The organism is Pseudoxanthomonas putridarboris (genome assembly GCF_038321125.1).
Taxonomy (GTDB): Bacteria; Pseudomonadota; Gammaproteobacteria; order Xanthomonadales; family Xanthomonadaceae; genus Pseudoxanthomonas_A; species Pseudoxanthomonas_A putridarboris.
Window position 1 is genome coordinate 1 of sequence record NZ_JBBWWT010000004.1, and the last position, 56,469, is coordinate 56,469.

At 67.9% G+C, this 56,469-nt stretch carries 51 protein-coding genes; 31 read left to right on the top strand and 20 right to left on the bottom strand.

The features are described from left to right. Positions 1-93: IS3 family transposase (locus tag AAD027_RS09945; RefSeq protein WP_341726185.1), on the top strand; the 93-nt coding region annotated here is incomplete at its 5' end. Here the strand turns inward: AAD027_RS09945 and AAD027_RS09950 are convergent. Together AAD027_RS09950 and AAD027_RS09955 are read right to left on the bottom strand one after the other, a co-directional pair. Then, complete coding sequence (locus AAD027_RS09950) at positions 90-689, bottom strand: RHS repeat-associated core domain-containing protein (protein WP_341725879.1); 600 nt, start codon at positions 687-689, stop codon at positions 90-92. The genes AAD027_RS09945 and AAD027_RS09950 overlap by 4 nt on opposite strands. A gap of 38 nt (positions 690-727) precedes the next feature. Beyond that, positions 728-1,054, bottom strand: a complete 327-nt coding sequence (locus tag AAD027_RS09955; protein WP_341725880.1) for a hypothetical protein — start codon at positions 1,052-1,054, stop codon at positions 728-730. A 206-nt stretch (positions 1,055-1,260) separates the two neighbouring features. Here AAD027_RS09955 and AAD027_RS09960 point away from each other — a divergent pair, with 206 nt between their 5' ends. Next, complete coding sequence (locus AAD027_RS09960) at positions 1,261-2,082, top strand: type II toxin-antitoxin system RelE/ParE family toxin (RefSeq protein WP_341725881.1); 822 nt, start codon at positions 1,261-1,263, stop codon at positions 2,080-2,082. Positions 2,083-2,175: 93 nt separating this feature from the next. Here AAD027_RS09960 and AAD027_RS09965 read toward each other — a convergent pair whose 3' ends face one another. After that, positions 2,176-2,577: a hypothetical protein gene (locus tag AAD027_RS09965; protein WP_341725882.1), complete on the bottom strand. Its 402-nt coding sequence runs from the start codon at positions 2,575-2,577 to the stop codon at positions 2,176-2,178. 6 nt (positions 2,578-2,583) lie between these two features. Then, a complete protein-coding gene (locus AAD027_RS09970; protein ID WP_341725883.1) occupies positions 2,584-3,549 on the bottom strand; it encodes an RHS repeat domain-containing protein in 966 nt (321 codons plus the stop codon). 319 nt (positions 3,550-3,868) lie between these two features. On the opposite strand from AAD027_RS09970, the gene AAD027_RS09975 reads away from it, so the two are divergent. Next, positions 3,869-4,531: a glutathione S-transferase family protein gene (locus AAD027_RS09975; RefSeq protein ID WP_341725884.1), complete on the top strand. Its 663-nt coding sequence runs from the start codon at positions 3,869-3,871 to the stop codon at positions 4,529-4,531. A gap of 94 nt (positions 4,532-4,625) precedes the next feature. Here the strand turns inward: AAD027_RS09975 and AAD027_RS09980 are convergent, their stop codons facing one another. The 3 genes from AAD027_RS09980 to AAD027_RS09990 all read right to left on the bottom strand — a co-directional run bounded on the left by AAD027_RS09980 (position 4,626) and on the right by AAD027_RS09990 (position 10,048). Beyond that, positions 4,626-8,339, bottom strand: coding sequence for a methylmalonyl-CoA mutase family protein (locus AAD027_RS09980; protein WP_341725885.1), 3,714 nt, complete (start codon positions 8,337-8,339; stop codon positions 4,626-4,628). A gap of 127 nt (positions 8,340-8,466) precedes the next feature. Further along, positions 8,467-9,342 (bottom strand): alpha/beta hydrolase, encoded by an 876-nt coding sequence (locus AAD027_RS09985; protein WP_341725886.1) that lies wholly within the window; start codon positions 9,340-9,342, stop codon positions 8,467-8,469. 73 nt (positions 9,343-9,415) lie between these two features. After that, positions 9,416-10,048 (bottom strand): TetR/AcrR family transcriptional regulator, encoded by a 633-nt coding sequence (locus tag AAD027_RS09990; protein WP_341725887.1) that lies wholly within the window; start codon positions 10,046-10,048, stop codon positions 9,416-9,418. Positions 10,049-10,279: 231 nt separating this feature from the next. Between AAD027_RS09990 and AAD027_RS09995 the strand changes: the two genes are divergently transcribed. Further along, complete coding sequence (locus AAD027_RS09995) at positions 10,280-11,380, top strand: Glu/Leu/Phe/Val dehydrogenase dimerization domain-containing protein (protein ID WP_341725888.1); 1,101 nt, start codon at positions 10,280-10,282, stop codon at positions 11,378-11,380. A gap of 368 nt (positions 11,381-11,748) precedes the next feature. Next, complete coding sequence (locus AAD027_RS10000) at positions 11,749-12,906, top strand: isovaleryl-CoA dehydrogenase (RefSeq protein ID WP_341725889.1); 1,158 nt, start codon at positions 11,749-11,751, stop codon at positions 12,904-12,906. Positions 12,907-13,190: 284 nt separating this feature from the next. On the opposite strand, the gene AAD027_RS10005 is transcribed toward AAD027_RS10000, so the two are convergent. Further along, entirely contained in the window at positions 13,191-16,109 is a 2,919-nt protein-coding gene (locus AAD027_RS10005; protein ID WP_425605431.1) for a S8 family serine peptidase, read from the bottom strand. A 206-nt stretch (positions 16,110-16,315) separates the two neighbouring features. Between AAD027_RS10005 and AAD027_RS10010 the strand changes: the two genes are divergently transcribed. From AAD027_RS10010 to yeiP, 18 genes are all read left to right on the top strand, one after another. Continuing rightward, positions 16,316-17,491 carry a thiolase family protein gene (locus AAD027_RS10010; protein WP_341725890.1) on the top strand — a complete coding sequence of 392 codons (1,176 nt, stop codon included), beginning with the start codon at positions 16,316-16,318 and terminating at the stop codon, positions 17,489-17,491. 208 nt (positions 17,492-17,699) lie between these two features. Continuing rightward, the gene (locus AAD027_RS10015) at positions 17,700-18,044 is read left to right on the top strand and encodes a hypothetical protein (RefSeq protein ID WP_341725891.1); all 345 of its coding nucleotides are present in this window, start codon (positions 17,700-17,702) and stop codon (positions 18,042-18,044) included. Between the two features lie 162 nt (positions 18,045-18,206). Continuing rightward, a complete protein-coding gene (locus AAD027_RS10020; protein WP_341725892.1) occupies positions 18,207-18,530 on the top strand; it encodes a hypothetical protein in 324 nt (107 codons plus the stop codon). A gap of 124 nt (positions 18,531-18,654) precedes the next feature. Then, on the top strand, positions 18,655-20,262 hold the full coding sequence (locus AAD027_RS10025; protein WP_341725893.1) for a carboxyl transferase domain-containing protein: 1,608 nt from the start codon (positions 18,655-18,657) through the stop codon (positions 20,260-20,262). A gap of 5 nt (positions 20,263-20,267) precedes the next feature. Beyond that, complete coding sequence (locus tag AAD027_RS10030) at positions 20,268-21,017, top strand: SDR family oxidoreductase (RefSeq protein ID WP_341725894.1); 750 nt, start codon at positions 20,268-20,270, stop codon at positions 21,015-21,017. A 159-nt stretch (positions 21,018-21,176) separates the two neighbouring features. Continuing rightward, positions 21,177-21,719 carry a bactofilin family protein gene (locus AAD027_RS10035; protein WP_341725895.1) on the top strand — a complete coding sequence of 181 codons (543 nt, stop codon included), beginning with the start codon at positions 21,177-21,179 and terminating at the stop codon, positions 21,717-21,719. After that, positions 21,716-22,084, top strand: coding sequence for a hypothetical protein (locus tag AAD027_RS10040; RefSeq protein ID WP_341725896.1), 369 nt, complete (start codon positions 21,716-21,718; stop codon positions 22,082-22,084). The genes AAD027_RS10035 and AAD027_RS10040 overlap by 4 nt, the downstream gene beginning before the upstream one ends. Before the next feature lie 75 nt (positions 22,085-22,159). After that, positions 22,160-23,854, top strand: coding sequence for an Hsp70 family protein (locus AAD027_RS10045; protein WP_341725897.1), 1,695 nt, complete (start codon positions 22,160-22,162; stop codon positions 23,852-23,854). 3 nt (positions 23,855-23,857) lie between these two features. Continuing rightward, positions 23,858-25,327 (top strand): J domain-containing protein, encoded by a 1,470-nt coding sequence (locus tag AAD027_RS10050; protein WP_341725898.1) that lies wholly within the window; start codon positions 23,858-23,860, stop codon positions 25,325-25,327. A 46-nt stretch (positions 25,328-25,373) separates the two neighbouring features. Continuing rightward, positions 25,374-26,351 (top strand): DUF2268 domain-containing putative Zn-dependent protease, encoded by a 978-nt coding sequence (locus AAD027_RS10055; RefSeq protein WP_341725899.1) that lies wholly within the window; start codon positions 25,374-25,376, stop codon positions 26,349-26,351. Positions 26,352-26,521: 170 nt separating this feature from the next. Then, positions 26,522-27,325 (top strand): enoyl-CoA hydratase-related protein, encoded by an 804-nt coding sequence (locus AAD027_RS10060; protein ID WP_341725900.1) that lies wholly within the window; start codon positions 26,522-26,524, stop codon positions 27,323-27,325. Between the two features lie 3 nt (positions 27,326-27,328). Then, positions 27,329-27,721 (top strand): VOC family protein, encoded by a 393-nt coding sequence (locus AAD027_RS10065; protein ID WP_341725901.1) that lies wholly within the window; start codon positions 27,329-27,331, stop codon positions 27,719-27,721. A 65-nt stretch (positions 27,722-27,786) separates the two neighbouring features. Continuing rightward, on the top strand, positions 27,787-28,191 hold the full coding sequence (locus AAD027_RS10070; RefSeq protein ID WP_341725902.1) for an endonuclease domain-containing protein: 405 nt from the start codon (positions 27,787-27,789) through the stop codon (positions 28,189-28,191). A 5-nt stretch (positions 28,192-28,196) separates the two neighbouring features. Next, positions 28,197-30,188 (top strand): acetyl/propionyl/methylcrotonyl-CoA carboxylase subunit alpha, encoded by a 1,992-nt coding sequence (locus AAD027_RS10075; protein WP_341725903.1) that lies wholly within the window; start codon positions 28,197-28,199, stop codon positions 30,186-30,188. Positions 30,189-30,294: 106 nt separating this feature from the next. Beyond that, complete coding sequence (locus AAD027_RS10080; protein WP_341725904.1) at positions 30,295-31,218, top strand: hydroxymethylglutaryl-CoA lyase; 924 nt, start codon at positions 30,295-30,297, stop codon at positions 31,216-31,218. Further along, positions 31,215-33,812: a sensor domain-containing protein gene (locus tag AAD027_RS10085; protein ID WP_341725905.1), complete on the top strand. Its 2,598-nt coding sequence runs from the start codon at positions 31,215-31,217 to the stop codon at positions 33,810-33,812. Before AAD027_RS10080 ends, AAD027_RS10085 begins: the two co-directional genes overlap by 4 nt. 237 nt (positions 33,813-34,049) lie before the next feature. Beyond that, on the top strand, positions 34,050-34,820 hold the full coding sequence (locus tag AAD027_RS10090) for an SDR family NAD(P)-dependent oxidoreductase (RefSeq protein WP_341725906.1): 771 nt from the start codon (positions 34,050-34,052) through the stop codon (positions 34,818-34,820). Positions 34,821-34,931: 111 nt separating this feature from the next. Next, on the top strand, positions 34,932-35,498 hold the full coding sequence (gene yeiP, locus AAD027_RS10095; protein ID WP_341725907.1) for an elongation factor P-like protein YeiP: 567 nt from the start codon (positions 34,932-34,934) through the stop codon (positions 35,496-35,498). A gap of 337 nt (positions 35,499-35,835) precedes the next feature. On the opposite strand, the gene AAD027_RS10100 is transcribed toward yeiP, so the two are convergent. The 3 genes from AAD027_RS10100 to AAD027_RS10110 form a co-directional block, all read right to left on the bottom strand. Continuing rightward, positions 35,836-37,701: a DUF7844 domain-containing protein gene (locus AAD027_RS10100; RefSeq protein ID WP_425605432.1), complete on the bottom strand. Its 1,866-nt coding sequence runs from the start codon at positions 37,699-37,701 to the stop codon at positions 35,836-35,838. Next, the gene (locus tag AAD027_RS10105; RefSeq protein WP_341725909.1) at positions 37,701-38,000 is read right to left on the bottom strand and encodes a DUF2388 domain-containing protein; all 300 of its coding nucleotides are present in this window, start codon (positions 37,998-38,000) and stop codon (positions 37,701-37,703) included. Before AAD027_RS10105 ends, AAD027_RS10100 begins: the two co-directional genes overlap by 1 nt. 185 nt (positions 38,001-38,185) lie before the next feature. After that, positions 38,186-39,574, bottom strand: coding sequence for an FAD-binding oxidoreductase (locus tag AAD027_RS10110; RefSeq protein ID WP_341725910.1), 1,389 nt, complete (start codon positions 39,572-39,574; stop codon positions 38,186-38,188). A 211-nt stretch (positions 39,575-39,785) separates the two neighbouring features. On the opposite strand from AAD027_RS10110, the gene serA reads away from it, so the two are divergent. Beyond that, positions 39,786-41,027: a phosphoglycerate dehydrogenase gene (serA, locus tag AAD027_RS10115; protein WP_341725911.1), complete on the top strand. Its 1,242-nt coding sequence runs from the start codon at positions 39,786-39,788 to the stop codon at positions 41,025-41,027. Positions 41,028-41,050: 23 nt separating this feature from the next. Further along, on the top strand, positions 41,051-41,734 hold the full coding sequence (locus AAD027_RS10120) for an HAD family hydrolase (protein WP_341725912.1): 684 nt from the start codon (positions 41,051-41,053) through the stop codon (positions 41,732-41,734). Between the two features lie 468 nt (positions 41,735-42,202). Here the strand turns inward: AAD027_RS10120 and AAD027_RS10125 are convergent, their stop codons facing one another. Continuing rightward, positions 42,203-42,754 (bottom strand): NUDIX hydrolase, encoded by a 552-nt coding sequence (locus AAD027_RS10125; RefSeq protein WP_341725913.1) that lies wholly within the window; start codon positions 42,752-42,754, stop codon positions 42,203-42,205. A gap of 186 nt (positions 42,755-42,940) precedes the next feature. Here AAD027_RS10125 and AAD027_RS10130 point away from each other — a divergent pair, with 186 nt between their 5' ends. The 6 genes from AAD027_RS10130 to yddG all read left to right on the top strand — a co-directional run bounded on the left by AAD027_RS10130 (position 42,941) and on the right by yddG (position 48,845). Continuing rightward, positions 42,941-44,407, top strand: coding sequence for an amino acid permease (locus AAD027_RS10130; RefSeq protein WP_341725914.1), 1,467 nt, complete (start codon positions 42,941-42,943; stop codon positions 44,405-44,407). An 82-nt stretch (positions 44,408-44,489) separates the two neighbouring features. Next, entirely contained in the window at positions 44,490-45,797 is a 1,308-nt protein-coding gene (locus AAD027_RS10135) for an amino acid permease (protein ID WP_341725915.1), read from the top strand. A 59-nt stretch (positions 45,798-45,856) separates the two neighbouring features. Then, positions 45,857-46,498, top strand: a complete 642-nt coding sequence (locus tag AAD027_RS10140) for a methylthioribulose 1-phosphate dehydratase (RefSeq protein ID WP_341725916.1) — start codon at positions 45,857-45,859, stop codon at positions 46,496-46,498. A gap of 94 nt (positions 46,499-46,592) precedes the next feature. After that, complete coding sequence (locus AAD027_RS10145; protein WP_341725917.1) at positions 46,593-47,153, top strand: 1,2-dihydroxy-3-keto-5-methylthiopentene dioxygenase; 561 nt, start codon at positions 46,593-46,595, stop codon at positions 47,151-47,153. Positions 47,154-47,265: 112 nt separating this feature from the next. Then, a complete protein-coding gene (mtnC, locus tag AAD027_RS10150; protein ID WP_341725918.1) occupies positions 47,266-47,967 on the top strand; it encodes an acireductone synthase in 702 nt (233 codons plus the stop codon). A gap of 8 nt (positions 47,968-47,975) precedes the next feature. Further along, complete coding sequence (gene yddG, locus AAD027_RS10155; protein ID WP_341725919.1) at positions 47,976-48,845, top strand: aromatic amino acid exporter YddG; 870 nt, start codon at positions 47,976-47,978, stop codon at positions 48,843-48,845. Positions 48,846-48,987: 142 nt separating this feature from the next. Here yddG and AAD027_RS10160 read toward each other — a convergent pair whose 3' ends face one another. The 8 genes from AAD027_RS10160 to hisB form a co-directional block, all read right to left on the bottom strand. Continuing rightward, positions 48,988-49,563, bottom strand: a complete 576-nt coding sequence (locus tag AAD027_RS10160; RefSeq protein ID WP_341725920.1) for a YdeI/OmpD-associated family protein — start codon at positions 49,561-49,563, stop codon at positions 48,988-48,990. Positions 49,564-49,596: 33 nt separating this feature from the next. Continuing rightward, positions 49,597-50,490: a cupin-like domain-containing protein gene (locus AAD027_RS10165; RefSeq protein ID WP_341725921.1), complete on the bottom strand. Its 894-nt coding sequence runs from the start codon at positions 50,488-50,490 to the stop codon at positions 49,597-49,599. A gap of 167 nt (positions 50,491-50,657) precedes the next feature. Further along, entirely contained in the window at positions 50,658-52,241 is a 1,584-nt protein-coding gene (locus AAD027_RS10170) for a calcineurin-like phosphoesterase C-terminal domain-containing protein (protein ID WP_425605433.1), read from the bottom strand. Positions 52,242-52,441: 200 nt separating this feature from the next. Then, on the bottom strand, positions 52,442-53,068 hold the full coding sequence (gene hisIE / locus AAD027_RS10175; protein ID WP_341725922.1) for a bifunctional phosphoribosyl-AMP cyclohydrolase/phosphoribosyl-ATP diphosphatase HisIE: 627 nt from the start codon (positions 53,066-53,068) through the stop codon (positions 52,442-52,444). Beyond that, the gene (hisF, locus tag AAD027_RS10180; RefSeq protein ID WP_341725923.1) at positions 53,058-53,834 is read right to left on the bottom strand and encodes an imidazole glycerol phosphate synthase subunit HisF; all 777 of its coding nucleotides are present in this window, start codon (positions 53,832-53,834) and stop codon (positions 53,058-53,060) included. Before hisF ends, hisIE begins: the two co-directional genes overlap by 11 nt. Beyond that, the gene (hisA, locus tag AAD027_RS10185; RefSeq protein ID WP_341725924.1) at positions 53,828-54,607 is read right to left on the bottom strand and encodes a 1-(5-phosphoribosyl)-5-[(5-phosphoribosylamino)methylideneamino]imidazole-4-carboxamide isomerase; all 780 of its coding nucleotides are present in this window, start codon (positions 54,605-54,607) and stop codon (positions 53,828-53,830) included. The genes hisF and hisA overlap by 7 nt, the downstream gene beginning before the upstream one ends. Further along, positions 54,604-55,203 carry an imidazole glycerol phosphate synthase subunit HisH gene (hisH, locus tag AAD027_RS10190; RefSeq protein WP_425605434.1) on the bottom strand — a complete coding sequence of 200 codons (600 nt, stop codon included), beginning with the start codon at positions 55,201-55,203 and terminating at the stop codon, positions 54,604-54,606. Before hisH ends, hisA begins: the two co-directional genes overlap by 4 nt. Continuing rightward, positions 55,203-56,330, bottom strand: a complete 1,128-nt coding sequence (gene hisB / locus AAD027_RS10195; RefSeq protein ID WP_341725926.1) for a bifunctional histidinol-phosphatase/imidazoleglycerol-phosphate dehydratase HisB — start codon at positions 56,328-56,330, stop codon at positions 55,203-55,205. Before hisB ends, hisH begins: the two co-directional genes overlap by 1 nt. Positions 56,331-56,469 lie beyond the last annotated feature (139 nt).

The window sequence follows — 56,469 nt, forward strand, 5'->3', positions numbered from 1 at the left end:
TACATCGAGCGGTTCTACAACCCGCTGCGGCGGCACTCGACGATCGGTTATGTCAGCCCCATCGAGTTCGAGAAACAGGCGGGACTACATTAGGAGGGTGTCCACGGAACCGGCAGCAGGCCAGAACTCGCTTTTTCAGCATTTCTTAACGTTAGGCCCAGATAGGGTCCGATAACGGGAGTCAACGAAACTATAGTCGCAGTTGCTGTAACCGCCGGCCCCTCCATTGAATCAAACTGAGCGCCACGTCCAGCCTCTACTTCCGTGCGGTGATACTCCACCCATCTCTCCGCAGCTTGTCGTCCATCCGGATCAGTGAACTTGTAGGGGTTGTTGTTGGCATACCGATACCGATGGAACTGCCCTACGGGATTACTGTACGCCGTCACCGGATCAACGCTGAGGAAGCAACCGCAGATAGGGTCATAGTAGCGCTGCTGCATGTACGTCAGCCCCGTGGCTGCGTCCTGCACATGGCCCGTATACCCCGGGCCGTCCTGCACCGCCGGCGTCAACTGGTATCCGTACGGCTCGTACTCCCGGCGCTCGATAACGTTGCCGCTCTCGTCCGTCACCGCCACCACGCTTCCCAGTGCGTCAGTGTGCAGGTACTCCACCACCGTCTGCGCCAGCACCGGCTGTACCGTCAGACCCAGAAACAACAGCATTGCCCGTATCGACTTCATCATTCCTCCCTCAATCCCTCGCAATTGCGCCTCCTGATATCTCATCGCTTGGCTGTCTGGCGCCAATTGACTTGATCTTTCTCTTTTCCGGTTCGCCGCGGACCAGCAAAACACTCACATGTTCCACCGATACTCCCCCCGCCCACGTCGTACAACGCATGGCTGATCTGCCCCAGGCTGTGCGTCTTCACCGCCTCCATCAGGCTGACGAACAGGTTGCGGCGTTCCTGAGCCGTGCGCTGAAGATACGCCACCCCGTGGCCGTCGTGCACCTCCGGCTCCGTATGCTCCTCCAGCGCCGAAGCATGCATGGCCGTAGCCGTCTTCCCTTCCGCTTTGCCGGTTCTGCCCTGCGAGCTGAATGGCATCCACGTTGGGCACGCCCAATGCTGAACATGGTCCCTGGCACCGCTTCTGGCGTTGTTGGTAGATGCCGGGTGTAATGTCATGATGCAGCGAGTACTGTCGCCGACACCTTTCCTGCTTCTTCCCCCATGAAGGCCCCACCCTCCGACGCACGCGAGACGGCATGAGCGACGCGTCGAACCGCGTAGAGACCCGCGCCGAACCCCGAATGGAACGCTTGGAGCCGTGGATCGCCGCGCTGCTCAGCGCGCTGGTGCACCTGCTGTTCCTGCTGGCCCTGCTGTACTCCTCCAAGGTCACCCTGACCCCGCCTGAAAGCGGCAGCAGCGGCGGCGCGCGAGTCAAGGTGGACTTCATCGGCCAGACGCGCCAGGACGACCAACGCCCCCCCGTGCCCCCGGCCGGCCCCGCGACCCCGAGCGAACGCCCCCGCCCGCCCAAGCCCGTGGTGACCACCCGCGTGACCTCGCCCGTCCAGTCCACGCGCGTGACCGAGGCCGAGAACCCCGTCGCCCCCGACGAAGAGCCGCAACCGCAGCCCGCCCTTCCCGAAGAAGCGGCCGCACAGCACCAGACCCAGCCCCCGGCCAGCCAGTCCACCCCCGCCTGGCGCCGCTCCGCCCGCTGGGGACAACCCCCCGGCATGCTGGCGGAAGAGACGTCCCCCACCAACACCGGGCTGGACCGCGGCACCGCACGCAGCCAGGGGCGCGGGCCAGACGCCGCAGCCGCCAAACCCAGCATGGAAGTGGGCGGCTACCAGATCTATTACGACGTGCGCAGCGAACCCCGGCTGCTCAGCTGGCGCGACCAGGGCATGACGGAACTTTCCTTTCCCCTGCCCGGCTTGCGGCAGTACATGGTCTGCCCGCTGGAGATCGTGGTGAGGCGCGGCTCCGGCGAGTGTCGCCTGGTCGAGCCGGACGATCCGGACATGACCACCATCGGCGATGCGCGCGAAGTGGTCAGCGTGGAGCGGGTCTACCGGCGGGGGGAACTGGTCTGGCGCGGCCCGGGGGCGTACCGGTAGGACCAGTGTTGGACTCACTAATGACACAGACGGGTCGGTAGGAAAAGCCTCAAACCTAATGCAACAAGGCCCGCAATACGGACCTTGTGCCTATTAGCGATCAGGAAGTATCCCACCCCCGCCCCTTGGCAATGGAACTAGCAACCAAGGCTTAAATCTATTGAAGTAGATGCGTCTCAAAGCTAGTTGGAATTTCTCATACCATCGAATACGAAAGAATGTAAACCCCGTATCTTTCCCATCCTCTTGAAGAAATCTCTCTTCGGTGATTTCCCATATGTTGTGTATCCAATAATAACTCTTCAATACGCCATCTTCCGCCCCCCACACGCCATGACAACTCATGCGGGCAGCCAGTAATTCGCGAACTCGATGTGCTGCATTGGGCGCATTGTTTGCATTAAGGAAAAATGTTGTCTGGAAGCCCCCCCAATTTTCTTCAAGCTCCGGAGCACACACAAAAACCCCTTCCACCATTACCTGATAGGGAACCATGCTCGCCTATTTTCCCTTTAGCTCATCGTCAAGACGCTTGGAATCAATCCTGCCCTCGACACGGAACACGCCCTGGAATCCCTCAGACCTCATACGATCCGCTTCGTAGAAGTTTGGACCATTTGGATCAATCTGCTTGTAGGCGCCGAACCAAGTTCTTTCATGATTCACCAACTCGCCAGAACCAGAAGTCAGTGAGACTGTGGGATCAAACACATCCGCTGCTTCCGCAACTTGATCAAGCCCTGCAGCTGCTGCGAGTATCCCTACGCTCAATTTCCCCCAGAAGGAATGGCCTTTTACACCGTCCGTCTGATAGTGCGGCAATCCATTTCCACCGTCCTTTAGTTCGTGCCCGGCATGCTTCAGTTGCCCATCTCTTCCATGCGCCGCTGTTTCAATCTGGCTTGCAACCTGCCTGCGGTCGGCTACGACGTTCTGCCCAGCCCTTCTGGCTTGTACTGCTTGCTCCTGTGTCAGGCGGGCCAATTTACGCATCTGGTTCGTTCCGAGCTCGACAAGCCAAGCCACCTTGCCCTTATTCCCATCTGGATCGACAAACTTATAAGGGTTGTTGAAGGCATAGGCATAGCGATTGAAGTGCCTCAGATCACCGCCAAAAGCGGTAACTGGATCAACGGATAGGAAACATCCACACAGCGGATCGTAGTACCGCTGCTGCATATACGTCAGCCCCGTGGCTGCGTCCTGCACATGGCCCGTATACCCCGGGCCGTCCTGCACCGCCGGCGTCAACTGGTATCCGTACGGCTCGTACTCCCGGCGCTCGATAACGTTGCCGCTCTCGTCCGTCACCGCCACCACGCTTCCCAGTGCGTCAGTGTGCAGGTACTCCACCACCGTCTGCGCCAGCACCGGCTGTACCGTCAGACCCAGAAACAACAGCATTGCCCGTATCGACTTCATCATTCCTCCCTCAATCCCTCGCAATTGCGCCTCCTGATATCTCATCGCTTGGCTGTCTGGCGCCAATTGACTTGATCTTTCTCTTTTCCGGTTCGCCGCGGACCAGCAAAACACTCACATATTCCGCCGATACTCCCCGCCCACGCCATACAGCGCATGGCTGATCTGTCCCAGGCTGTGCGTCTTGACCGCTTCCATCAGGCCGACGAACAGGTTGCAGCGTTCCCGGGCTGTGCGCTGAAGATATACCAGCCCATGGCCATCGTGCACCTCCGGTTCGGCTTGCCTCCAGCACGATGGCACGGGTAATGTCGAACCACATCCTCCCCATTCGTCGCACAGGCAAACCCACCCGGAGTTCCGCATGCCTGCCGCCCGTCCCCGCTTGTACGCCCATCCGTTTTCCTCCTACAGCCAGAAGGCGCTGATCGCGCTGTACGAGAACCAGACGCCCTTCGACTACCGCAACCTGGAAGACGCACAAGCCGGCGCCGAGTTCGCGGCGCTGTGGCCGATCCGCCGCTTCCCCATCCTGGTCGACGGCGATCGCACGGTGATCGAAGCGACCTGCGTCATCGAATATCTCGACCTGCATTACCCCGGCCCGGTGAAGCTGATACCGGAGGATCGCGACACCGCGCTCGAAGTGCGCATGCTCGACCGATTCTTCGACAACTACATCTCCACGCCACAACAGAAGGTGGTCTTCGACCACCTGCGTCCCGAAACCGACCGCGATCCGCAAGGCGTCAAGGACGCCTGCACGATGCTGGAGACCGCCTACGCCTGGCTGGATCAACGCATGGCCACGCGCGAATGGGCCGTCGGCACGGCCTTCACCCTGGCCGACTGCGCCGCGGCGCCCTTCCTCTTCTATGCCGATTGGACGCACCCGATCGATGCCGGTTTCGCCCACGTCCGCGCGTACCGCGAGCGGCTTCTCGCACGCCCTTCCTTCAAGCGCGCCGTCGACGAAGCACGGCCGTACCGTCCGTACTTCCCGCTGGGCGCGCCGGACAGGGATTGACGCGGCATTGCACGGGCCACGCGCCGCCACCAGCCGATGAAGACAAAGGCCCGCTGAACGCGGGCCTTTGTCGGGACAAGCGGGACGTGGTGGATTACATGTTCCGCCGGTATTCCCCACCCACGTCGTACAGCGCATGGCTGATCTGCCCCAGGCTGTGCGTCTTGACCGCTTCCATCAGGCTGACGAACAGGTTGCGGCGCTCCCGGGCCGTGCGTTGCAGGTAGGCCAACCCGTGGCCGTCGTGCACTTCCGGCTCGGCGTGCTCTTCCAGCGCCGAGGCATGGCTGTGGTCGGTCTCGCCCTCCGGCGCCAGCGCGTTGCGGGCGGCCTGCCAGGTGCGGACATTGGCGATCTGCTGCCCCTTCTCCTCTTCCGTGGAGCGGATCAACTCGATCTCGGTGGCGATCTCGCCGCCATGCTCGCGCGGCAGGAACGTGTTCACCCCCACCAGCGGCAGGCTGCCGTCGTGCTTCTTGTGCTCGTAGTACAGCGACTCTTCCTGGATCTTGCCGCGCTGGTACATGGTGTCCATGGCGCCCAGCACGCCGCCGCGCTCGCTGATGGCCTCGAACTCCTTGTAGACCGCTTCCTCCACGATGTCGGTCAGGTAATCGACCGCGAAGCTGCCCTGCCAGGGGTTCTCGTTGAAGTTGAGCCCCAGTTCCTTGTTGATGATCATCTGGATGGCCACCGCGCGGCGCACGCTTTCTTCCGTGGGCGTGGTGATGGCCTCGTCGTAGGCATTGGTGTGCAGGCTGTTGCAGTTGTCGAACAACGCGTACAGCGCCTGCAACGTGGTGCGGATGTCGTTGAACTGGATTTCCTGCGCGTGCAGGCTGCGGCCCGAGGTCTGGATGTGGTACTTCATCATCTGGCTGCGCTCGTTGGCGCCGTAGCGCTCGCGCATGGCGCGCGCCCAGATGCGGCGGGCGACGCGGCCGATGACGGTGTATTCCGGGTCCATGCCGTTGCTGAAGAAGAACGACAGGTTGGGCGCGAAGTCGTCGATCTTCATCCCGCGCGCCAGGTAGTACTCCACGATGGTGAAGCCGTTGCTCAGCGTGAAGGCCAACTGGCTGATCGGGTTGGCCCCGGCCTCGGCGATGTGGTAGCCGGAAATCGACACCGAGTAGAAGTTGCGCACTGCGTTGTCCACGAAGTACTGCTGGATATCGCCCATCATGCGCAGGGCGAACTCGGTGCTGAAGATGCAGGTGTTCTGCGCCTGGTCTTCCTTCAGGATGTCGGCCTGCACGGTGCCGCGCACGGTGGCCAGGGTCTCGGCCTTGATGCGAGCATAGGTTTCGGCATCGACCAGTTGCTCGCCGGTCACGCCCAGCAGGCCCAGGCCCAGGCCGTTGTTGGTGGGCGGCAACTCGCCGGCGTACACCGGGCGCGGGCGGCCTTCGAAGAAGGCGTCGATCTTCTGCTGCGCCTCGGCCCAGCGCGCCTCGTCGGCCTTCAGGTACTTCTCCACCTGCTGGTCGATGGCGGTGTTCATGAACATCGCCAGGATGATCGGCGCGGGGCCGTTGATGGTCATCGACACGCTGGTGGTGGGCGCGCACAGGTCGAAGCCGGAATACAGCTTCTTCATGTCGTCCAGCGTGGGGATGTTGACGCCGGAGTTGCCGATCTTGCCGTAGATGTCCGGGCGCGGCGCCGGGTCCTCGCCGTACAGGGTGACGCTGTCGAACGCGGTGGACAGGCGCGCGGCCGGCTGGCCGACGCTGAGGTAGTGGAAGCGGCGGTTGGTGCGCTCGGGCGTGCCCTCGCCCGCGAACATGCGGATGGGGTCCTCGCCGGTGCGGCGGTACGGATACACGCCGCCGGTATACGGGTAGCTGCCCGGCAGGTTTTCCTTCTGCAGGAAGGTCAGCAGTTCGCCCCAGCTGCGGTACTTGGGCGGCGCTATCTTGGGGATCTGCTGGTGGCTGAGCGAGGTGGTGTAGTTGTCGATGCGGATGGTCTTGCCGCGCACCTCGTACTCATTGACCTCGTCGGTCACCGCCTTCAGCCGCGCCGGCCATTCGCGCAGCAGCTTGAGCGCTTCGCTGGAAAGCGACTGCACCGCATCGTTGTAGCGCTGGCGCAGGGTCAGCAGGGTGCGGTCGGCGCTGTTGTAGGAGCGGGCCATGCCCGCGATGCTTTCCTGTGGATCCGTCGGAAGAGCATCGCGCCCATGGGGCGCTCCTACAAGGGCATCGGGTACGTACAGATCCAACGCCTTCGGCAGCAGGGGATCGTCCAGGTCCTTCAACGACTGCCAGTAACTCTGCGCACGACTGGCGGTCTCGGCCTCGGTCTCGATGCGGCGGTTGATGCCGCGGCCCTGTTCGGCGATCTCGGCCAGGTAGCGCACGCGGCTGCCGGGGATCAGCACGGTGGCGCGCGGTTCCTTCAACCCGGTGTCGATGGCGGGATTGAAGTCGCACCGGCTCCTTGTAGGAGGGGCTTCAGCCCCGACCGGATGGCCGACCATGGCGGTCGGGGCTGAAGCCCCTCCTACAGGTGCGCCGAGATTCAGCTTTTCGCGCAGCAGGCGGCACAGGTTGGCGAACATCCAGCTGACGCCGGGGTCGTTGAACTGGCTGGCGATGGTGGGATAGACGGGAACGTCCTCGTCCTTCATCTGGAACGCCACCCGGTTGCGCTTCCACTGCTTGCGCACGTCGCGCAGCGCGTCCTCGGCGCCGCGCTTGTCGTACTTGTTCAGCACCACCAGTTCGGCGAAGTCGAGCATGTCGATCTTCTCGAGCTGGCTGGCCGCGCCGTAGTCGCTGGTCATCACGTACATCGGGAAATCGACCAGGTCGACGATCTCCGAATCGCTCTGGCCGATGCCGGCGGTCTCCACGATCACCAGGTCGAAGCCCAGCGACTTGAGGAAGGCGATGCAGTCCTTCAGCACGGCATTGGTGGCCACGTGCTGGCGGCGGGTGGCCATCGAACGCATGTAGATGCGCTCGCTGCGCAGCGAGTTCATGCGGATGCGATCGCCCAGCAGCGCGCCGCCGGTGCGGCGGCGGGTGGGATCCACCGAGATCACCGCCATCCGCATCTGCGGGAAGCTGGCCAGGAAGCGGTTCATCAACTCGTCGGTGACCGACGACTTGCCGGCGCCGCCGGTGCCGGTGATGCCGATCACTGGCGTGATCGGACGGGATTCGAGATTGGTGATTCGTGATTCGATGGCGCGCGGGTTCGCCCATTGCCGGCGAAGCACGGCCAGTTCCGCTTCCGAGAAGACGCCATCTTCAATGGCGCTGAGCATGCGACCGATGGCTGCCTCACTGTCGATGGACGGCGCATCGGGCTTTGACGAATCCCGAATCACCAATCCCGAATCACGGGCCGTGCCCGCACGCCCCACCACATCCTGGATCATCTCCACCAGGCCCATCTTCATGCCGTCGTTGGGGTGGTAGATGCGCTCCACGCCATAGGCCTGCAGCTCGGCGATCTCCTCCGGCGTGATGGTGCCGCCGCCGCCGCCGAACACGCGCACGTGGCCGGCGCCGCGTTCCTTCAGCATGTCCACCATGTACTTGAAGTACTCGACGTGCCCGCCCTGGTAGCTGGACAGGGCAATGCCGTCGGCGTCTTCCTGCAGGGCGGCGCGCACCACGTCCTCCACGCTGCGGTTGTGGCCCAGGTGGATCACTTCCGCACCCTCGCCCTGGATCAGGCGGCGCATGATGTTGATGGCGGCGTCGTGCCCGTCGAACAGGCTGGCGGCGGTCACGAAGCGCAGCGGCGTGGCATCGGCCTGGACTGCGGGAAACCGGGAAGCAGGTGTGCTCACGCGTGCCCTCACTCACGGGTAGCTTGTATAGAAGCGGGATTGTAGCCGTTCGCGGGCGAGGACCCCACCAATTGCATGCCAGTGGGCACGCCGTGCGCACCCTACGGCGGCGTGCGGAACGGGAACATCACGCCACGCCGAACGGCAGCTCCGGCGTGGACACCATGCGCTGGCCGACCGTTTCGCCGTCGAGGAAGCGCAGCGCGGCCTCCATCACTTCCGGGGCGTTGGCGATGCGGTGGTGGCCCAGTCCGGTGGTGCTGAGCAGGGTGGCCTGCGGCCAGTAGCGCGCGTAGCGCTCGCCTTCGGCCCACGGCACTTCCGCATCCTCGATGTCGTGCACGACCAGCCCGGGGCGGCCGATGCGCGGTGCGGTGGCCTGCGCCTGGAAGTCGGCCACCGACTGCGCGGTGATCGCTTCGTAGTCCTCGAAGATGCGGCGGGTCAGGTGCTGCGCCAGGCCGATGAACCCGCCGAATCGTTGCGCCGCGGCGAACGGGTCCGCGGCGGGGGCCAGCAGCAGCACGCGTTCGGCCTGCAAGCCGCGACTCAATGCGATCGCCGCCGCCGCGCCGCCCAGCGAATGGCCGATCACGGCAGCCAGCGGACCGTAGTGCGCAGCCACGTGCTGCACGCCTTCGGCGAACATCGGCAGGGTGGCGCGATGGCCGGTGCTGCGACCATGCGCGGGCTGGTCGAAGGTGATGACGGCATAGCCGGCGCGCCGCAGCGGCTCGATCCACGGCAGGAAACGCAGGCCGAAACTGGACCAGCCGTGCGCCAGCAGCACGCGCGGCTGCGTGGCCGGGTCGCCCCAGGTATAGACCGCCAGGCGTTCCCGGCCGAATGGCAGTTCGCCGATCCGGGCGCCGCCGGTGGCGCTCTGGCGGGCTTTTTCCCGCGCGCCCGGCATCGGCGTACCGAACAGGCGGAAAGCGCGATGCAGCGTGCTGGACGGGGTTAACCAGCTACCCACGGCAAAGCGTGCGCGGAGCAGTGCCATGGCCAGGTTTTTACGAACGATCGTGCTATTTTGACGTGCAGGGATGGCGGCCATGGCGGCACTCCTTCGTGGATCAGGCGGTTTGGGAGGATGGTTGCGGAGCGGCCGGGGCGCCATAGGACGCCAGCAGGCGGTCCAGCGCGCGGCGGCCCATCGCCTGCGCCTGCTCCGGGTCGTACAGGCGGGCGTTGTGCAGGCCATCGGCCAGGGCAAACAGTTCGAACGCCATCAGCGTGGGGTCGGTGCCCGCGGCCAGTTCGCCGCTCTCGACGCACATGCCGATGGCCTTGACCAGTTGCTGGCGCCACTGCTGCAACCAGGCGACGATGCGGTCGCGCATCGGTCCCGGGCGGGCGTCGTATTCGTTGGAGGCGCCCAGCATGACGCAGCCGTCGGGGTTGTCCTGGATCCACTGGAACCAACCTTCCATGATCGCCCGCAGGCGCGGAAGACCGCGCGGCTGCGCGATCGCGGACAGGATCACCGCATCGGCGAAGCGCTTGGCGGTCCAGTCCAGCACCGTCAGCTGCAGGTCCTCGCGCGAGCCGAAATGAGCGAACACGCCGCTCTTCGACATGCCGGCCGCGCTGGCCAGTTCGCCGATGGACAGGCCTTCCAGGCCATGCCGGCAGGCGATGGCATAGGCCCGCGCCACGATCATCTCGCGGGTGGCATTGCCCTTGGTGGTGGCGGCCTGGAGCATCATGCCTGGATAAATAGCACGGTCGTTCGATTCGCGCAAGGCAATCGCGATGACCACTGGTCGGCACGGGCCGGCCGTCATCGCATTACGGTCGCACGCGTGCGATTGGATTAAACTGCCGCCCTGCGACGACCACGGCCGTGTTCCGGAAACGTCGCTTTTTTATTTTCCGACCACCCGTCATCAGCCAGGCAAGCCCGCGCCGGTCCCCACCCGCGCACCGGAGCCCACCCCATGATCTTTGAAACCCTCGAAACGTCAGGCCACGAACAGGTCGTCTTCTGCCACAACCCGGATGCCGGGTTGAAGGCTGTCATCGCCATCCACAGCACCGTGCTGGGCCCGGCGCTGGGCGGCGTGCGCATGCGCCCGTACGCCGACAGCGGCGACGCGCTGACCGACGCGCTGCGGCTGAGCCGCACGATGACCTATAAGAACGCGCTGGCCGGCCTCAACGTCGGCGGCGGCAAGGCGGTCATCATCGGCGACAGCGTGGCGGACAAGACCGAGGTGCTGTTCCGTTCGTTCGGGCGCTACGTGGATTCGCTGGGCGGCCGCTACATCACCGCCGAGGACGTGGGCACCGACGTCAACGACATGGAGAACGTCTACCGCGAGACCGAGTACGTGGTCGGCGTGCACCAGGTGCACGGCGGTTCCGGCGACCCGGCCCCGTTCACCGCCTACGGCGCGCTGCAGGGCCTGATGGCCTCGCTGAACCGCAAGTTCGGCAACGAGGAGATCGGCAAGTACAGCTTCGCCGTGCAGGGCCTGGGCCACATCGGCATGGAATACGTGAAGCTGCTGAAGGAACGCGGCGCCAAGCTGTTCGTCAGCGACCTGAACCCGAAGCTGGTGGAGCACGCGGTGGAGGAATACGGCGCCGAGGCGGTCAAGCCGGACGAGATCTACGACCTGCCGGTGGATGTGTTCTCGCCCTGCGCGCTGGAATACGCGGTCAACGAGCAGACCCTGCCCCGCCTGAAGGCCAAGGTGATCTGCGGCACCGCCAACAACCAGATGTCGCACGTGACCGGCGTGGAAGCGGCCAAGCGCGGCATCCTGTACGCGCCGGACTACGCGGTGAACGCCGGCGGCGTGATGAACGTGTCGCTGGAGATCGACGGCTACAACCGCGAGCGCGCGATGCGCATGATGCGGACCATCTACCACACCGTCGGCAAGATCTTCGACCTGTCGGAGAAGGAAGGCATCGCGCCACAGTACGCCGCCGACCGCATCGCCGAGGCCCGCATCAGCGCCATCGGCAAGCTTAAACTGCCGCTGGGCCGCACCGCGCCACGCTTCATGGGACACCTGCGCGGCGAGCATTGAGCGCGTGCGTCAGGGCTATGCCTCGACATTACTAATCTGCCCCCTCCCCCGCTAGCGGGGGAGGGTTGGGGTGGGGGCAAGCCGAAGCCCTGAAACCAATCCGCCTGCATGGACACCCCCGGCGCGACTTTCCCGTGCGCCGCACTCGATACGCATCCTGCGGCAGCCAGGAATCTGCGGCTCCGTCGCCCCCATCCCAGCCTTCCCCCGCAGGCGGGGGAAGGGGCGCATCGCGGTTTCTTCCCGGCAGGCTTGCGCAAACGTGATAACCCGCATGCTGCGGTGCAGGCCGGCATTTACCGCGCCGCCCGCTACACTTCGCACAGGGCCGCGCGCAGCGGCCATACTTTTGGGAAGGAGGGGGAGCCATGCGGGCATTCGCATTGGGTGAGGACATCGATGCGCTACGCGAAGCCGTGCAGCGTTTCGCGGAGAGCGAGATCGCGCCGCGCGCGGCACGGATCGACCACGACAACGCGTTCCCGCAGGACCTGTGGCCCAAGCTGGGCGAAATGGGCCTGCTGGGCATCACCGTGGACCCCGAGTTCGGTGGCAGCGGCCTGGGCTACCTGGCCCATCTGGTCGCGATGGAAGAGATCTCGCGCGCGTCCGGCTCGGTCGGCCTGAGCTACGGGGCGCATTCCAACCTGTGCGTGTCCAACCTGTACCTCAACGGCAACGACGCGCAACGCCGCAAGTACCTGCCGAAGCTGTGCAGCGGCGAGTGGAAGGGCGCGCTGGCGATGAGCGAACCGGGCGCCGGTTCGGACGTGGTCGGTTCGATGAGTTGCCGCGCCGAGCTGCGCGACGGCGTGTGGGTCGCCAACGGCAACAAGATGTGGATCACCAACGGCCCCGAGGCCGACGTGCTGCTGGTCTACATGCGCACCGCGGGCAAGGACGCAGGCAGCAAGTGCATGACCGCCTTCATCGTCGAGAAGGGCATGAAGGGCTTCTCCACCGCGCAGAAGCTGGACAAGCTGGGCATGCGCGGCAGCAACACCTGCGAACTGGTGTTCGAGAACTGCGAGATCCCGCCGGAGAACGTGGTGGGCGAGGTCCACCACGGCGTACGCGTGCTGATGAGCGGGTTGAACACCGAGCGGCTGGTGCTGAGCGGCGGCCCGATCGGGCTGATGCAGGCCGCCCTGGACATCACCCTGCCCTACGTGCGCGAACGCCGGCAGTTCGACGCGGCCATCGGCACCTTCGGGCTGATGCAGGGCAAGCTGGCCGACATGTACACCGCACTGCAATCCAGCCGCGCCTTCGCCTACCAGGTCGCGCGCGATTTCGATGCCGGGCACGCTTCGCGCGCCGCCGCCGCCGGCTGCCTGCTGCATGCCTCCGAGGCGGCGGTGCAGGTCACGCTGGAAGCCATCCAGTCGCTGGGCGGCAACGGCTACATCAACGAATACCCGGCCGGCCGCCTGCTGCGCGACGCCAAGCTGTACGCCATCGGCGCCGGCACCAACGAGATCCGCCGCATGCTGATCGGCCGGGAGTTGTTCGAAGGGCGAGGATGATCCGTTCAGGCGGTACTGCCGTCTGGATCAGCCCAGCGCCGCGCGTGCTTCGCGCGGCCGGAACGAGGCTTTCCGTTCAGGCTCTCCAGCAAGCCAAGCAACAGCATCGCGCCCGAGGGCGCTCCTACAAGCCCGGGCGGTACCGTGCCTTCCCGCAGCCTCTCTCGTAGGAGCGGGCCATGCCCGCGATGCTTCTCCGGCAAAACATGCGACGGCATCGCGCCCATGGGGCGCTCCTACATGGCTCCTGCCCTATCGCGCCCCTTGCCTGGCCGTTCTGTTCTTCAGAACCCTATCCGCAGGCGGGTCGACCACTGGCGCTCCCCGTCCTGCCAGCCACCGATGCCCTGGTCGTAGCCGAACGACAGCATCGCATCGCGCCAGGGCGCCATTTCGAGCGCGACGCCGAACTGGCCACTGGAACCACCGGATGCGGAAGGTAGTGGCGACCAACTGTCCACGCCGACGAAACTGGCGTCGAACGCCAACCCGTCGGCGTGCAGCGTATGCTGCACCTCGGCATAGGCCTGCAGCGCAAGCGGTCCAAGCCTGGTATGCGACCAGGCATGGCGGGCGCGCAGGCCGGCCAGCGCCTGCAGCCGCTGCATGCGGCTGTCGCGGGTCATCAAGCCGAAACCATCCGCACCGGGCTCGATGAAAGCGTCGCGGTCCAACTGCACGTATTCCATGCCCGCGTAAGGCGTCAGCGTACCGGCCTTGCCACCGAAGCGGCGCGCCGCCTCCACACTGGCCATCAGGTAGCGGCCCGTATACGCCGTGGCCACGCCCTGCGCGCGTTCGCCCAGCCACAGTCCACGATCGATCTGGCGGTCGTAGCGGCCAACGCCCACCTGGCCCACCATGTGCGCATCGCCCCATCGGCTGCCCGCATACAGCAGCGCCTGGGTCTGCCGGTCGCGGCCTCGGTCCCGGCCGCCCGACAGAGCGCCACTGGCGAACGTCTCGCCGAATGCAAGGCCCGCGAACGCATGTGTGCCGAACCTGCCGTCACTGCCCAGCATCCAGCCATCGGCCTGGTAGCGTCCGACACCCAGGTTGCCCTGTCCCGGCGCTCCCAGCGCACGGTGCCAGTCGCCGCCCGATCCTGGCGAAACCGCGATGTCGCCCGCCCGTTCGGACAGCGCGCGACGCCCCGCACCGATGACGTCGAAGGTCATCGCGTCCGCCATCGAATGCAGTTCGCCCGACAGGCTGCGCAGGGCCGCGTCCGCCTCTGCCGCGCTGCCGGCCTGCTGCAGGCGGCCGGCAGCATCGATGAAGGCATCGCCGATGCCGGCTGCCTGCCCGGACAGTTGCCCGTCGATGGCGGACATCGCCGCTTCCACGCGCGCGGCCGAGGCCTGCGTGGTCATCGGCAATCCCAGCGCCGCTACCGCCCGCGAGACATCGATGCGATTGATATTGAGGAATACGTTGTATGGGTCGTACGACAGCGACGCATCGAGGAACACATTGGGCGCCGCCTTCAGGCTGGAGAAGGTGCCGATGATGGAGCCCGCGTTGAGCAGCACTTCGCGCGCGGACGTGGTGTAGCCGCGGCGCACCCCCAGCACGCTGACCTGGCCATCGAGCCTGGCTGTCTGCGAGACCATGAGCGGATTGCCCAGCCACACGCCCAGGTTGCCGTCAGGACCCTGCGTGAAGTTGTAGGTGCCCGCCGTGCCGGTCGAACCCACCAGGTAGGTTCCATGGTTGGTGATGGCGTTGGCGAAGCCTCCCGACCAGACCAATGCGCCCTTGTCGACACGGACATGGGAAAAACTGGCGCCTCCCTGCAGGTAAAGGCTGCCCGCCCGTACATGCGTGTCGCCGGTGTACGCCGCCGATTCGGTCAGTATCAGCGTGCCGGTGCCCGACTTGATGAGACCGCCTTCGCCCTGGATCCTGTTGCGCCACACCGAGGTGCCGGAAAAAGAGACGCTCACATCGCCCCAGGCGAAGTTGCCGGGGCCGTTGGCCGCGCGGCTCACGTCCAGCAGGCCCCAGCCGAATTCCGGGTCCACGCCTGGCGCGCCCAGGTCGCGGGCGGTCCCCAGGATCGTCTGCCGGACCAGGTCGTTGCTGAAGTACGGGAAGGCCGACCACACGACGGCCGCCGCGCCCGAGACCTGCGGCGCCGCGTAGGACGTGCCGCCCCCCATGTACAGGTCGTAGCCGGCGTCGCCCGCGCGCGCGTCCGGATCGATGAAGACCACGTTGCCCGGCGCCGCCAGGCAATAGTTCATCGCGATGCCGCAGGCCTGCGAATAGTCCGTCAGCTGCGTCGGGTTGTTCGGGTCCAGCGCCGCCACCGCCAGCCAGCCGCGTTCCAGGTCGGCGGCCGCCGGCGACAGGCTGGGCAGGGCGGCGTTGTCGGACGGATCGGGGCGCAGCGCCGGATTGCGGCCGGCGTTGCCGTTGGCGAAGACGATCAGGCCGCCGCGCGCGCCGACGAAATCGCGGTAGGCCGACGCCAGTTCGGCGGTGAGCGCCGGGTCGTTCCAGTACAGGCCGCCCCAGGAATTGTTGATGATGCGCGCGCCGGCATCGGCCAGTTCGCGGTTGATCGCGCGGAAGAAATCCCCGTAGCCCTGCCCCGCCCGGATCTCGTTGCCCTCGCCGGAACCGTCGTCGTCCGGTGGCGCATCGCTGATGATGCGCGAGGACACGATGGACGCGCCCGGCGCCACGCCGCCGCCCCAGTTGCCCATGCCGCGTCCCGCCGCGATCTGCGCCACGACCGTGCCATGCCCGACGACATCGTCGACGCTGGTGTTGTTGGTGGCCGGATCCACGTGCACGAAGTTGCGGACGACGCGTCCGCTCAGTGCGGGATGGTTCCGGTTCACGCCCGAATCGACGAAGCCGATGGTGACGCCCTGCCCGGTCAGGCCCGCGCCGAGCGCGCCGGCCGCATTGGTCAACTGCAAGTGCTGGCTGTATTGCGGCAGCGAAGCCGGGCCCGCCTGCGCGGGTACGGCAGGTGGATTGACCTGGGTCAACGCATTGTCGATGGCGACGTTGGGGGTGAAGTCCAGTCCGGTCGGTGGAGGCGGCGGAGGCGGTGGCGGGACGGGCGGCGGTTCGGAACGGACGTTGCCGCCGCCCCCACCGCAGGCCGCCAGGCCACCTGCCAGCATGCCCACGCCCAACCACCGCACCAGCCGGCGGAACATCGCCCTGTCCGTTTCCATGCGTGCCATCCCCTTCATCCTCGCTCTCCCAGGCATCCCCGGGGAGGAATCTACAACGCCCAAGCGCCCCGCGCGCGCCCGGCGGTGACGAATCGGCACCACATCGGGCGCGGCATGCCCCGCCGACCTTGCGACGCACTGTACCAAAGGCCGATTTGCCCCCGCTCCGCTGCTGGCAGGATAATCGGCGCTTCACTCCTCGCGGGAAGCTTTCCATGTCCAACATCGTCATCGCCGCCGCCAAGCGCACCGCCATCGGCTCGTTCCTGGGCCAGTTCAATGGCGTCCCCACCCCGACGCTGGGCGCCGCCGCCATCGCCGCCGCGCTGGAACAGTCGGGCGTTCCCGCCGCCGACGTGTCCGAGGTCATCATGGGCTGCGTGCTGCCGGCCAACCTGGGCCAGGCGCCCGCCCGCCAGGCTTCGCGCGCGGCCGGCATCCCGGACGCCGCCGGCTGCACCACCATCAACAAGGTCTGCGGTTCGGGAATGAAGGCGATCATGCTGGGCCATGATCTGATCAAGGCGGGTTCGGCCAGCATCGTGGTCGCCGGCGGCATGGAATCCATGAGCAACGCGCCGCACCTGATCCCCAACTCGCGCACCGGCAACCGCTACGGCAATTTCCAGGCGGTGGACCACATGGCGTGGGACGGTCTGACCAATCCGTACGATGGCCAGGCCATGGGCGTGTTCGGCGAAGCCACCGCCGCCAAGTTCGGCTTCACCCGCGAGGACCAGGATGCCTTCGCGATCGAATCCGTCACCCGTGCGCAGGCCGCGCAGGCGTCGGGCGCGTTCGACGGCGAGATCGTCCCGGTCAAGGTCGCCACCCGCAAGGGCGAAGTGGAAGTGACCACCGACGAACAGCCGGGCAAGTCCGACATCGCCAAGATCCCCACGCTCAGGCCCGCCTTCAAGAAGGACGGCACCGTCACCGCCGCCAGTTCCTCCAGCATCTCCGACGGCGCGGCCGCCACCGTACTGCTCAGCGCCGACGAAGCCGCCAGGCGCGGCCTGCAGCCGCTGGCGAAGATCGTCGGCCATGCGACCTTCTCGCAGCAACCGGAGTGGTTCACCACCGCACCCGTCAGCGCCATCGAGAAGTTGCTGAAGCAGGTCGGCTGGAAGGTGGAGGACGTGGACCTGTTCGAGATCAACGAAGCCTTCGCCGTCGTCGCCATGACGCCCATCAAGGAACTCGGCATCCCGCACGCCAAGGTCAACGTCAACGGCGGCGCATGCGCGTTGGGCCATCCCATCGGTGCTTCCGGCGCCCGCCTGGTGGTCACGCTGATCAACGCCCTGCGCAAGCGTGGCGGCAAGCGCGGCATCGCCAGCCTCTGCATCGGCGGCGGCGAAGCCACCGCCATCGCGATCGAACTGGCCTGAAGCCTCTTCCGACTGGCTTGCACGAAAACGCCATGTCGCCGCGCAATTCAAAAGAGGTGGAAGCTGGCCGTCTTTCGCCCCGCCCATTAGGTTTAACAACGGGTTGACAAAGATAACCGGCCAACCGCTTGACAGGCGTAATGGGCTTGTCATCATGTTGCAGGCGCGCAATAGCGCGTTGCCTAACTAACGACGAGGAAATTCCAAGATGACCATGAACAAGGCTCTGATCGCGCTGGCCCTGGGTTTCGCCCTGGCTGCGTGCTCGAACCAGCAACAGGCCGCCGACGCCGCTGCTGACGCCGCCGAGACCGCGACCGAAGCGCAGGCCGCCGCCGACGCCGCTGCCGCCGCTGGCGAACTGACCGCCGACGCCGCGCAGGAATCGGCCGACGCCGCCGCTTCCGCCGCCGACGCTGCCGCCACCGCCGCGACCGACGCCGCTGCCGCCACCACCTCGGAAGCCGCCGACGCCGCCGCCGACGCCGCTGCCCAGGCTGCCGACACCGCCGAAGCCGCGTCCGACGCTGCCAAGGAAGCCACCGAGCATTAATCTGCTGGTGACAACCTGATTTAGCGTTACACTGAAAAAGCCGCCAGTTCATTGGCGGCTTTTTCTGTATCCCGGGTTCGGCGCTCGTTCGCCCAGATGTCGTGGACGACCGGTGCCTGCCCTGGCTCCACCTTCCACGCACTTACCGAATTGGGGATCCACATGAAGATCAAGACCACCGTCCTGCTGGCCGCCGCCGTTCTGGCCCTGAGCGCCTGCACCAAGAGCGAAACCGCCGAACAGGCCGCCGCTGACGCCGCCGCCGCCGCCGACGAGGCCGCTGCCGCCGCTGGCGATGCCATCGAAGCTGCTGCCGACGCCACCGCCGCTGCCGCCGGCGACGCTGCCGATGCCACCGAAGCCGCTGCGAACGACGCCGCTGCCGCCACTGCCGGCGCCGTGGCCGACGCCGCCCAGGCGACCGCCGACAAGGCCGAGGAAGTGGCCGAGAAGGCCGCCGCCGCTGCCGAAGAAGCCAAAGACTGACCGATCCGCTTCGTGCGATCCGACAAGGCCCGCTCGCGCGGGCCTTGTCGTTCTTGCAGTGCGGAAAGTTTGGCGCCCCGCCGCCTTTGTGGTCTGATGCCGCCTTTCCCGCATCGTGTGCCGCATGTCCGCCATCACTTCGCAACTCGACCCGCGTTCGCCCGATTTCGTCGCCAACGCCGCCTGGCATCGCGTGCTGGTGCAGGAACTGGATCGCCGGCTGTCCCGGGCCGCCGACGGCGGCGGCGAAAAGGCGCGCAACAAGCACACCGAGCGCGGCAAGCTGCTGGCGCGCGACCGCATCACCGCCCTGCTCGATCCCGGCTCCCCGTTCCTCGAAATCGCACCGCTGGCCGCCGAGGACATGTACGACGGCGCCGCGCCCGCGGCCGGCATGGTCTGCGGCATCGGCCGGGTGATGGGCAACGAGATCGTCATCGTGGCGAACGATGCGACGGTCAAGGGCGGCACCTACTTCCCGATGACGGTGAAGAAGCACCTGCGCGCGCAGGAGATCGCGCGCGAGAACCGCCTGCCCTGCGTCTACCTGGTCGATTCCGGCGGCGCCTTCCTGCCGCTGCAGGACGAGGTGTTCCCCGACAAGGAGCATTTCGGCCGCATCTTCTACAACCAGGCGCGCCTCTCCGCGGAGAACGTCCCGCAGATCGCGGTGGTGATGGGCAGTTGCACCGCCGGTGGCGCCTACGTGCCGGCGATGTGCGACGAATCCATCATCGTCAAGGAACAGGGCACGATCTTCCTCGGCGGTCCGCCGCTGGTGAAGGCCGCCACCGGCGAAGTGGTCGATGCCGAGGCGCTGGGCGGCGCCGACGTGCACACCAGCGTGTCCGGCGTGGCCGACCACTTCGCCGAGGACGACCGCGACGCACTGCAGATCGCGCGCCGGCTGGTCGGCAACCTCAACCGCCGCAAGACGCTGCCGGTGGCGGTGCGCGAAGCGCGCGAGCCGCTGTACCCGGCCGAGGAGTTGTACGGCATCGTGCCGAAGGACACGCGCCGCCCGTTCGACATCCGCGAGGTCATCGCCCGCATCGTCGACGGCAGCGAACTGGACGAATTCAAGGCGCGCTACGGCAAGACGCTGGTCACCGGCTTCGCCCACCTGCACGGCTACCCGGTCGGCATCGTCGCCAACAACGGCATCCTGTTCGCCGAGAGCGCGCTCAAGGGCGCGCACTTCATCGAACTGTGCAACCAGCGCGGGATCCCGCTGGTGTTCCTGCAGAACATCACCGGCTTCATGGTCGGCAAGAAATACGAGAACGCCGGCATCGCCAAGGATGGGGCGAAGATGGTCACCGCGGTGGCGTGCTCGAGCGTGCCCAAGTTCACCGTGGTCATCGGCGGCAGCTTCGGCGCCGGCAACTACGCCATGTGCGGCCGCGCCTATGGCGCGCGCTTCCTGTGGATGTGGCCCAACGCGCGCATCAGCGTGATGGGCGGGGAGCAGGCCGCCAGCGTGCTGGCCACGGTCAAGCGCGATGGCATCGAGGCGGCCGGCAAGGTCTGGACGCCGGAGGAAGAGGACACCTTCAAGACGCCGATCCGCGAGCAGTACGAATCGCAGGGCAGCCCGTGGTACGCCACCGCGCGGCTGTGGGACGACGGCATCATCGATCCGGTCGATACCCGCCGCGTGCTGGGACTGGGCATTTCCGCCTCGTTGAACGCGCCGATCGAACCGGCGAAGTTCGGCGTGTTCCGGATGTAGGCGGCATGCCGGCGCCTGTCCTGCTGGTCACCGGCGGCGGCCGCGGCATCGGCGCGGCGACCGCGTTGCTGGCCGCGGAGCGCGGTTACGCGGTCGGCGTGAACTATCGCCGCGACGCCGACGCCGCGCACGCCATCGCGCAACGCATCCGCGATGCGGGCGGACAGGCGGTTGCCCTGCGGGGCGACGTCGCGGTGGAAGCCGACGTGGTGGCCATGTTCCGGCAACTGGACAGCGCGCTCGGTCCCGTCGCCGCGCTGGTCAACAACGCCGGCGTGCTGGAAACCCAGATGCGCGTGGACGCCATGGATGCCGCGCGCATCCAGCGCACCCTGGCCACCAACGTCACCGGCACCCTGCTGTGCTGCCGCGAAGCGATCCGCCGCATGTCCACCCGGCACGGCGGCAGCGGCGGCGGCATCGTCAACGTGTCCTCGGTCGCGGCACGCACCGGCTCGCCGGGAGAGTACGTGGACTACGCCGCCTCGAAGGGCGCGGTGGACAGCCTGACCGTGGGCATCGCGCACGAGGTCGCCGCGGAAGGCATCCGCGTCAACGGCGTACGCCCCGGCTTCATCTACACCGACATGCACGCCAGCGGCGGCGAACCCGGCCGCGTGGACCGGGTGAAGGCGTTCGTGCCGCTCAAGCGCGGCGGCGAAGCCGACGAAGTGGCGAGGGCCATCCTGTGGCTGCTGTCCGACGAGGCCAGCTACACGACGGGAAGCTTCATCGACGTGGCCGGCGGGCGGTGACCACTTCAGGCTTGTGACGACCGCGTGCACAAGCATGGCTGGAACATGAACCACTGGCGTTCCGACCACGTCATGCGCCGATTTGGCAGGGCCGGTCACAACCTTGTCGCAATGCTGGGGCGATAGTCGGGCGTTCACATCCCCCGGAGTCGCCGCTCAATGTCCATCTGGAAAGACCAAGGCCCCGCCAAGAAGGAAGCCGTTACGCCGCCGCCGCAACCGTCGCCCGCGACCGTGCGGGACACGCCGGCGGCTGCGGATTTTTCGCCCACCGTCACCTCGCCGCCCGGCACCCGGACCCCCGAGCGCACCGTCGCCGACACGGCCAAGGAATCGCTGATCGCCGCCGACCTGACCATCGAAGGCAAGATCGAAGGCACCGGACACATCCGCATCGCCGGCAAGTTCAAGGGCGACGTCAACGTGCAGGGCGACCTGACCATCGAGACCGGCGCCAAGCTCAATGGCGGCGTGCGCGCCAAGAAGGTCATCATCGCCGGCGAGCTGGAAGGCAACATCGAATCCGCCACGCGGGTGGAACTGCTGTCCTCCGGCGTGCTGATCGGCGACGTCAAGGCCGGCGCGCTGACCGTGGCGGCGGGCTCGCGGATGCGCGGCCAGGCCGATTTCGGCTGGGATGAACCGCCCGGCAAGAGCGGCGGCAAGGGCAACAACGGCACGGAGCCCGGCGCGGCCACATGAGCCAACCGCGCCCCGGCAGTGCCGGCGCCACCCGCACCTGTCCGCACTGCAAGGCGACGATCCTGGAAAGTGCGGCCGTATGCCCGGCCTGCCGGCACCACCTGCGCTTCGAGCCCGGCGCGGGCGCCCATGCGGCGCCCGTCATCACGCCCCTGCGGGTGGAAGGCACCATCCGCCACCCGGCCGACGGCGAGCCGTGGGAATACAGCGTGGTGCTGTCCATCCGCAATGACCGAGGCGAGGAGATCGCCCGCCAGGTCGTGGGGGTGGGCGCCATGCAGCCCAACGAGCAGCGCAGTTTCGCCCTCGCCGTCGAAGTCACCCCCGTCGCCGGCAAGGGCTCGGCGCGCAAAACCCGCCACTGACCTGCGCACGGCGCTCGCTTCACCCTCCGGCTGCCCGCTAAACTCGACCGGTCACAGGGGCCAGCGGGAGGCTGGATGATCGTCGGGATTGATCTGGGCACCACCCATTCGCTGATCGGTGTCCACGGGGAAACAGGGCCACGGCTGATACCCAACGCGCTGGGCGACCTGCTCACCCCGTCGGTGGTCAGCGTGGACGAACACGACGCCGTGCTGGTGGGCAAGGCCGCCGCCGAGCGCCTGATCACCCAGCCGCAGCGCAGCGTGGCCAGTTTCAAGCGCTGGATGGGCACCGACCGGGTGACCCGCCTGGGCAAGCACCGTTTCCGCCCGGAGGAACTGTCCGCGCTGGTGCTGCGCTCGCTGATCGCCGACGCGGAAAGCCATCTGGGCGGGAAAGTCGCCGAAGCCGTCATCAGCGTGCCGGCCTACTTCGGCGACGCCCAGCGCAAGGCCACGCGCATCGCCGGCGAACTGGCCGGCATCAAGGTCGAGCGTCTGGTCAACGAACCCACCGCGGCGGCGCTGGCCTACGGCCTGCAACAGCGCGACGGAGGCGGGCGCTTCCTGGTGTTCGACCTGGGCGGCGGCACCTTCGACGTGTCGATCCTGGAAATGTTCGACGGCGTGATGGAAGTGCACGCCAGCGCTGGCGACAACTTCCTGGGCGGCGAGGACTTCCTGTCCGCCCTGCGCGATGCGGCCCTGCGCGACCTCAAGATCGACCCGCAGCGCCTGACCCCGGCCGAAGCCGCGCAAATGCGCCGCCGGCTGGAGACGGTCAAGCGCGACCTGTCGCAGGCCGCCGGCCAGCCGCTGGAGGTGGAACTGGTCGCCGGCGGCACGCCGCATGCCTGGCGGGTCGACGAAGCGCGGTTCGCGCAGGTCTGCGAACCGCTGGTGCAGCGCCTGCGCGCGCCGCTGGAGCGCGCCATGCGCGATGCGCGGCTGTCGCCGGAACAGCTGGACGACATCGTGCTGGTCGGCGGCGCCTCGCGCATGCCGCTGACCGCGCGGCTGGTGTCGCGCATGTTCGGCCGGCTGCCGCTGCGCCACGTGAACCCCGACGAGGCCATCGCCTTCGGCGCCGCAATCGCCGCCGGCATGAAGGCCCGCGACGAGGCGCTGGAAGAAGTCATCCTGACCGACGTCTGCCCGCATTCGCTCGGCGTAGACACCAGCCACGATGCCGGCAACGGCCAGCTTTCCACCGGCATCTTCTCGCCCATCATCCATCGCAACGCGACCGTGCCGGTCAGCCGGGTGGAACGCTACCAGCCGCTGCGCGACATGCAGACGCAGGTGGAATTCAACATCTACCAGGGCGAGAGCCCGCGCGTGGAGAACAACGTGCGGCTGGGCACGATCTCGGTGAAAGTGCCGCCCAAGCGCAGCCACGAGAACCCGGTGGACATCCGCTTCACCTACGACATCAACGGCCTGCTGCAGGTGGAGGCCACCGTCATCGCCACCGGCGAGACGCACGAAGTGATCCTGGAACAGAACCCGGGCGTGCTGAAGCCCGAAGAGATCCGCGAGCGCCTGGCCGCGCTGGCCGCGCTGAAGGTGCATCCGCGCGACCAGCAGGAGAACCTGGCGCTGATCGCGCGCGCCGAGCGCCTGTACGAGGAACTGCTGTGGGCCCGCCCCGACCTGCAGGATGCGCTGATCCGCTTCCGCGCGGTGCTGGACGCGCAGGACCCGGTGCAGATCCGCGAGCATCGCGGGCAGTTCTCGCAGATGCTGGAACACATCGAATCGCAGGCCTGACGCATGCAGCATGCCTTCCGCCTGCTGGGCATCGGCGCCGACGCCGACGAGCGCGAGATCAAGCGCGCCTACGCGAAGAAACTGAAGCAGACGCGTCCGGACGATGATCCGGCCGGCTTCCAGCGGCTCAACGAGGCCTACCAGAGCGCGCTGGCGCATTGCCGTCACCGCGCCAGCGCACCCGCCGATGGCGACGACGAGCGGATCGACGACGGGGCCGGCGACAGCCACCTGACGATGCGGCTCACGCTGGAAGAGCTGATGCAGAAGGTGGCGCAATCCGAGGCCGAGCCTCCCGGCGTGCCACCGACGGCGGTCGCCGAACCGATCGCGCCGCCCCCCATGGAAACGCCGCCCATGGCGCACGGCCCGGTGCGGATCGACGTGGCCGCCATCGCCCGGCAGGTACTGGCAAGTGCCGGAAGCGAAACGCCCGCCCGCCTGCGCGAATGGCTGGCCCGGCACGACGACCTGTACCTGCTGGTGGTCAAGCAGCGCGTGGGCCAGTCGGTGTTCGAGCAGATCGCCTACGACGAGGTCCCGGTGCGGCCCGCCAACCTGCAGGTGCTGGGCGAGTTCTTCGACATCGCGCCACCGGCGTGGGTGGAACAGCGGATGCGGGTGCGGCGCGCGGTGGAATCGAACGATACCGCCACCTTCGACGAAGAACGTCCCGTCGCCATCCGCCAGCTGAAGCGTCGCTTCTGGTGGCCGCAGGCGTTGTTGATGGCGTGCTTCCCCGGCCTGGCGCAGCGCATCGCCCGGCTGGCGCGGCGGCTGGAATCCGACTACGGCGGCGACGTACCGGGTATCGATCCGGCGCAGCGGCGCTTCTTCGGACTGATCGCGCATCCCTACTACTTCGGCGCCTGGCGCTGGGCCAGCGTCGCGGCGACCGCTGCATTCGCCACCGCACTGGTCGGCGCCATCGGCCTGCTGGGCGGCGCGGCGACCGATCGCGTGATGCAGGTGGCGGCCTACACCTTCAGCGCCAGCGCGGTGCTGTTGTTCCTGTGGCACCTGATGCGCCTGATGTGGGCGCTGCGCGGAACGCCCTACGGCCAACGCCCGCTCGCGCTGGCCTTGCTGCCGGCATGGCTGGCGCTGGCGGGACTGCTGGCGGGCGCCTTCCTGCCGACGTTGCCGGGGCTGGCCTACGCGCTGGTGGCGCCTGCCGCGCTGCTGTATTTCCAGCGTTTCTTCGACGGCCTGCGTTTCGCACTGGGCCTGGCGTGGCTGGCGTCGTTCCTGCCCGACCGCATTCCCGCCCCCTCCTCGTGGGTGATCGGGCTGGCGGGCGCCGCCATCGGCATGACCGTCATGGACGTGCTGTACGCGCGCCGGCACCGGTTGCCCGTGTCCGCCGCCGTGGGCAATCGCTGGACGATGATCGCGTCCTACGTCTTCTTCGGCGTTTCCCTGGTGCTGGTGCTGGGGGCCCCGCTGCTGCCCCTCTGGACGGCCGACGCATGACCCCCGGCACAGGTGCCGCCGCGCCGCCGTCGATTATCTTTTCGCGATGCGCGAATGCCTGAAATCCCTGTTGGCGCTGGCGATGCTGTCGGCGGCTACCCTGGCCGCCGCCGTGCCGCGCACGGAAGAGACTGCCGGCAACGGGGAGCCGGCGCGCGCGACCTTCGTCGACCTGACCGACGATTTCGCCCGCCTCCATGACGCCACCGAAGGCCTGCCGGAAGCCGAACGCGTGCAGGCGTTCAAGCAGCGCGTCCTGCCGCTGTTCCCTTCCTTCTACGGCATCGAGCGTTTCGAGGGCCGGGCGACTTGGGAGCAACGCGACCGGCAGATCGCGAATGCGCTGGCGCGCTTCCCCGAGCAGCGCGCCGCCTACCTGGCCAAGGCCGCGCAGTTCGGGGCGGACCTGGACGAGAACATCGCCAGCTTCCGCCAGGCCTTCTCCGATTTCAGCCTCACCACGCCGATCTACCTGCTGCATTCGCTGGGCGAAATGGACGGCGGCACGCGCGACTTCGACGGCAGGACCTACCTGATCTTCGGCGCCGACGGCATGGTGCGATACCACGCCGGGTGGGAAAGCGAGTCGGCCTTCTTCCATCACGAACTGTTCCACACCTACCACCAGCAGCGGCTGGGCGACTGCGAGCCCGTCTGGTGCGTGCTGTGGATCGAAGGACTGGCCGTGCATGTGGCCCAGCGGCTCAATCCGGACGCGAGCGAACCGGAACTGCTGCTCGATTTCCCCGCCGGCATGGCCGCGGCCACGCGCGCGGTGCTGGTGCCGTCGCTGGAGCACCTGAAAACCGTGCTGGACAGCGAGGACGACGCCACGATGAACGCGCTGTTCTCCAGCGGCACCGACGCCACGGGACTGCCCAGCAGGCGCGGTTACTATCTGGGCTGGCTGATCGCGCAGCGCATCGGGAACGACCGCGATCTGGCCGAGTTGGCGAATCTCCCCCGCGAACGGGTGCGTCCGCTGCTGGAAGCGGCCATCGACGACCTGCTGTCCACGCCCTGACCGTAACGCCGGACTTGCCTTGCGCTGCGGGGCAGGAACGATCCGCTGTTGCGGATCGCGGTCTTCGTGTTGACGGATGCGAACCATTCCCATCCCGGGTCGCCGCAGTGCACGACGGCCGCGACACACAGTGCCGCTATCATTCGGCGACCTCGCATGGAATGGCCGGAATGGCGGAATCACCACAGAAGCAACCGCTGGTAGTGGACCTCTCGGGCCCGGTGGCGCGCCTTCGGCTGGATCGCCCGGAGCTGCACAATGCCTTCGACGCCGGCCTGATCGCCGCCCTGACCGCGGCGCTGGAAGCCATCGCCGCCGACCCGGCCGTGCGCGTGCTGGTGCTGGAAGGCAGCGGCGCCTCGTTCTCGGCCGGTGCCGACCTGAACTGGATGCGCGGCATGGCCGCCGCCGGCGAAGCGGAGAACCGCGACGACGCCCTCGCCCTGGCCCGGCTGATGCGCACGCTGGACGAACTGCCCAAGCCCACCCTGGCCCGCGTCCACGGCGCGGCCTTCGGCGGCGGCGTGGGGCTGGTGGCCTGCTGCGACATCGCCATCGGCGTGCCGGAAGCGAAGTTCGGCCTGACCGAAAGCAAGCTGGGCCTGTTGCCGGCGGTGATCTCGCCCTACGTCGTCGCCGCCATCGGCGCGCGGCAGGCGCGGCGCTGGTTCGCCACGGCCGAGGTCTTCGATGCCGCCGAGGCGCTGCGGATCGGCTTGTTGCACCAGGTGGTACCGGCCGACCAACTGGACACCGCGGTGGAACGCCAGGTCGGGCTGCTGCTGAAGGCCGGTCCGATCGCCACCGCGAACGCCAAGCGGCTGGTGGCCCGGGTGGCCGGCGAAAGCGACCGCGACCTCCTCGACGCGGACAACGCCCGCCTGATCGCGCAGTTGCGGGTGTCCCCGGAAGGGCAGGAAGGCCTGTCGGCGTTCCTCGACAAACGTGCGCCCGCCTGGGCACCGAAGGAGTAGCCCATGATCGACCACATCGGCCTTCCCGTTTCCGACTACGCCCGCAGCCGTGCGTTCTACACCCAGGTGCTGGCGCCGCTGGGCTACGCCGTGGTGATGGAAGTGACCCGCGAAATGACCGGCGGCTACGAAGGCTGCGGCTTCGGCCCGCCCCAGCGTCCACACTTCTGGATCGGCACCGGCCGTGGCGGCGCTTCCGACCATGGCGTGCACATCGCCTTCGCCGCGCAGAACCGCAAGCAGGTGGACGCCTTCCACGCCGCCGCCCTGGCCGCCGGCGCCCGCGACAACGGCGCCCCGGGCCTGCGCCCGCACTACCATCCGAGCTACTACGGCGCCTTCGCCATCGACCCGGACGGCCACAACATCGAGGCGGTTTACCATCTTCCGGAGTAGCGCTTGAAAGCCCTCCCCTTCAAGGGGAGGGTTGGGTGGGGATGGTGTTCAAGGAGGAGGTCGCCATGCAAGGACAAACCAGCCGAAAGATCATTCAAGGCAAGCTGCAACAAAGACTGCGAAATCAGCCAACCAAAGCGGAACACAGGCTATGGCAGCACCTGCGAAGCAGGCAGTTGGCGGGCTGCAAGTTCCGCAGGCAGCATCCGTTCGGCGATTACATTCTGGATTTCGCGTGCCTGGAGCGGAAGATCGTCGTAGAACTGGATGGGAGCCAGCATGCGGACGACGTGCCCTACGACACTGGGCGCACCCGCTTCCTTGAAAGTGCGGGATTCAAGGTGCTTAGATTCTGGAACAATGAAGTGTTCGACAACATTGAAGGGGTGGTTGAAGTGATTCTTGACTCGTTGATCTCGCGGACAACCACACCATCCCCACCCAACCCTCCCCTTGAAGGGGAGGGCTAGAAGCGATGTTCGACAAAATCCTGATCGCCAACCGCGGCGAGATCGCCTGCCGCGTGATCCGCACCTGCCGCCGGCTGGGTATCCGCACCGTGGCGGTGTATTCCGAGGCCGATGCCGATGCGCAGCACGTGCGCCAGGCCGACGAGGCCTGGCCCATCGGCGGGCCGCGGCCGCAGGAAAGCTACCTGCGCGGCGATGCGATCCTGGACGTCGCGAAAAAAAGCGGTGCGCAGGCCATCCATCCGGGCTACGGCTTCCTGTCCGAGAACGCCGACTTCGCCGATGCCGTCGCCGCGGCCGGCCTGGCCTTCATCGGCCCCAGCGGCGCCTCGATGCGCAAGATGGGCAGCAAGGCCGGCGCCAAGGACCTGATGGACGCCGCCGGCGTGCCGGTGGTACCGGGCTACACCGGCGAGGACCAGTCGCCCAATACCCTGTCGCGCGAAGCCGCGCGCATCGGTTTCCCGCTGATGATCAAGGCCGCGCACGGTGGCGGCGGCAAGGGCATGCGCATCGTGCACGGACTGGAGGACTTCATCGCCCAGTTGGAAAGCTGCCAGCGCGAAGCGGCCAACGCCTTCGGCCGCGACCGCGTGCTGCTGGAGCGCTACGTGCAATCGCCGCGCCACATCGAGATCCAGGTGTTCGCCGACGCGCACGGCCGCACCCTGCACCTCAACGAACGCGAATGCTCGGCGCAGCGCCGTTACCAGAAGGTGCTGGAGGAATCGCCCTCGCCGTTCCTGACGCCGGAGCTGCGCGCGGCGATGGGCGATGCGGCGGTGAAGGCCGCACGGGCCATCGACTACGTCAACGCGGGCACGGTGGAATTCATCGTCGATCCGGCCGGCCAGTTCTACTTCATGGAGATCAACACCCGCCTGCAGGTGGAACACCCGGTCACCGAACTGACCACCGGGCTGGACCTGGTGGAATGGCAGTTGCGCGTGGCCGCCGCCGAAGCGTTGCCGCTGGCGCAAGAGGACGTGCCGCAGCGCGGCCACGCCATCGAAGTGCGGTTGTATGCCGAGGACCCGGAAGCCGGTTTCCTGCCCGGTTCCGGCCGCCTTGAGAAACTGTCCCTGCCCCCGCCCTCGCCGCACGTGCGCATCGACTCGGGCGTGGTCGAGGGCGATACGGTGACCATCTTCTACGACCCGATGATCGCCAAGCTGATCGTCTGGGACGAGGACCGCCCGCGCGCGCTGGCGCGGCTGCGCGATGCGCTGGCCGGATGCGACATCGCCGGGCCGAAATCCAACATCGGTTTCCTGGAGCGGCTGGCGCGGCATGCCGCCGTCGTGGACGGCACCATCGACACCGGCTACCTCGACCGCCATCTCGACGAATTCATGCCCGCCGACCGCGCGGACGCACCGATGCTGCTGGCGGCCGGCGCCGCCACCCTGCTGCTGCAGGAGGCCGACGCCCGCCGGCAGGCCGTCGCCTCCGCCGATCCGACCTCGCCCTGGGCCATCGCCGACGGCTGGCGGCTGGGCCATGCCGGCCAGCGGCCGCTGGCGTTCCAGCATCGCGGCGACACCGTGCAGCTGCTGGCCCATGGCAGCGGTGGGCGCTACCAGATCGAACACGATGGCGCGCACTATGCGCTGGAAGGCGTGCAGCTGACCGGCGACGCGCTCGGTTTGCGTATCAATGGACAGGCGCGGCGATTCCGCGTCCTGCGTCATGGTCCTCGCCTGACGCTGCACGACGGGGAACATCGGCTGACGCTGGAAGCCGTGCCGGTCTACCGGCGCGCCGATGGCGGCGACATGGGCGGCGACGCCCGCATCATCGCGCCGATGCCCGGACGCGTGGTGCTGGTCAAGGCGCGCGCGGGCGATGAAGTGGAAACGGGACAGGAGCTGCTGGTGATGGAGGCGATGAAGATGGAGCTGGCCGTCAAGGCACCGCGCAGCGGCGTGGTGGCGGAAGTGCGCGCCAGCGCCGGCGACTTCGTCGAGGCCGACACCGTCCTGGTAACGCTGGAGTGAGCCGCGCCATGGGGGCCTCCACCCGATCCGTCGCGCTGTCGCTGGCGACCGCCTCGCTGGCCGGGTGCGTGGTGTCCGCGCGACGCGCCGCCATGGGCGAATCGCCATGAACGCGCCGCTGCCGGCGCCCGCCCGCGATGGCGACTTCGTCCGCATCGTCGAAGTCGGTCCGCGCGATGGCCTGCAGAACGAGAAGACCCTGGTCGCCACCGCCGACAAGGTGGAACTGATCGACCGCCTGTCGCGGACCGGCCTGCTCAGCATCGAGGCCACCAGCTTCGTCAGCCCCAAGTGGGTGCCGCAGCTGGCGGATGCGGCGGAAGTCTTCGCCGCCATCGACCGCCGTCCCGGCACCGCCTACCCCGTGCTGGTGCCCAACGAGAAAGGCTACGAGCGCGCGCGCGAAGTGGGCGTGCAGGAAGTGGCGGTGTTCACCGCCGCGTCCGAAGCCTTCAACCAAAAGAACATCAACGCCGGCATCGACGAATCCATCGAGCGCTTCCGCCCGGTGCTGGAACGCGCCGCCGCCGATGGCGTCAAGGTGCGTGGCTACGTGTCCACCGTGCTGGGCTGCCCCTACCAGGGCGCCGTGCCGGTGGCCGATGTGGTGCGCGTGGCGAAAACGCTGCATGCGCTGGGCTGCTACGAGATATCGCTGGGCGACACCATCGGCGTGGGCACGCCCCACCAGGCCAGCACGATGCTGAAGGCCGTCGCCGGCGAAGTGCCGCTGCCCGCGCTGGCGGTGCATTTCCACGACACCTACGGGCAGGCGCTGGCCAATATCCTGGCCTGCCTGGAGGACGGCGTACGGGTGGTGGATTCGGCCGTGTCCGGCGCCGGCGGCTGCCCCTACGCGAAGGGCGCCAGCGGCAACGTGGCCAGCGAGGACGTGGTCTACCTGCTGCACGGCCTGGGCATGCGCACCGGCGTGGACCTGCCGGCCCTGGCCGAGACCGGGCGCTGGCTGGCCGGCCGGCTGGGCCGCGAAACCGGCAGCCGTGTCGGCAAGGCGCTGGCGGCCACATGACCCCCAGCGGCGCGTCCGACGACGGCAAGACGAGTGGTCAGGACGCGACCGCAAGCCCCGGTCTGGCGCCGCTGCTGTCCTCGCTGGAAGCGGCCGCGCACGACCCGGCCACGCCCGCGCCGCAACGCACCCTGCTGGCGCAAGCCCTCGACGCCCTGCGCATGAAGCAGCGCGAGGCCGAGACCGAGCGCTCGCGCTACCGCAACCTGTTCGACGCCGTGCCCGACCCGGTCAGCATCATCGCCGAGGACGGCACCGTGCTGGATCTCAACAAGGCCGGCATGCAGGCGTACCGCCGCCGGCGCGAGGAGATCGTCGGCCGCAACATCAACGTGCTGAACCCCGACCTGCCGCGCGACCACCTGGTGCCCGTCTGGGAAACGCTCAACCGCGGCGAGACCTACGTCATCGAAGTCACCAACATGCGCGGGGACGGCACGCGCTTCCCGGTGGAAGTGCACTCGGCCAACATCAACTTCGACGGCCGCAAGAGCATCGTCGCCGTCGCCCGCGACATCAGCAGCCGGCGCGAGGCCGAACTGCGCTACCGCGAACTGATGGAAACGCTGGACAAGGGCATCGTGGTGCACAACCGCGACCTGGAAATCCAGTACTGCAACGGCGCGGCGATGCGCATCTTCGGCATCCGCGAGGACCAGCGCGTGGACCAGGAACTGGCGCTGGACCGCTGGCACATCGTCGACGAGGACGGCCGCGAGATGGCGCGCCACGAACTGCCCGCCCAGCGCGCGCTGGACAGCGGCCAGATGGTGGAGAGCGTGCTGCTGGGCATGTACCACCGCGAGAAGAAGCACCTGCTCTGGCTCACCGCCACCTCGGTGCCGCAGTTCGCCCCCGGCGCCAGCATACCGGCGCAGGTCACCACCCTGTACAGCGACGTCACCGAGCTCAAGCGCGACAGCGCGCTGTTCGACCGCGCGCAGTCGCTGGCGCACATCGGTGGCTGGGAATGGGACATCGGCCGCGACCGCATGTACCTGACCGACGAGGCGCAGCGCATCCTCGGCGCGGCGCGCTCGCTGGACACGCTGGATTCCGTGCTGCTGTGCCTGCGCGAGCCCGACCGCCGCCGCCTGCGCGGCGCGCTGGAACTGGTGACGGCCGGCGGCAAGGGTTTCGACCTGGAATTGCAGGGCAGCCAGGCCGATGGCCATCCTTTCTGGATCCGCGTGATCGGCGACGCCGAGCCCGGCGATCCCGGCGCCTCGCGCATCACCGGCACCATGCAGGACATCTCGCAGGACAAGCAGGCCGAGGAAACCCTGCGCATCCAGGCGCGCACCGATCCGCTCACCGGGCTGATGAACCGCGATGCAGTGCTGACCGAACTGGGCGCGCGCCTGGCCGACCCGGAACGGGAGCGCGTGGCGGTGCTCTACATCGACCTGGACCGCTTCAAGATGGTCAACGACGTGCTGGGCCACAACGCCGGCGACGAGCTGCTGGTGCAGGCCTCGGACCGCATCCGCGGCGCGGTCGGCACCGACGGCATGATCGCGCGCTTCGGCGGCGACGAGTTCCTGGTCATCTGCGACGCCGGCGACGACCCGCACCTGCCGGAGAAGCTGGCGCACGCCGTGCTGGGCGCGTTCGCCGACGCCTTCCGCTTCGGCAAGGACGAGTTCGCCATCACCGCCAGCATCGGCCTGGCGCAGGCGCCGCGCGACGGGCAGCGGCCGCAGCAGCTGATCCAGAACGCCGACATCGCGATGTACGACAGCAAGCACCGCGCGCGCAACGGCTGGCAGACCTTCACCCAGGAACTGGCGCAGCGGCAACAGGACCGCCTGCAGATCGAGACGCAGCTGCGCCGCGCGGTGGACAACGACGAATTCCGGCTGGTCTACCAGCCGCAGGTGGACCTGCGCAACGGGCGCGTGGTCGCGGCCGAGGCGCTGATCCGCTGGCAGAACCACCAACTGGGCGAACTGCGGCCGGACCTGTTCATCAGCCATGCCGAGACCACCGGCGACATCGTGCGCATCGGCAGCTGGGTGCTGCGCGAAGCCTGCCGGCAGATCGCCGACTGGCGCGACCAGGGCCTGGGCATCGTGCGGGTGGCCGTCAACGTGTCGTACCGGCAGTTCGCCGGCGACGACCTGGCCGACCGGGTGCGCGCGATCCTGGCCGAGTTCGACCTGCCCGGCGCCGCGCTGGAGCTGGAGTTCACCGAACGCGTGCTGATCGAGGACGCGCCGGCCACGCTGCGCACCTTCGCCGACCTGCGCCAGTTGGGCGTGGTGCTGACCATCGACGATTTCGGCGAAGGCTACAGCGCGCTCAACTATCTGCGCCGCCTGCCCATCCACGGCCTCAAGCTCAGCCCCCTGTTCACCGAAGGCGTGCCCAACAACCGCTCCGACGTGGCGGTCTGCCAGGCGGTCTCCGCCATCGCCCGCAGCCTGGGCCTGGGGCTGGTGGCCGAGGGCGTGGAATCGGAAGCGCAACGGCAGTTCCTGCTGCAACTGGGCGTGCCGGTCGGCCAGGGCTTCCTGTTCGCCCCGGGCCTGTCCCCCGACGAATTCGCCCGCCGACTGTCCGGCGCCCCGCTGGAGCGCGTGCTGCACGCCTGAGGCCTTCCGCCCTGTAGGAGCGGCTTCAGCCGCGACCGCGGAAACAGGTAGCCATTGGTCGCGGATTGAGGCAGGGGAACGCGGATCGGCATTTTCGCTTCATCCGCGGAATCCGCGCGAATCCGTGGCCAACGCTTGTTCACGATCACGGTCGCGGCTGAAGCCGCTCCTACAGAGGGTGGAAACGGACCTGAGCACCATCGCGTAAAATGCCGGTTTTCCGCAGCAGGTTCCCGCATGCAGCTTTCCGATATCCGCTCCGTCGTCACCGGCGGCGTTTCCGGCCTGGGCCTGGCCGTGGCCCGCCATGTGGTCGCCCACGGCGGCAAGGTGGCCCTGTTCGACGTCAACGACGACAAGGGCGCGGCGGCCATCGCAGAATTGGGCGAGGCCAACGCCCGCTACTTCCGTACCGACGTGACCGACGAAGCCGGGGTGGCCGCCAACATCGCCGCGGCGAAGGATTTCCTGGGCGGCCTGAACGCGGCGATCAACTGCGCCGGCATCCTCGGCGCCGGCCGCGTGCTGGGCAAGGACGCGCCAATGCCGCTGTCCACGTTCCAGACCACGGTGCTGGTCAATCTGGTGGGCAGCTTCAACGTGGCCAAGGCCGCGGCCGACGCGATGCAGCACAACGCGCCCAACGCCGACGGCGAGCGCGGCGTGATCGTCAACACCGCCAGCGCGGCCGCCTACGAAGGCCAGATCGGCCAGGCGGCGTATTCCGCCTCCAAGGGCGGCGTGGTCGGCATGACCCTGCCGATGGCGCGCGAGCTGGCCCGCTTCGGCATCCGCGTGATGACGGTGGCGCCGGGCATCTTCTGGACGCCGATGGTCGATGGCATGCCCGAAGCCGTGCAGCAGTCGCTCAGCGCTTCCATCCCCTTCCCGTCCCGCCTGGGCAAGCCGGAGGAATTCGCCGACCTGGTGGCCTACATCCTCGGCAACCCCTACCTCAACGGCGAAACCATCCGCCTGGACGGCGCGGTGCGGCTGGCGCCGAAATAAGCCGGGATTCGGGATGACGGGATCGGGGATTCGCAAACGCGAAACACCGGTTCCCTCCCCCGCTTCGCCGCTTTCCACCAATCTCCAATCACGAATCACGAATCCCGACCCATGAAAGCTTTCGACATCAAGAAAGGCAACGTCGTCGAACACAACGGCGGCGTGTACCAGATCCGCGACATCGAGCGCAGTTCGCCGCAGGGCCGCGGCGGCAACGTGCGTTTCCGCTTCATCATGTACAGCGTGCCGGGCGGCAACAAGCTGGACGCCAGCTTCGACGCCGACGACAACCTCACCGAGGTCGAACTGCTGCGCCGGCAGGCGACGTATTCGTACAAGGACGGCGATGCGTTCGTGTTCCTCGACGACGAGGACTACACGCCGTACACGCTGGACGCCAACGTCATCGGCGACGACGCCGGCTACATCACCGACGGCCTGACCGGCTGCTACGTGCAGGTGATCGACGAACTGCCGGTGGCGCTGCAGCTGCCGCAGCACGTGACGCTGGAAGTGGTGGAAACCCCGCCGGAACTGAAGGGCGGCACCGCCACCAAGCGCCCCAAGCCGGCCAAGCTCAGCACCGGCCTGGAAATCATGGTGCCGGAGTACATCACCAACGGCGAACGCATCCTGGTCAACACCACCACCGGCGAGTTCGGCGGCCGCGCGGACTGAGCGCGCTGCTGGCAGCCCCGCCCCCCCGCAAGCGGGGGGAAAGAATGCAGCACGACGTTTCACTGGTGCGGTCCGCAGACTGTCGCCCTGACCCATACGGATATCGCCCCCTCCCCCGCCTGCGGGGGAGGGTTGGGGTGGGGGCAAGCCGAAGTCAGCGCTCTTTGGCAACTGCATATCAATCAAGCACGGGGCTTTCACCCGGCATCGCACTCGACGCGCACGATGCACTGAAATCCGTCTGCTCCGTTCCGCCCCCATCCCAGCCTTCCCCCGCAAGCGGGGGAAGGGGCACCGAATGACGCTTCATTGGCACAGTCCACACGGCATAACGCCCTTACGGACTGCTGCCCGGAATCCCCTGCCCTGCATGCAGGTCGCGCAGGCGCTGGCCGATCACGGCGACATTGGCCTTGATGCCGAGCAGCGCTTCGCGCTGTTCCGCCGGCAGCCACCGGTCGAACTGTTCACGCAGGGCGGCATCCTGCCTTTTCAGCCGTGCCACGCGCACGGCGGCTTCCGTGCCGGCGCGTTGGCGCTCTTCCGCCTGGGGCAATCCGTAGCCTTCCGGCACCAATTCCGCCGGGCGACTGACGAAGCCCGCATCGCCCAGCCACTGCCGCAGCGCCTGCAATGCATCGGCGACCTCCGCCGGCTGCATGCGCCCCGATCCGAGGTAGCGCCGCTTCAGTTCGTCCCGCAGCAGCAATCGCTGGCGGCGCAGCGCGGCGTTCTCCAGCACCAGCAGGGCCGCGCTGGCGCGCAGAGCCTGCCCCGCCGGACTTGATCCGGAGTCGGCCCGCGGCAGCCAGTCCGCGCGCGCGGCCGGTGACAATGCCAGCCATTCCTGCGCGTCCCGCTGCGGGAGCGACAGCGATTCGCGCGCGACTTCGAAAAGCGCTTGATAGCGCGCGCTCATCGGCTCGAAGTAATAGCCCAGGCGACGGGCCTCGGCCGCATCGCTCAGCACCGATCCATCGACGGCATCCGCGCGCTCCAGTTTCCGCAACAGGCCGGTCGGCGTGATGCTGGCCAATCTTTCCCCGCCGAGGCGAGGAACCCCTTCGGCCAGCAATCTCCACGTCTCCACCGCGCAGTTGTTGCCGATGAAGTAATAGCGGCCGTCGTAGCTCCAGTGCAGTTGCGCGGCGCGCTCCAGCAGGGTGGCGATCTCATCGGCTTCCAGCTTCAACGGGAGGGATCGCAGGCCGCGCAGCTCGACCTTGGTGTATTCCTCGATCACCTGGTCCAGCGGCAGCAGGAAAAGCCGCGAAGGATACGAACCGGTCAGCCCGCGCCAACCGGAAATCTGCACGTCGCCGACGAAGGCGCGGAACGAGATGACGCGATGGTGCGACAGGTCCAGCCGGCAATCCGGCCCGGGCGCCCTGCCCGGCGCGCAGACCACCAACCGCAACATGCTGTGGCCCCAGCGGCTCATCGGCTGCCCGTTGCCCTCGGCCAGCAGGTAGTCGATTTCGTAGACACGCGCGGGATCGAGTTCGAGCAAGGCGGCCTCGCCCTTCTCCGCATCGGCATCCAGGTAAGGCAATCCGGGCGCACAGTCGCGCGGTGCTTCCGCCACACCGAAATGCACGGCGAAGTGGCGATGCAACGCAGGACGACGGCAGGCGTACTCCGGGTCCAGCACGAAATATTCCAGGTTGACCGCCACGAACTCCGAGGGCTTCGCCAGCTCATAGCGGTCCGGGCTGCGTTCGGTCGCATCGTTGCGCGAACGGCGTCCCGCCAACGGCAATGGACTGCGCTGCCAGCCGGCCAGGTCGCGCAGGCGCGCATCGCCGGAGAGAGCATTGCGGTTCGCACGGTCGTAGGCATGCGCCAGTTCGTGGACCAACGCCGCGCGCACGGCGTTGGCGCCTTCATCCGAACCCGTCGGGCGCACCATCCATGCGTCCAGCAGCGCACGATCCAGCCACAGCCGGCGACCGGCGAAGCGGCCATGCACATCGGCGGGAAGATCGTCGCGCCAGCCCAGCGTGATGCCGCCGGGCAACCCATCCAGCCACCGCGCCGGCAGACGCGCGGCGACGTCGTCCAGAAGCCGTTGGGCGGCCCGCGCCTGCTCCGGCGACAGGCCATCGGCGCTCACCCGCGGTGAGCCGGACCAGGCGTGGGAAGACCACGCCAGCAGCAATGCCAGCGCCCATCCGCGCCGGCCCCAAGGCCGACGCCGGGACATCAACGGGCCAGGATGGCCTGCGCCAGCTGCATGTCGCTGGCTTCGCGGGCTTGCGGATCGTGTTCGCGCAGATGGCGCAGGGCGGCTTCCAGTTGCGCGCCGCGGATGCGGCCGTTGCTGGCGACGAAGCTGGCGGCGTCTTCGCGCGCCTGCAGCACCACCTTGTCGTCGCCCGACGTGCTGCCGGACGAGGCCGAGGAACCGGCCGAGGACGCACCGGCGGAGGTGCCGGCGAAACTGCCGGCCAGCGCCGGGAGGGAAAGCGCCAGCAACGCGCCGGCGAGGATCAGTCGGGACATGAAGTCTTCCATCGGGGGATTGGACGCCCTCTGCGGAGCGCGGTGAACAAAGACTACCCGCAAACCCCCACGGGCGCCTGAATCCACGTCACGCCCTGTAGGAGCGCCCCATGGGCGCGATGCTCTTGCGCCGTCATCGGGAAAAGATCGCGCCCATGGGGCGCTCCTACGGAGGCTGGGGTGCGTCAGGTATCGAACAGCTTGCCCGGGTTCATCAGTCCGTTGGGGTCCAGCACCTGCTTGATGCCGCGCATTACCGCGATCTCCTCGGCGCTGCGCGTGCTTTCCAGGTAACCCTTCTTGACCAGGCCGATGCCGTGCTCGGCCGAGATGCTGCCCTGGTGGCGCTTCAACGCCTCGGCCAGCAGCTTGGTCACCTGCTCGCACTGGACGACGAAATCGGCATCGCCCACATCGTCCGGCTTCAGCACATTGATGTGCAGGTTGCCGTCGCCGATATGGCCGAACCACACCACGTCGAAGTGCGGATACGCCTGCCCCAGCAGCGCCTGCGTCTCGGCCAGGAAGGCCGGCATGGCGGAGATGCGTACCGACACATCGTTCTTGTAGGGCTTGTAACGGGCCAGCGCCTCGGTGATGCCTTCGCGCAACCGCCACAACTGGGCGGCCTGGGCGTCGCTCTGGCTGATCACGCCGTCGCTGACCCAGCCGTGCTCCATGCAGTCCTCGAAGGCCGCCATCGCGGCGGCTTCCTTCGCCTCGTCGCCGATGGCGAATTCGGTGACCACGTAGTACGGATGCACGTCGTCGAACGGCTTCTGAGCGCCGTGCGCCAGCACGTGGTGCAACGCGCGGTCGGTGAAGAACTCGAACGCTTCCAGTTGGAGCCGCGCGCGGAACGCGCCGAACACTTCCATCAGCACGTCGAACGACGGCAGCGCCAACAGCATCACGTTGGTCGGCGGCGGCGGATCGGTCAGCCGCAACGTGGCTTCCACCACGATGCCGAGCGTGCCTTCCGAGGCGATGACCAGGTGGCGCAGGTCATAGCCGCTGGAGTTCTTGATGAGCCCGCGGTTGAGTTCCAGCAGCTCGCCGGTACCCGTCACCAGTTTCAGGCCGGCGATCCATTCGCGGGTATTGCCGTAGCGGATCACCCGGATGCCGCCGGCGTTGGTGGCGATGTTGCCGCCGATGGAACAGGAACCGCGCGCGGCGAAGTCCACCGGATAGACCAGGCCATGTTTGCGCGCCGCGTTGTGCACGGCTTCCAGCGGCATGCCGGCCTGCACGGTCAGCGTGCGATCCACCGCATTGAAATCCAGCGCCTGGTTCATCCGTTCCAGGCTGAGCACCAGTTCGCCATGGGCGGCGACGGCACCGCCGGACAGGCCGGTACGGCCGCCAGAGGGCACGACGGCGATGCCATGTCCGTTGGCCCAGCGCACGACGGCCTGCACTTCCTCCACCGTGGCAGGCAGCGCGACCGCCAGCGGCGCCGGCGTCCAGCGCCGGGTCCAGTCGCGGCCGTAATGCTCCAGGTCGGCGGGATCGGTCTTCAGGCGCAGCGCCGGCGCGGCGTGCAGCAGGGCGTCCAGGCGCGGGTCGGTCATGATGCGGGCGGATCGTGGGGGGCGCCCAGCGTGCCAGCGATGCTGCGCTGCGTCCAGAAGGGGAGGAGGTTGCTGGTTGTGGGGGCGACGGTTTCACCAGCAACCGAGAACCCGCAACCAGCAACCCCCGACATCCCTTCCGCACCGCAGCAATCCCCCTCGCCATCTGGCATAGTGTCCGCCCCTCTTTATTCCCGCGCCCTTCCCCGCAATGTCGAACAAGAAGACCTCGTATCCGAAGCAGGACATCCGCGTGCTGTTGTTGGAGGGGGTCAGCCAGACCGCCGTGGAGACGTTCCGTGCCGCCGGTTACTCGCAGATCGAGTTCCACGAGAAATCATTGCCGGAAGACGAGCTGAAGCGGCGCATCGCCGAGGCGCACATCGTCGGCATCCGCTCGCGCACCCACCTGAGCGAGGACGTGCTGGCGCAGGCGCGCCGCCTGATCGCGGTGGGCTGCTTCTGCATCGGCACCAACCAGGTGGACCTGGACGCGGCGGAACTGGCCGGCATCCCGGTCTTCAACGCGCCGTACTCCAACACCCGCAGCGTGGCCGAACTGGTGATCGCGCAGGCCATCATGCTGATGCGCGGCATCCCGCAGAAGAACGCCGAATGCCACCGCGGCGGCTGGTCCAAATCGGCCGCCGGCAGCCACGAAGCGCGCGGCAAGACGCTGGGCATCGTCGGCTACGGCCACATCGGCACGCAGGTCGGCGTGCTGGCCGAGGCGATCGGCATGCAGGTGATCTTCCACGACATCGAGACCAAGCTGTCGCTGGGCAATGCGCGCTCGGCCGCCAGCCTGGACGACCTGCTGGAACGCAGCGACGTGGTGACCCTGCACGTGCCGGAGACGGCGGCCACCAAGGACATGTTCGGCGCCGCGCAGATCGCCAGGATGAAGCGCGGCGCGCACCTGATCAACGCTTCGCGCGGCACCGTGGTCGACATCGACGCGCTGGCCGGCGCGCTGGCCTCCGGCCAGGTGGGCGGCGCGGCGGTGGACGTGTTCCCGGTGGAGCCCAAGGGCAACGCCGAGTCCTTCGAATCGCCCCTGCGCGGGCTGGACAACGTGATCCTGACCCCGCACGTGGGCGGCAGCACGCTGGAGGCGCAGGACAACATCGGCGTGGAGGTGGCGGCCAAGCTGGTGCGCTACAGCGACAACGGCAGCACGCTGTCGGCGGTGAACTTCCCCGAAGCCACCCTGCCCGGCCACGAAGGCAGCCGCCGCATCCTGCACATCCACCGCAACGTGCCCGGCGTGCTGTCGCAGATCAACGACATCTTCCGCGACCGCGGCATCAACATCGACGGCCAGTTCCTGCGCACCGACCCCAAGGTCGGCTACGTGGTCATCGACGTGACCGCCGACGAGGAACAGACCGCCAGCCTGCGCGAGGCGATGGCGGCCATTCCCGGCACGCTGCGGACCCGCGTGCTGTACTGAGACGCAGCCACGGGAGCACCACCATGCCGCGCGCATCGACCGCTTTCCTGTTCGACCTCGACGGCACGCTGGTGGACAGCGTCTACCAGCACGTGCTGGCGTGGAAGGAGGCGCTGGACCGCGAGGGCGTGTACCTGTCGGTGTGGCGCATCCACCGCAAGATCGGCATGAGCGGCGGATTGTTCGCCAACATCCTGCTGCGCGAGACCGGCATCGACATCACCGAGGACCGGTTGGCGCGGCTGCGCCAATACCATGCCGAGGCCTATACGCGGCAGGCAGACCAGCGCGCGGTCAGGCCATTGCCCGGCGCGCGCGAGCTGCTGGCGTTCCTGACCGAGCAGCGCATCCCGTGGGGCATCGCCACCAGCGGGCGGATGGAAACCGCCGCGCACAACCTGGAAGCGCTGGGCGTGGACCCCGCGCAGGTGCCGGTGATCACGCGCGACCTGGTGCGCCATGCCAAGCCCGACCCGGACCTGTTCATCGCAGCAGCGGAAAAGCTGGGCGTGGACATCGCGCAGTCGCTGGTCATCGGCGACAGCATCTGGGACATGCTGGCCGCTCAGCGCGCGCGGGCACTGGGCGTGGGCCTGCTGTCCGGCGGCTACGGGCAGGAGGAACTGGAACGCTCCGGCGCCTTCCGCGTGTACGAGGACCCGGCCAACCTGCTGCGCCACATCGACGAAGTCGTCGCGCGCAGTTGAGCATTTCTGTAGGAGCGGCTTCAGCCGCGACCGCAGAAAAGAAGGGCCATTGGCCACGGATTGACGCGGATGAACGCCGATAAAGCATCTCTCGCTCCATGTGCCTTCATCCGTGAAAAATCCGGGCCCGTCCGGGACACGGCTGTAGGTGTGGCGTCGGGGATGTGGCCCCGATCCACGCTTGTAGCAGCCACTGTGGGAGCGACGTGAGTCGCGACGGGTGCCCATTAAGCCGAGAGGCTACAGACAGGCGCGGGTCACTGCAGATAAAACGCAACGAAGGCTTTATCTGTGTTTGCCCGTGCCGACTCGTGGCCAATGGAAATCTTTCCCGTAGTCGCGACTCACGTCGCTCCCACAAGAGTGCAGGTTGGAGCTACGCTTGCGACGCTACGTCTTATCCGCGTTCATCCGCGTCAATCCGTGGCCAATGGCCCTTCTTTTCTGCGGTCGCGGCTGAAGCCGCTCCTACAGGGCGCTCCGGGCCAGCCATTTGCGCGCCATGCGGCTGAGGGATTCGTCGGGTTCATCGGCGATGGGCGCGATCTCGCGCCAGGCCAGGTCCAGCGACTCCTCGCCGACCACGTAGGCCTCGCTGTCGCCCGCATGGACCACATAGCGCACGTCGTAATGCCAGTGGCCGGGCACGTCCTTGCGTTCGGGAATCCAGTGGCGGTCCAGGTCGAAGATCGCCGCGCCATCGACGCGCAGTCCGGCCAGGCCGGATTCCTCCTCGGCCTCCTTCAGCGCCACCCGGGCCATGTCGGTATCGCCGTCGGCGTGGCCGCCCAACTGCAGCCAGCGGCCCAGCTTGCGGTGATGGGTCAGCAGGGTGCGGCGGCCATCGGCGCTGACCAGCCAGGCGCTGCTGGTCAGGTGGCCCTGCCACCGCTCGCGGACGAAGGGATTGGCCGGGTCGTCCAGCAGTGCGAGGAACTGGTCCACCACCCCGCCCTCCACGGGCCAGCGCCGGCGGTAGTCCGCGAGTTGTGCCACCAGTGTCGTGTAAGTGCCCGACATGCCGTTGATTTCCTTGCCGATGCGAGTCCGGGAACGTGATTATCGCCGGCCATGCTGCAACCGCGCTTGTGATCCCCGACGCGCTTTGGCAAGGTACGGCCTTCCGTGGGGACCGTCCCCATGACAGTTTCCACCGTCCGGCGGGGCCTTCCTGCCGGCAGCCAGTCTTCCAAGGGGACGCAGCGAATGCTCAAAACTCTGTTCAGGGTCAAGCCGGTCGCGCCGGCCGGACATGTCGATGCCGGTGAACCGTTCGAAGGCAGCCTGGAGGGCGAAGCGACACTGAAGCGGACCCTGACCGCCAAGCATCTGGTGATGCTGGGCATCGGCGCGGTGATCGGCGCGGGCATCTTCGTGCTGACCGGCCAGGCGGCGGCCCTCCATGCCGGTCCGGCCATCATGCTCAGCTTCGTCATGGCCGGCGTGGCCTGCGCCCTGGCCGGCCTGTGCTATGCGGAATTCGCGGCGTTGATGCCGGTCTCCGGCAGCGCCTATTCGTACTCCTACGCCACCCTGGGCGAGTTCGTCGCCTGGTTCATCGGCTGGTGCCTGGTGCTGGAATACCTGTTCGCCGCCTCCACCGTGGCGGTGGGCTGGTCCGGTTACCTGAACAGCTTCCTGGGCACGCTGGGCATACCGATCCCCGATGCCTTGTCCAGCGCGACGTTCACCGTGATCAACGGCGAGTTCGTCCGCTCCGGCGCCATCCTCAACCTGCCGGCGGTGTTCATCGTCGCCGCGGTCAGCGGCCTGTGCTACGTGGGCATCACCCAGTCGGCCTTCGTCAATTCGATCGTGGTCGCCATCAAGGTCACGGTGATCCTGCTGTTCGTCGGCTTCGGCCTGCAGTACGTCGATCCGGCCAACTGGCAGCCGTTCATCCCGGCCAACGAGGGCCCGGGCAAGTTCGGCTTCGAGGGCGTCACCCGCGCCGCCGCCATCGTGTTCTTCGCCTACATCGGCTTCGACGCGGTCTCCACCGCCGCCGGCGAGGCCAAGAATCCGCAGCGCGACATGCCCATCGGCATCCTCGGTTCGCTGGTCGTGTGCACGATCATCTACATCGTGGTGTGCGCGGTGCTGACCGGCATGCTGCCGTACACCCAGCTGGGCACCGAGAAGCCGGTCGCGACCGCGCTGGAAGCCTATCCCAGCCTGCTGTGGCTGAAGACGCTGATCGAGATCGGCGCCATCGCCGGCCTGTCGTCGGTGATCCTGGTGATGCTGATGGCGCAGCCGCGCATCTTCTACAGCATGGCCAAGGACGGGCTGATGCCGAAGATCTTCGGCAAGGTGCATCCGAAATTCCAGACGCCGTACGTGGGCACGATCATCGTGGGCGTCATCGCCGCCACGCTGGCCGGCTTCCTGCCGATCAACCTGCTGGGCGAAATGGTCTCGATGGGCACGCTGCTGGCCTTCGCCACCGTCTCGGCGGGCGTGCTGATCCTGCGCTTCACCAAGCCGGACCTGCCGCGCCCGTTCCGCGTGCCGCTGGCCATCGTGGTCTGTCCGCTGGGCGTGGCCGCCTGCCTTTACCTGTTCTGGCAGCCGTTCACCGAGCACTGGAAGCTGTTCGTCGGCTGGACCGTCATCGGGCTGGTGATCTACTTCACCTACGGTTTCTGGAACAGCAAGCTGCGCCGCGCCTGATCCGCTCCCCGCAACGGCTGGCCACTCGGCCAGCCGTTTTTCCTTGTATCCCCCGCTTCCAATCCTTTCCAGGCAGTCCCCGATGACCACCGGCAGCGCCCGTCAGATTGGCCCCGTCCTGGCGACCTTCGTGGTCGCCAACAACATGATCGGCTCGGGCTTCTTCCTGCTGCCGGCCACGCTGGCCAAGTCCGGCGGGGTCACCGCGCTCAGCTGGCTGCTGGGCACGGTGCTGGCGGTGATACTGGGCAGCGCGTTCGCCCGGCTGGCGCGCGACTACCCCAATCTGGAGTCGCCGGACGACTACGTGCGGCCCTCGCTGGGCCGGGACATGGGTTTCCTGGCCACCACGCTGTACTGGATCTCGTCGTGGATCGGCAACAACGCCATCGCGGTGGCGGCGTTCGGCTACCTGGTGATCCTGCTGCCCGTCGGCGACGGCCAGTTGACCCGGTTGGGCGGCCAGCTGGTGCTGATCTGGCTGATGTTCGCGCTGAACCTGATGGGCCCGCGGCAGATCGCCCGCTTCCAGTCGCTGTGCGTGGTGCTGGGCCTGCTGCCGGTGGCGGTGATCCTGATCTGGGGCTGGGGCAGCTTCGACCTGGGCCTGTACCGCGCGGCGTGGAACGTGTCGGGCCAGTCCGATGCCAGTGTGGTTTTCAGCTCGCTGGCGCCGATCTTCTGGGCGTTCGTGGGGCTGGAGACCGGCGCGATGGTGGCCGGCGTGGTCCGCAACCCGTCGCGCAACGTGCCGCTGGCCACGCTGGGCGGCATCGTGATCGCCGGCCTGGTCTACCTGGTCTCGTCGGTGCTGATGATGGGCATCGTGCCGGTGGACCAGCTGGCCGCATCGAGCGCGCCGTTCGCGCTGGTCGCGGGGCAGATGTTCGGTCTCTGGGCCATCCCCATCATCGCGGCGGCGGCGGCGCTGAAGGCCACCGGCACCCTGGGCGGATGGATGCTGGTCACCGGCGAGTCCGGCGCGCGCGCCGCGCATCGTGGCTACCTGCCGGCCATCTTCGGGCGCCTGCTGCCGAACGGCTCGGCCGGCTGGGGCCTGTTCCTGGTGGCGCTGTCGATGACGGCGCTGGCGGTGCTGACGCTGTCGCCCACCGTCTCCGGGCAGTTCGAGACCCTGATCGAAATGGTCGTGGTGCTGGTGGTGATGGCCTACGCAACGGCCGGCCTCAGCCTGTTGCTGGGCGCGCCCGGTCGACCGTCCACTTCGCGCGACCGCATCATCGGCATGGGCGCGCTGGTGGCGTGCGGCCTGCTGGTCTACTCCACCCCGGTCAGCACGCTGGTCGGCGGTGTGGTCATCGCCCTGCTGGCGCTGGCCGCCTACCGGGGCTTCTCGCGACGAAAGCTGCCGGCCGACATTCCGCGGTAGGCCGCCGCGTACCGGGCGTCGCGGCGGCGCCCGATGGCGACGCGCGATAGAATGCGCGCATGAGCGCATTCCCCTACGACGCCGAGCTGTTGCGCGAACGCGCGCAGTCGATCATCTCCAACGTGCGCGAGCTCTCGCAGCAGGGCTGGACGCCGGCCACCAGCAGCAACTTCTCGCAGCGGCTGGACGACCGGCACGCCGCGATCACCGTCTCCGGCCGCGACAAGGGCCGGCTGGTGGAGGACGACATCATGGTGGTGGACTTCGACGGCAAGGCGGTCGGCAGCGACCATCGCCCCTCCGCCGAGACGCTGCTGCACACGCAGTTGTACCGCCGCTATCCCGAGATCGGCTGCGTGCTGCATACGCATTCGCCGGTGCAGACCATCGCCTCGCGGCTGTTCGCCGGCGCCGGGCATGTCCGGCTGGAAGGCTATGAGCTGCTGAAGGCCTTCCACGGCAACCATACGCACGAAATGGCCATCGACGTGCCGGTGTTCAGCAACACGCAGGACATGCCCACCCTGGCCGCGCAGGTGGACGCGCTGCTTGACCGGCAACCTCTGTGGGGCTACCTGATCGACGGCCACGGCCTGTACGCCTGGGGCCGCACGATGGCCGAGGCGCGCCGGCACCTGGAAGCCTTCGAGTTCCTGCTCCACTGCGAACTGGAACTGCGCAAGCTGGGCTGCCGCCGCTGATAACCGTGCGGCATTGCTGTATTCCGCTGGCGTAACAGCGCGCGCGCCAGCATTTGCTACGCTTGTGCACCCCAGTAAGCCCTGCCATACCGCCATGAGCCGACTGCGCATCTTCAACGAGAACGACCCGGTCACGCCGGAATTCGCCAGCTACGATCCGGACTTCATCGCCACCGAACTGAAGAAGATCGGGGTGACCTTCGAGCGCTGGCACGCCAACAAGCCGATAGAGCCGGGCGCATCGCCGGAAGAGGTGATGGACGCCTACCGCGCCGACATCGACCGGCTGGTCGCCGAGCGTGGCTTCAAGACCGTGGACGTGGTCAGCATCGCCCCGGACAACCCGCAGCGCGATGCGATGCGCGCGAAGTTCCTGGACGAGCACTACCACAAGGAAGACGAAGTGCGTTTCTTCGTCGCCGGTTCCGGCCTGTTCACCCTGCACGTGGACAACAAGGTCTACGAGATCGAGTGCGTGAAGGACGACCTGATCGGCGTGCCCGACAGCACGCTGCACTGGTTCGACATGGGCCCGGAACCGCATTTCGTCGCGATCCGCTTCTTCACCGAGCCGGACGGCTGGGTGGGCCACTTCACCGGCACCACCATCGCGCAGAAGTTCCCGCGCTACGACGGGCTGACGCAGCCGCAGTAAAGTCCCCGGCAGCCGTCCGTAGGAGGGGCTTCAGCCCCGACGATTCCGCATGATCCACGGTCGGGGCTGAAGCCCCTCCTACAATGTCCGCTCCTTTTCCGGCCTCCGCACCATGCCCATCTCCGCCATCCTGACCGACATCGAAGGCACCACCAGCAGCATTTCCTTCGTCAAGGATGAGCTGTTCCCGTACGCGCGCCGCGCCCTGCCCGGCTTCGTGCGCGCGCACGGCAACGACCCGGAAGTGCGCCGCTGGCTGGACGCGGTGGCGGCCGAGCACGGCGGCATCTGCAGCGACGACGTCATCGTGGAAACGCTGCAGGGGTGGATCGACCAGGATCGCAAGCACACCGCGCTGAAGGCCTTGCAGGGCATGGTCTGGGAGGCGGGCTACCGCGATGCCGACTTCACCGCCCACATCTATCCCGATGCCGCGCCCGCGCTGACGCAATGGCATGCCCAGGGCCTGCCGCTGTACGTCTATTCGTCCGGCTCGGTGCCGGCGCAGAAGCTGTTCTTCGGCCATAGCGACGCTGGCGACCTGGCGCCGCTGTTCTCGGGCTGGTTCGATACCGAGGTCGGCGGCAAGCGCGAAGCGGACAGCTACCGCCGCATCGCCGGACGGATCGGCATCGCGCCGGAAGAGATCCTGTTCCTGTCCGACGTGGTGGAAGAACTCGACGCCGCGCGCGAGGCCGGCCTGCGGACCTGCCTGGTGGACCGCCCGCAGGACTACCCGAACCCGCGCACCGGCGATGCGGCCCGTGGCCACCCGCGGGTCACGACGTTCGCCGACATCGCACTCGACGCCTGATCCGCGCGATGGGCGCACCACGCACGGCCACCTGGGTCGGGCTGTCGGCCATCCTGCTGTGGTCGTCGCTGGCGGTACTGACCACCGCCACGGAGGGCCTGCCACCGTTCCAGGTGCTGGCCATCGGCTTCGGCATCGCCGCCCTGCTCGGCCTGGCCCGCACCGCATGGCGCGGACGCACCGGCTGGCGGGAACTGCGCCAGCCCTGGCCCGCGCTGGCGCTGACCACGGCGGCGCTGTTCGGCTACCACGCGCTGTACTTCGTCGCGCTCAAGCGCGCGCCGGCGGTGGAAGCGAACCTGATCAACTATCTCTGGCCGCTGCTGATCGTGGTGTTCGCCGGCCTGCTGGCCGGGGTGAAGGTACGGCCCGCGCAATGGGCGGGCACCGCGCTGGGATTGATCGCGGCGGTGCTGCTGGTCACGCGCGGCCAGGGCATCGAGGTCAAGGCGGAATTCGTGTCCGGCTATCTGGCCGCACTGGGCGCGGCCCTGGTCTGGTCGCTGTACTCGGTGCTCAACCGCCGCTTCGCCGCTGTGCCCAGCGCCGCCATCGCCGTCGCCTGCGCCGGCGTGGCCATCCTGGGCGGCATCGCGCATGCCGCGTTCGAAACCACGGTCGCGCCGACGGCCGCGCAATGGGGCGTGCTGCTGCTGATGGGGATCGGCCCGGTGGGCGCGGCGTTCTGGCTGTGGGACCACGGCACCAAGCACGGCGACATCGCGCTGCTCGGCAGCCTCTCCTATCTGGCGCCCTTGCTTTCGACACTGTTGCTGGTGGCGTCGGGACGGGCGCAGGCGCATTGGATGCAGGCGGTGGCGATCGCGCTGCTGCTGGCCGGAGCCTGGCTGAGCGTGCGCGCGCCGCGCGCCAGATGAGAGCGATTCCTGTTTCTACACGGCGGGAAACGAATCACTAGACTACGCGCCACGCAGCCCGCCAGCCCCAGTGCCAGCCCGCTCCGCGTTCCGCGCCAGCCCGCCTTCGCCAGCCAGCCCGGACCCCGTCTCCCGCATCGACTCAGCCGTGGATCTTCTCGCCGCGCGCCAGCATGGCGACCAGCGTTTCCACGCGCGCCGCGCGCGTCTCCGCCTTCTTCGCCGTTTGCACGCGCCAGCAGACCGAATAACGGTTGGTCCTGTCGAGTTGCTCGAAGAACCACAGCGCCTTGCGGTTCCTCGCCAGCGCGGCCGCCAGTTCCGGCGGCACTTCCATCGAACGCGCCCCGTCGTAGGCCGCGTCCCAGCGCCCATCGGCCTTGGCGGCCTCGATCTCGCGCAACCCGGCCGGCCGCATGCGGCCGGCGGCAATCAGCAATTCCGCCTTGGCCACGTTGATCTTCGACCACAGGCTGCGCGGACGGCGCGGCGTGAAGCGTTGCAGGAAGAAGCGCTCATCCAGCCCTTTCTTCTGCCCGTCGATCCAGCCGTGGCAGAGCGCCACCTCCAGCGCCTCGGCATAGGTGACCGACACCACGCCCGAATCCTTCTTGGCGATCCGCAGCCACAGGCCGGGCGACCGCCCGTGCGCGGCCAGCCAGCGCTCCCATGCCTGGACGGTCCTGAACCATTCGATCGGCAGTTCGGTGGCGGCCATCGCCGCCGATACTAGCAATCCCGGCCAGCGTCGTCAGGCGGCCGCCAGCCTGCGCGCGCGGCCCATCAAACGGCCCACGCCGGTCGCCAGCGGCAGCATCCGCGCCTTGGCCGCATCCAGCGCCGCCGAACCGCCGACGGGGCTGGGCGACAGGCCCAGCGGGCGTATCCACTTGCGCCAGCGATGGTTGAAGCGCATCGCGTCGGTCCAGCGCAGGGTCTCGTCGGTCTGGAAGAAGAACGACAGCGAGATGGACACGTCCTCCGCGCCGTTCTTGACGTAGTGCCCGGCGATGTACGGGATGTGCAGGGCATCGCCCGGCGAGAAATCGAACTTCACCGCATGCCGGTCGAGCTCCTCCCGCCACAGCGACTGGGAGTCCTTCCGGTCCATGTACGACTCGCAGACTTCGGTGGGCACGATCTCCGGGTTGAAGTTCGGGAACACCGCCACCTGCTTGCTGCCGCGGATCTGCATCAGCACGTTGGAATAACGGTCGAAGTGGAACGGCGTGACCGCATCCGGCGAGGCGATGAACAGCCACATGCGCGGCTGGTGGATGGTCCGCGACTTGCCGCCTTCCCGCAGCAGCGCGCCGACTTCCGACTTCAGGTCCTCGTACAGGCCGCGGAAGGCCGGATGATCCTCGGGATCGCGCACCGCGATGTAGGAACTGGAGGTGCGGATCGTCTCGATGGTCTCGCGCAGGCCCAGGCCGTTGCCATGCTCAATATGGGCCCGGTCGAAATTGATCGCCAGGTCGGACAATCCCTTGGAGTACATGATGCGGTCCGCGGGCAATTGCGGCAGCGATTCGGACAGCCCCTCGATGCTGAGCGCGGGATGTTGCAGCAACTGGTGCTGGAACTTGAACGGCGCACGGTCCAGCTGGCCTGCGGGCAGGCCATCGGCAAAACACTTCGACATTGGATCCCCCCTTGCCGCGCCACCCCGTGCGGCGCGGTCCACGGGGCCGACCGCCACCGGGACGTCATGCGGCCCGGGACCCCGGTTCGGACCGGCCCTTGGGGGACACAACGCAGGGACCGCCGCGAACCGGACATCAGTCATGCCGGAAGCGCGCAGGCCCGCGGTCAGGGTCCGGCGGCTTCCAGCCGGTACTGCGTGCTGGCTGTCAGTTCGCCGCGCCAGCGGTCGAAGGCGCGCACCTCCACCCGGTGTTCGCCTGCCGGCAGGTCGGTGGGCAGGGCGCCGCGCCACAGGTGCGGGGAGGGCCCGGCTTCCGGCGAACGGTCGTAGCCGCGCAGGCGATCGGCCAGGTCGTCGCGCATGTTCTCGACCATCACCCGCGGATCGGGCTGCTCGACGCGCTTCATCGGCTTCCAGTCGCCGCCGTCCACGCGGTACTCCACCTTCGTCCGCGCATCGCCCATGTAGACGTTGGCGAAGACGCCCCAGGCGGGATACGCCCCCTGCCGCAGCACCTTCGGCGCGTGCAGGCCGATGCCGGTATCGGCGGCATCGCGCGCGGGATGCCAAGACAGCGCGTACCCCCCACCCGGCCGCACGCTGAGCCGCGCGTAGCCGTTCGGCGTGCCATCCGCCATGGTGCTGTCGGGGATACCTTCGGCGTCCTTCACCCCCGACCAGAAAGCGCCGCAGGCCGCGCCCACGTTGTACTCGTGCAGCGGTGTTCCGCCGTGCCAGCCGGTACCGGCATCGTGGTACCAGTGGCGCTGCCCGTGCGTATGGCCGCTGAGCAGCAGCACGTGCGGGAAATCCTCCAGCAGCGCGAACAGGCGTTCGCGGTCGGCGGCGCGGAAACCGCGCGGCCCTTCCTCGAAGAACGGGATGTGCGCGCCGATCACCAGCAGCCGGTCCTTGCGCACCGTGGGCAGGTAGGCCTGCAGGAAGGCGAACTGGTCCTCGCGCAAGCCGCCGAAGTAGGCCGGGGTCTTGCCGGGCCGATAGATCACGTCGTCCAGCCCGATGAAGGTCATCGCCTCCTCTTCCCACGCGAACGTGTCCGGGCCGAAATGCCGCCGGAACGTGCGCAGCGAATCCTCATCCGTGGCCGCATCGAAGTCGAGGTCGTGGTTGCCGGGAATGAACAGCCATGGCACCCGCAGGCTCATCGTGGTGCGCAGCACGTCCGGGTACAGCGACAGGTCGTCGTCGACCACGTCGCCCAGCGTCAGGCCCAGCGCCGCGCCATGCCGGCCCGCCAGCGGCTGCACGATGTCGCGCCGGTAATAGTCCACGTCCTGCGCCGATTTCACCTGGCTGTCGGCGAACAGCAGCACGTCCAGCGCCGCATCGCCTGCCTGCGCCGCGCGCGGGCGCAGGCCGAAGTCGCGGCAGGAAGGAAACGCCTCGGGAATGCCGCCGTACTTCAGCGGCGGACCGGCCTCGGGCTGCACATGCACCCAGAAGTCCGGCAGCCCATCGCGGCGCGCCGGCAGGTCGTAGCCCGCGGGCTTGATCAGGAAGACCGTGCGGCCGCCGACGATCGGCAAGCGGTATTCGCCGTTCGCATCCGTGCGCACCACATCGACGCCATCGGACACCTGGATGCCGGGCAGCACGGGTTCGTCGTCCTCGCGCAGGCCGTTGCCGTTGCGGTCCTCCCAGACCTGCCCGCCGTCGCAGGGCGATGGCAGCGCATGGGCCGGCAGGGCCAGGCAGGACAACAGGACGAAGGCGGTCAATCCACGCACGGCAAACTCCAAGGCCACGAACCGGCGTGGATTATCGCCGCATCTGCCTGTGGGAGCGACGCAGGTCGCGACGGCGCCGCAAGGTTCTACGATCACCCGCAAAGACGAACGCGTCGCCACGCGGCAGGACGGATGAACCATCGGGCATTGCTTTTTTCCACTGTGCCGTCGCGACTTGCGTCGCTCCCACAAGGACGTTTTTACCCGCCGTGCCGTTGCTTCAGCACGGCGATGGCGCCTTCCAGCGACAGTCCGCGCGCGCGCAGCAGCACGACCAGGTGGTACAGCAGGTCGGCGCTTTCGCCCAGCAGGGCGGCATCGTCCTGCGCGACGGCGGCCAGGGCGGTCTCCACGCCTTCCTCGCCGACCTTCTGCGCGATGCGGCGCACGCCATCGTCGAACAGCCGGGTGGTGTAGCTGCCCGCCGGACGCTCGCGTTCGCGCTGCGCCACCAGCGCATCCAGTTCGGACAGAAAGGCGGCCGGCGCCTGCGGGAAACAGCTGGCCCGTTGCAGGTGGCAGGTGGGGCCGTGCGGGCGCGCCTGCACCAGCAGCGTGTCGCGGTCGCAGTCCAGGTCCACGGAAACGAGTTCCAGCACGTGCCCCGAGCTTTCGCCCTTGGTCCACAGGCGCTGCTTGCTGCGGCTGTAGAAGGTCACCTGGCCCGTCGCCAGCGTCGCCCGAAGCGCGTCGCGATTCATGTAGCCCAGCATCAGCACGCGCAGCGTGCGCGCGTCCTGCACGATGGCCGGCAGCAGGTCGCCGCCCTTGTCCCAGTCGGGCGTCGCCGGATCGAAAATGGCAAGTCGATTGGAATCACTGGTCACGCCGCACCTCGATGCCCTGTCCGGCCAACGCATCCTTCAATGCAGGAATGGCGATCCTGCCGCTGTGGAAGACGCTGGCCGCCAATGCCGCGTCCACGTCGGCATCGCGGAAGACGTCGGCGAAGTGCTCCACCTCGCCCGCCCCGCCCGACGCCACCAGGGGCACCCGGCACACCGCCCGCGCGGCCTTCAGCTGCGCCAGGTCGTAGCCCTTGCGCACGCCGTCCTGGTCCATGCAGTTCAGCACGATCTCGCCGGCCCCCAGCGCCTGCGCCTGCGCCACCCAGTCCAGCGTGCGGACGGGGACCGCCTGCATCCGGGCCGGGTCGCCGGTGTTGCGGCGCACGCGCCATTCGCCGTCGGCTTCGCGGATGGAATCGACGCCCACCACCACGCACTGCACGCCGAAGGCCGCGGCCAGTTCGGAAATCAACGCGGGCCGCTCCAGCGCCGGCGTGTTGACCGATACCTTGTCCGCGCCGGCATGCAGCACCGCGCGCGCGGTCCGCACGTCGCGGATGCCGCCGGCCACGCAGAACGGGATGTCGAGCAGGCGCGAAACCTTCTCCACCCAGCGGTAATCCACCGAACGCCCCTCGGGGCTGGCGCCGATGTCGTAGAACACCAGTTCGTCCGCGCCTTCGTCGCGGTAGCGCAGCGCCAGTTCGGCGATGTCGCCCATGTCCACGTGGTCGCGGAAGCGCACGCCCTTGACCACGCGCCCGTCGCGCACGTCCAGGCAGGGAATGATGCGGCGGCTCAGCATGCCAGCGCCTCCGCCAGCGTGAAGCGACCTTCCAGCAACGCGCGGCCCAGCACGATGCCGGCGCAGCCCGCGTCGCGCGCGCCGGCGACATCGCCCACGGCGCTGACGCCGCCCGACGCCTGCACCGCCAGCGCGGGCACGCGCGCGTGCAGGTGCGCGTACAACGACAGGTTGGGGCCGGACAGCATGCCGTCGCGGGCGATGTCGGTGCACAGCAGGTGGACCAGTCCGGCGGCGGCGTAGCGTTCGGCCAGCGCATCCAGCGTTTCCGCCGCGGTCTCGGTCCAGCCGTGCACCGGCAGGCGCCAGGCGCCCTGCCCGTCCTGCCGCGTATCCAGCGCGACGGTGATGCGGTCGCTGCCGAATTCGGCCAGCCAACCCAGCACCGTATCGGGCTCGCGCACCGCCAGCGACCCGACCACCACGCGCCGCGCGCCGGCGTCGAGGATGCGCGCCACGTCGTCGCGCGCACGCACGCCGCCCCCGGTCTGCACGTTCAATCCCGTGCTCCTGGCGATTTCTTCCAGCAGCGGCAGCAGCGTGTAGCCACCGGCCCGCGCCGCGTCCAGATCGACCAGGTGCAGCCATTGCGCGCCCTGCCGGGAATAATCCTGCGCCACGTGCAGCGGCGTACCGCCATAGCGCGTCTCGCGCGCGTAATCGCCCTGCGCCAGCCGGACCACGCGGCCATCGCGCACGTCGATGGCCGGATAGAACTGGAAGTCCGCGCGGGGATGGGGCGGTGCTTGCGAGGGGCTCGCATCCGTACTCATGCCACGCCCTGCTTCAGGAAGTTGTCGAGCAACCGCGCGCCGATGCGGGCGGAACGCTCGGGATGGAACTGCGCGCCGGCCACGTTGCCGCGCTGCACGATGGCGGCGAACGGCCGGCCGTGGTCGCTGACCATCACGCAGTCCTCGGTCACCGGCGCGGCATAGCTGTGCACGAAATACGCATGCCCGCCCGGCTCGATGCCGTGCGTCAACGCGGTCCCGCGCACCTCGCTCAATGTGTTCCAGCCCATGTGCGGCACGCGGATGCCCGCGCCCGCCGGCAGCTTGGCCACGCGGCCGGGCAGCAGGCCCAGGCACGGCGTATCGTCTTCCTCCGAATGCTCGAACAGCAACTGCATGCCGACGCATACGCCCAGCAACGGCGCGTCCAGCGAGCGCAGCGTTTCCACCAGGCCCAGCTCGCGCAGCCGTCCCATCACCTGCGCGGCGGTACTGACGCCCGGCAGGATCACCCGGTCGGCGGCGCGGATCGCATCCGCGCCTGTCGCCATTTCCGGCTCCACGCCCAGCCGGTTCAGCGCGTAGCGCACGGAGCCGATATTGGCGCCGCCGGCATCCACCAGTGCCACCCGCATCACAGCGCTCCCTTGGTGGACGGCAGTTCCGCGCCCTCGCGCCGGACCGCCTGCCGCAGCGCGCGCGCCAGCGCCTTGAAGCAGGCTTCCACCTTGTGATGGTCGTTGTCGCCCCGCACGCTCAGGTTGAGGTTCAGGCCCGAGGCGTCGCACAGCGAGCGGAAGAAGTGGGGCACCAGTTCGGTCGGCAGGTCGCCCACGCGCTCGCGGCGGAATTCGCCGTCGAAGACGAAGTACGGGCGGCCGCTGAAATCCAGCGCGGCGCTGGCCAGCGTCTCGTCCATCGGCAAGGTGAAGCCGATGCGGCCGGCTTCGCCATTCGCGAGCCACGGGCTTTCCGGCGGATCGAAACCATACCGGCCGATGCCGCGCTTGTCGCCCAGCGCCTCGCGCAACGCCTGCCCCAGGGCCAGCCCGGTATCCTCGATCGTGTGGTGCTCGTCGATGTGCAGGTCGCCGTCCGCGCGCACTTGCAGCGCGAAGCCGCCGTGCTTGCCGATCTGTTCCAGCATGTGGTCGAAGAACGGCAGCCCGGTCCTGGCGACCGGTTCGGCCACGCGGTCCAGGTCCACTTCGACCCGGATCTTGGTCTCCTTCGTGTCGCGCTGGACGACGGCGCGGCGCGGCGCGTCGGCCAGTTCGTGCGCGATGCCGGCCCAGTCCCACTCGCCACCGAACTGGGGGGTCTTCAACTGGAACCCACGGATCTTCAGGTTGTCGGCGAACTGGATGTCCGTCGGCCGGTCGCCGACCATCGCCGAACGCGCCCAGTCGATGCCGCGGTCCTGCAGGTAGGGAATCACCAGGCCGATGCCCGGCTTGCGGGTGGGCTTGTTCTCGTGCGGCCAACTCTCGTCGATCAGCACGTCGCGGAAACGGATGCCCTGGCTTTCGAAGACCTGCATCATCAACGCATGCGGACCCTCGAAGGCCTCGCGCGGATAGTCCTCCGTGCCCAGCCCGTCCTGGTTGCTGACGATGACGAACTGGTAGCCCGCGTCGCGCAGCTTCAGCAGCGCCGGAATCGCGCCCGGCACGAAGCGCAGCTTCTCGTAGGCGTCGATCTGGAAGTCTTCCGGTTCCTCGATCAGGGTGCCGTCGCGGTCGATGAAAAGGATCGGCGTCATGGCAGGACTTCTGCAGGAGGGGCTTCAGCCCGCGCCCCGATGGCCCTGCCGTTCGCATGACGATGAACGCGCCGCAGCGCGCCCGCGCGACGAACGGCCGGGTTCCGGGCTGGCCTCGCCGGGTATCCGGTCGGGGCTG

Excerpts from the sequence above, each read along its gene's own strand:
- AAD027_RS09950 (WP_341725879.1), bottom strand. The coding sequence starts at position 689 with ATGATGAAGTCGATACGGGCAATGCTGTTGTTTCTGGGTCTGACGGTA.
- AAD027_RS09955 (WP_341725880.1), bottom strand. The coding sequence starts at position 1,054 with ATGCCATTCAGCTCGCAGGGCAGAACCGGCAAAGCGGAAGGGAAGACG.
- AAD027_RS09960 (WP_341725881.1), top strand. The coding sequence starts at position 1,261 with ATGGAACGCTTGGAGCCGTGGATCGCCGCGCTGCTCAGCGCGCTGGTG.
- AAD027_RS09965 (WP_341725882.1), bottom strand. The coding sequence starts at position 2,577 with ATGGTTCCCTATCAGGTAATGGTGGAAGGGGTTTTTGTGTGTGCTCCG.
- AAD027_RS09970 (WP_341725883.1), bottom strand. The coding sequence starts at position 3,549 with ATGAGATATCAGGAGGCGCAATTGCGAGGGATTGAGGGAGGAATGATG.
- AAD027_RS09975 (WP_341725884.1), top strand. The coding sequence starts at position 3,869 with ATGCCTGCCGCCCGTCCCCGCTTGTACGCCCATCCGTTTTCCTCCTAC.
- AAD027_RS09985 (WP_341725886.1), bottom strand. The coding sequence starts at position 9,342 with ATGGCACTGCTCCGCGCACGCTTTGCCGTGGGTAGCTGGTTAACCCCG.
- AAD027_RS09990 (WP_341725887.1), bottom strand. The coding sequence starts at position 10,048 with ATGATGCTCCAGGCCGCCACCACCAAGGGCAATGCCACCCGCGAGATG.
- AAD027_RS09995 (WP_341725888.1), top strand. The coding sequence starts at position 10,280 with ATGATCTTTGAAACCCTCGAAACGTCAGGCCACGAACAGGTCGTCTTC.
- AAD027_RS10000 (WP_341725889.1), top strand. The coding sequence starts at position 11,749 with ATGCGGGCATTCGCATTGGGTGAGGACATCGATGCGCTACGCGAAGCC.
- AAD027_RS10005 (WP_425605431.1), bottom strand. The coding sequence starts at position 16,109 with ATGGCACGCATGGAAACGGACAGGGCGATGTTCCGCCGGCTGGTGCGG.
- AAD027_RS10010 (WP_341725890.1), top strand. The coding sequence starts at position 16,316 with ATGTCCAACATCGTCATCGCCGCCGCCAAGCGCACCGCCATCGGCTCG.
- AAD027_RS10015 (WP_341725891.1), top strand. The coding sequence starts at position 17,700 with ATGACCATGAACAAGGCTCTGATCGCGCTGGCCCTGGGTTTCGCCCTG.
- AAD027_RS10020 (WP_341725892.1), top strand. The coding sequence starts at position 18,207 with ATGAAGATCAAGACCACCGTCCTGCTGGCCGCCGCCGTTCTGGCCCTG.
- AAD027_RS10025 (WP_341725893.1), top strand. The coding sequence starts at position 18,655 with ATGTCCGCCATCACTTCGCAACTCGACCCGCGTTCGCCCGATTTCGTC.
- AAD027_RS10030 (WP_341725894.1), top strand. The coding sequence starts at position 20,268 with ATGCCGGCGCCTGTCCTGCTGGTCACCGGCGGCGGCCGCGGCATCGGC.
- AAD027_RS10035 (WP_341725895.1), top strand. The coding sequence starts at position 21,177 with ATGTCCATCTGGAAAGACCAAGGCCCCGCCAAGAAGGAAGCCGTTACG.
- AAD027_RS10040 (WP_341725896.1), top strand. The coding sequence starts at position 21,716 with ATGAGCCAACCGCGCCCCGGCAGTGCCGGCGCCACCCGCACCTGTCCG.
- AAD027_RS10045 (WP_341725897.1), top strand. The coding sequence starts at position 22,160 with ATGATCGTCGGGATTGATCTGGGCACCACCCATTCGCTGATCGGTGTC.
- AAD027_RS10050 (WP_341725898.1), top strand. The coding sequence starts at position 23,858 with ATGCAGCATGCCTTCCGCCTGCTGGGCATCGGCGCCGACGCCGACGAG.
- AAD027_RS10055 (WP_341725899.1), top strand. The coding sequence starts at position 25,374 with ATGCGCGAATGCCTGAAATCCCTGTTGGCGCTGGCGATGCTGTCGGCG.
- AAD027_RS10060 (WP_341725900.1), top strand. The coding sequence starts at position 26,522 with ATGGCGGAATCACCACAGAAGCAACCGCTGGTAGTGGACCTCTCGGGC.
- AAD027_RS10065 (WP_341725901.1), top strand. The coding sequence starts at position 27,329 with ATGATCGACCACATCGGCCTTCCCGTTTCCGACTACGCCCGCAGCCGT.
- AAD027_RS10070 (WP_341725902.1), top strand. The coding sequence starts at position 27,787 with ATGCAAGGACAAACCAGCCGAAAGATCATTCAAGGCAAGCTGCAACAA.
- AAD027_RS10075 (WP_341725903.1), top strand. The coding sequence starts at position 28,197 with ATGTTCGACAAAATCCTGATCGCCAACCGCGGCGAGATCGCCTGCCGC.
- AAD027_RS10080 (WP_341725904.1), top strand. The coding sequence starts at position 30,295 with ATGAACGCGCCGCTGCCGGCGCCCGCCCGCGATGGCGACTTCGTCCGC.
- AAD027_RS10085 (WP_341725905.1), top strand. The coding sequence starts at position 31,215 with ATGACCCCCAGCGGCGCGTCCGACGACGGCAAGACGAGTGGTCAGGAC.
- AAD027_RS10090 (WP_341725906.1), top strand. The coding sequence starts at position 34,050 with ATGCAGCTTTCCGATATCCGCTCCGTCGTCACCGGCGGCGTTTCCGGC.
- yeiP (WP_341725907.1), top strand. The coding sequence starts at position 34,932 with ATGAAAGCTTTCGACATCAAGAAAGGCAACGTCGTCGAACACAACGGC.
- AAD027_RS10100 (WP_425605432.1), bottom strand. The coding sequence starts at position 37,701 with ATGTCCCGGCGTCGGCCTTGGGGCCGGCGCGGATGGGCGCTGGCATTG.
- AAD027_RS10105 (WP_341725909.1), bottom strand. The coding sequence starts at position 38,000 with ATGTCCCGACTGATCCTCGCCGGCGCGTTGCTGGCGCTTTCCCTCCCG.
- AAD027_RS10110 (WP_341725910.1), bottom strand. The coding sequence starts at position 39,574 with ATGACCGACCCGCGCCTGGACGCCCTGCTGCACGCCGCGCCGGCGCTG.
- serA (WP_341725911.1), top strand. The coding sequence starts at position 39,786 with ATGTCGAACAAGAAGACCTCGTATCCGAAGCAGGACATCCGCGTGCTG.
- AAD027_RS10120 (WP_341725912.1), top strand. The coding sequence starts at position 41,051 with ATGCCGCGCGCATCGACCGCTTTCCTGTTCGACCTCGACGGCACGCTG.
- AAD027_RS10125 (WP_341725913.1), bottom strand. The coding sequence starts at position 42,754 with ATGTCGGGCACTTACACGACACTGGTGGCACAACTCGCGGACTACCGC.
- AAD027_RS10130 (WP_341725914.1), top strand. The coding sequence starts at position 42,941 with ATGCTCAAAACTCTGTTCAGGGTCAAGCCGGTCGCGCCGGCCGGACAT.
- AAD027_RS10135 (WP_341725915.1), top strand. The coding sequence starts at position 44,490 with ATGACCACCGGCAGCGCCCGTCAGATTGGCCCCGTCCTGGCGACCTTC.
- AAD027_RS10140 (WP_341725916.1), top strand. The coding sequence starts at position 45,857 with ATGAGCGCATTCCCCTACGACGCCGAGCTGTTGCGCGAACGCGCGCAG.
- AAD027_RS10145 (WP_341725917.1), top strand. The coding sequence starts at position 46,593 with ATGAGCCGACTGCGCATCTTCAACGAGAACGACCCGGTCACGCCGGAA.
- mtnC (WP_341725918.1), top strand. The coding sequence starts at position 47,266 with ATGCCCATCTCCGCCATCCTGACCGACATCGAAGGCACCACCAGCAGC.
- yddG (WP_341725919.1), top strand. The coding sequence starts at position 47,976 with ATGGGCGCACCACGCACGGCCACCTGGGTCGGGCTGTCGGCCATCCTG.
- AAD027_RS10160 (WP_341725920.1), bottom strand. The coding sequence starts at position 49,563 with ATGGCCGCCACCGAACTGCCGATCGAATGGTTCAGGACCGTCCAGGCA.
- AAD027_RS10165 (WP_341725921.1), bottom strand. The coding sequence starts at position 50,490 with ATGTCGAAGTGTTTTGCCGATGGCCTGCCCGCAGGCCAGCTGGACCGT.
- hisF (WP_341725923.1), bottom strand. The coding sequence starts at position 53,834 with ATGCTGAGCCGCCGCATCATTCCCTGCCTGGACGTGCGCGACGGGCGC.
- hisA (WP_341725924.1), bottom strand. The coding sequence starts at position 54,607 with ATGAGTACGGATGCGAGCCCCTCGCAAGCACCGCCCCATCCCCGCGCG.
- hisH (WP_425605434.1), bottom strand. The coding sequence starts at position 55,203 with ATGCGGGTGGCACTGGTGGATGCCGGCGGCGCCAATATCGGCTCCGTG.
- hisB (WP_341725926.1), bottom strand. The coding sequence starts at position 56,330 with ATGACGCCGATCCTTTTCATCGACCGCGACGGCACCCTGATCGAGGAA.